This window comes from Corynebacterium frankenforstense, assembly GCF_030211955.1.
Lineage (GTDB): Bacteria > Actinomycetota > Actinomycetes > Mycobacteriales > Mycobacteriaceae > Corynebacterium > Corynebacterium frankenforstense_A.
Map to the genome: position 1 here is coordinate 1 of NZ_JASODI010000007.1, position 56,690 is coordinate 56,690.

Consider the following 56,690-nt stretch of genomic DNA (forward strand, 5'->3'; position numbering starts at 1 on the left):
TGCCGAACAACATCTTCCAGGTAAGCGTCCCGGACGGTCCTCTGACTCCGGGTGGTGCGCGTCTTGCGATGACGGTCTCGGAGCATCGCCGGGAGGCTGAGGAGCGGGCGAGGGTGCGTGGTGAGGCGAATCGGGCGGCCTATAACGAGGAGATCGGTTACGACCCGGCAGCCCCGGTGCCGTTCTGAGCCGATCCCGTTCCAAGGGCCCCTGCCCGGCGGCGTCTGTGGCCGGCTGAGGGGAAGCACCGCGCGACCGTGGGGTCGGTCGCCGACAGCGACCGACGGGACGTCGGCAAGCGAAGGGGAGGAGGAGTCAGTGCGTGTCGTCGGCGGTGACGTCGACCATGTAGTCGGCGATGCCGGCCGGGTCGGCGAGGAAGTCCTCCATGGCCTGGAAGGCGACGGTGTCTGTGACCCGGTCGCGGTGACGGATACCCGCTTCGCGGTCGATCTCCCAGATGGCCGCGCCCGGGACCGCGGCGACGATCGGGGAGTGGGTGGCGACGATGACCTGCGCGCCCAGTTCGGCGATCTGGTGGAGCTCGGCCATCAGAGCCATCTGGCGCACGGCCGAGAGACCGGACTCGGGCTCGTCGAGGAGGTAGAGCCCCGACGCGTGGAAGGCCTCCCGGATGACGTGGACGACGGACTGGCCGTGCGACATCGCGTTGATGTCGCGCACTCCCGGCCCATCCGCACCGAGCTCGCGGCCGACGCGGTGGTGCGACTCGGCGCGCAGGAACCAGCCGGCCATCGGGCGGCCGGTCATCAGCGCCGCCGCTCGGCCGAAGAGGTGGTTCTCCGCGGCGGAGCCGGGGTTGCCGGTCCAGGGGCCGCCGTGCGTCGGGAAGCGGCAGCTGTAGGCGAGCGCCTCGAGGAAGGTCGACTTGCCGGTGCCGTTCTCGCCCGAGATGACCGTGACCGGGGAGGAGAAGGACAGGGTGCGCCCGGCCGCGACCGTGCGGAACACCGGCAGCTGCATCACCCACTCCGGGACCGGGGGAGCGGACGCCGCGCGCGGCGAGTCCGACGAAAGCAGGTACAAGCCGTCGACGAAGAGACCACGATGATTGCGCAGGGCACTCATGGACGACCCCCGTCATCGGTGAGGAAGGCCGCGGTGCCGGCGGGGTCGGCGATGAACTCACGGGTCGCGCTGACCGCCTCCATGGCGTCGAAGTCGGTGGGCCCGAGCCGGCCGTCGCGCAGTTCGAGCAGCTGTGCCCCGGGCACGGCCATGAGCACGGGGGAGTGGGTGACCACGATGAACTGGGCGCCGGCCGCGGCCAGGTTGGTGATGCGCCCCAGGAGCTCCAGCTGGCGGAAGACGGAGAGGCCGGCCTCGGGCTCGTCGAGGACGAACAGCCCGTCGCCGTGGAAGCGTTTAGAGACCAGGCCCATGAGGGACTCGCCGTGACTAAGCTCCGTCAGCCGCAGCTGCGTGCCGAGCCCGGCGTAGTAGCCGACCGTCTCGAGGTGGGTCTCCCCGCGGAGGAACCACCCGTCGCGCGGGTTGCGCCGGCGGCTGAGCACGATGTGCTCCGAGAGCCGGGAGACCGTCTGCTCCGAGCCGTACTGGCGGGCGTTGCGGGAGCCGCCCATGGCGTCGAAACCCGCCGCGACGGCGACCGCCTCGACGAGGGTGGACTTGCCCGAGCCGTTCTCCCCGCCGATGACGGTGACCGGGCGGGTCAGCTCGAGCGGCTCGCGCTCGAGCGCGAGGGTCAGCGGCAGCCCGGCGAGGTATCCGGGCAGGTCGGCGGCGGGGCAGGCCAGGCGCACCGACGTCAGGTACGCCGGGCCCGGACCACCCCGGCCGCGCGAGCCGCCGACCACGGAGACGTCAGTAGTCCTGCTCGGGCACCTGGACCTCGCCGAGGGCGGAGAGCTCCTCGACGGTGTCGTAGTCCTTCTCCTCGCCGGTGCCCGGCATCTTGATCATCTCGACGTCCGCGATGAGCTCGCGGGCGGCGACGTCGCGGGCGCCGCCGTGCTTGGCGGCCACGCCGTCGAGCGCCTTGCGCAGCGCCGGGGTGCGCCACAGCTGGCAGAGATGCTGCAGCTGGCCGTCGTCCGACTCGACGACGGCGACGTCGGCGTCCTTGGCGCGCTCGAGGGTGCGGTAGAGCGGGGCGATCAGCGCCGGCGCGTGCGGGGCGTCGACGGTGAGCACCATGGTGTAGCGGCAGGTGGCGTCGAAGGCCGCGGCGATGCCGGCCACAGGGCCGCCGCCCGCGGGCTTCTCGCTGACCTGGCGGATGCCCTCGGGCAGATCGAGGGTCTCGCTCGGCGAGACCACCGTGACGATCTCCGGCCCGGGCAGCTGGCGCAGAACCGCGTCGATCAGGCGCACGCCGCTGACGCGCACGAGCGCCTTGTCGACGTTGCCCATGCGCTTGCCCTGCCCACCGGCGAGGACGATGGCGTGGATGCTGGACATTTAAGACTCCTCCGTTCGGCCTGGCGTCGGACGCGACCAGTCGCCCGACCTGCCCCCTGATTTTGCCACGATCGCGCAGGTGCGGATGTAGGCGGAGCGGTCGACGCCCTTGACCATGTCGATCACGGTCAGGCAGGCGACGGTCACGCTCGTCAGTGCCTCCATCTCGACCCCGGTGCGGTCCGCGGTGCGCACGGTGGCGGACACCGTGACGTGGTCCTCCTCGATCGAGAGGTCGACCACGCAGCCGTGCACGCCGATCACGTGCGCCAGCGGCAGCAGGTCCGGGACCTTCTTCGCCGCCGCGATGCCCGCGATGCGGGCGGTGGCGAGCACGTCGCCCTTGGGCACCGTGCCGTCGCGCAGCGCGGCGAGGATGTCGGGTGAGCAGGCGACCTCGCCCCGGGCGGTGGCGGAGCGCACGGTCGACGTCTTGGCGGTGACGTCCACCATGCGGGCCTGCCCCCGGGAGTCGATGTGGGTCAACTGGGGTTCGCGAGGTTCGGAACTGGTCATGGACACCGAGTCTAGCGGGCGCGCAGCACGACGGTGGGCGCGTTCGGGCGCGCGACCGCCAGCCCGTCCGCCCCGGCGAGCGCGCCGACCATGTGGGAGCCGCGCGCCGCCGACATCCGGGCCACACCGGCGGCCCAGTCGAGGCGCACCGGGGCCGCCGAGACACCCCCGTGGCGCGGGGTGAGCTCGCCGTCGAGGGGCAGCGCGACCTGGGGGAGCTCCTCGATGGCACCCGCGGCGGGCAGTCCGGCGAGGCGGCGCACGGAGGGGGCGACGAAGAGCACGGCCGAGGTCCAGGCGGCCACGGGGTTGCCGGGCAGGCAGACGACCGGGGTGTCGCCCCACAGCCCGGCACCTTGTGGCTTCCCGGGGTGCATGGCCAGCGGGTAGAAGTCCATCCGCGCGCGCCCGTCGGCGGTGGCGGCGTGCCCGAGCGCCTTTACCACGTCGAAGGCCCCGGCCGAGATGCCGCCAGCGGTGACGACGAGGTCGCTGCCGGCGGCCGCCTCGTCGAGGAGCCCGGCGAGCGCGGCGGTGTCGTCGCGGCAGTGCGCGGCGGTGACCTCGGCGCCGAAGTCGCTGATCAGGCGGGTGAGCATCGGCCCGTTGGAGTCGGGGATGCGCCACAGCTCGTGTCGGGCGTCGGGCGCGGTCTCGTCGCCGGTGGTCAACACGCACACTCGCGGCACGGGCCGGGCGGTGACCGCCTCGACCCCGCAGGAGACGAGCGTGGCCAGCGTCCCGGCGTCGAGCGGCAGGCCCGCGGGGACGGCGACGTCGCCCGCGCGCAGGTGCTCGCCGGCGTGCCGGATGTGCGTGCGGCCCGCGTCCAGCGCGGTGACGGTGACGCGGGCGGGCAGCTCGACGCGCGGGGCGTCGGTGTCCTCGACGGGGACCACGGCGACGTCGTCGTCGCAGGCGGGCACCACCGCGCCGGTCATGATGCGCACGGCGGCGCCGGCCGGGATCTCGACGGGCGGGTGGCCGGCGGGGATGTCACCGGCGACGGGGAGGCACGCGCCGACGGCGAGGTCGCGCACCCGGGCGACATAACCGTCGACGGCGGAGACGTCGGCGGGCGGCACCGCGCGCAGGGCGCGCGCGGCGTCGGCAATCACGCGGCGGGGGTCGGCGCCGCCGACGGCGACGGTGCGCCCGGGCAGGGGGGAGACGAGTTCCTGCACGGCGCGCAGGTGATTGACGACGTCGCGCTGGTGCGACTGGGTGGGCATCGTGCGCTAGCCGCCGATCGCGGACATGGGGCGGTCCGGCTGGATGAAGGAGGGCTCGTCGATGCCGTGGCCGGGCAGTTTCGCCCACATAACGGCGCGCCACGCGTCGGCGAGCTCGGAGTCGGTCGCGCCGGAGCGCATGAGGTCGCGCAGCGATGTCTCCTCGCGGGCGAACAGGCAGTTGCGCACGGAGCCGTCGGTGGTCAGGCGGGTGCGGTCGCAGGTGCCGCAGAACGGGTGGCTCACCGAGGCGATCACGCCGATGCGGCCGGTGACCTGCGGGGCCTCGCGGTCGATCGCGTTCCAGACGGCCGCGGGGGCGGAGCCGCGCGGCTCGGCGGCGGGGGTGAGCTCGAAGCGCGTGCGCAGGTCGGCGAGGATGTACTCGGCGGTGACCATGCGCGTGCGGTCCCACTGGTCCGGCGGGCCCAGGGGCATTTGCTCGATGAAGCGCAGCTCGAGGCCGCGCTCGAGGGCGAAGGCGGCCAGCGAGACGATGTCGTGGTCGTTGATGCCGGGCATGATCACGGTGTTGATCTTGACCGGGGTCAGGCCTGCGTCGAGGGCGCCCTGGATGCCGCGCAGGACCCCGGCGTGGCGGTCGCGGCGGGTCAGCCGACGGTAGTGCTCGGGGTCGAGGGTGTCCAGGGAGATGTTGACGCGGTCGAGGCCGGCGGCGGCCAGACGCGCGGCGCGCTTGTCGAGGCCGAGGCCGTTGGTGGTGATCGCGGTCTGCGGGGCGGTGCCGTCGTCGGTGCGCAGGCGCTTGGTCGCCGCGACGATGTCCTCGAGCGAGCGGCGGAGCAGCGGCTCGCCGCCGGTGAAGCGGACCTGGCGGATGCCGAGGTCCTCGACGGCGATGCGGATCAGCCGCAGGGTCTCCTCGTCGTCGAGGGTCTCGGCGGTGGGGAACCACTCGAGGCCCTCGGCGGGCATGCAGTAGGTGCAGCGCAGGTTGCAGCGGTCGGTGAGAGACACGCGGAGGTCGCGTGCGACGCGGCCGTAACGGTCCTCGAGGGGGAGGGCCTGGAGAGAAGTGCTGTCTCGGGTCATGGTCCCTCCAATGATAAGTCCGGTCCCGTCGGAATTAAAGAAACCTCTCCTCGGGCGGCGGGCCGGCGGGCTCGCCGGTGCCGTGGTAGCTCTCCGGCGGGGTGATGCGCTCGACGGCCAGCCGGATCAGCGCCTCGTCGTGGGCGTGGTTCTGCAGGTGGCGGTGGATGAGCAGGCCCTCGTAGAGCGAGTCGAGCACGAGCGTGGTCGGCCAGTCGAAGTGACGGGACATCGCCTCGCGGCAGCGGCGCACCCAGCGCAGGAAGATCGCCCGGTAGCGCGGGGCGCGCAGGGCCAGGGCGTAGATCTCGATGGACAGCGAGACGCCGCGCTCCTCGACGGTGGACTCGCTCGTCAGCGCGGAGACGACGGTCTCGCGGGCGGAGGCGAGGTCGTCGGCGGCGGCGGAGGCGGCGCGGAACTCCGCGGCGGAGAGGTCGGTGAAGCGGAGGAAGGCCTCGGTGATGAGGTCCTCGCGGCCGTCGAAGTAGTAGGTCAGCGAGCCGAGCGGCACGCCGGCGCGGGCGGCGATCTTGCGCAGCGAGGTGCCCTCGACGCCGTCGTCGGCGATCACGTCGAGGGCGGCGTCGATGATGCGGTCGCGCCGCTCCGGGTCGTGGCGGGGGTGCGGGGCGGGCGCGTCGTGGTCCATGTCGGTCACGCTACCCGGGCCGGTCAGGCCGGGGTGTTCGGCGGGACCTCCTCGGCCGTCGGCGCGTCGCTGCGGCGCCGGGAGGTGCGGTAGGCCAGCCAGATGCCGTAGAGGCCGACGACGGCCCAGACGAACTCGGTGACGAAGAGGCCGACGTTGAAGGGCTTGATGGCGGTGTAGACGAACGCGGCGCTTGCGCCAGATCTTGAAGATGCCGTAGACGCCGATGAGGCTCCAGATCACCTCGGTGAGGAAGACGCCCATGTTGATCGGCTCGGTGACGAAGGCGGAGTAGGCCAGGAAGCCCGCGCCGATGACGTTGAGCCACTGGTAGGTGTAGTGCTCGGCGGTCAGCTTGCCCAGGGTGAGCAGCGCGAAGCCGGCGAGGAGGGCGACGGAGGCGATCAGCCCCGTCACGGTCATGACATCGAGTTCCATGATGGTCATTTCTCGGTGAGGCCCTCCGGCCTCAGCGGTCGTTGTGTTCGGCGTGCCGGCGCTTCTCGGGGCGGCGGTGGTCCTCGACGGTCGGCAGGGCCAGCGCGCGCAGCGTGTCGGCCATGCCGGCGAAGTCCGCGTCGAAGGCGTGTAGGCTCTCGAGCTGGTCGGCGCGCAGCCTGCCCTCCTTCTCCAGGTACTTCAGCCGCGGGTACCGGCCGGCCAGCAGGAGGCCGAAGTCGACGCCGAGGTCGCGCTGGACCTCCGTGGTCGGCCCGCCGCCGGCCTCGGCGAAGCAGCGGACGTCGGCGAGCGCGTCGTGCAGCATGCGCAGGTCGAGGTCGACGCCCGGCTCGGAGCCGTCCTCGGTGGCGTAGGAGTCGACGCCGGTGCGCGACGGGCCGGTCTTGGTGTCGCGCCAGCGGCGCATCCGCAGCGTGTCGGTGGCCAGCACCGGCTCGTTGAGCTCGAGCACCTTCGCGTCGGGCTCGCGCGTCAGCTGACCCTGGCTCATGCGGATGAAGGTGTGCCGGCGGCTCATGTCGGGGCGCAGGCAGCGCAGGCCGACGGCGAAGGCGTCGAGGTCCTCGCGGGTGAAGTTCCAGCCGAGGTAGCGGGCGACGGGCAGGATCTCGTAGTCGTCGGGCCCGGTGCCCGGGAAGCCGAAGCCGGTCTCCTCGATGTAGGCGCGCACCCGTTCGCCGGCGGCGTCGTCGAGGATCATGTCCTCGTGGACGGGATACATGTGCTCTGACTCCTTCTAGATCATCTGCATGCGGTCGTAGTCGTCGTTGTCCTCGAACCAGCCGCCGCGGCCCTTGCCGACGATGTCGTAGCGGTTGACCACGTCGATGCGCTCGACCCACTTGATGGAGCGGAAGCCGGTGGAGATCTCCTGCCGGATGCGCATCGGGGCGCCGTTCTCGATCGGCACGGTCTTGCCGTTCAGCGAGATGGCGACCAGGGTCTGCGGCTGGTTGGCCTCGGCCAGGGGCGCGGACTCGTAGTAGAAGCCCTCGTCGTAGACGGCGTTGTCGCGGCCCATGTTCCGGAAGCTCTGGAAGACGACGTCGGTCGCGCCCGGCAGTGGGCGGGCCAGGTCGAGGATCGTCTTGAGCGGCACGCCGCCCCACTCGCCGACCCAGGAGAAGCCCTGCACGCAGTTGTGCATGGTCACCTGGGAGTGGTCCTTGGCCAGTTCGCGCAGGTCTCGCATGGACAGCACCATTGGGCGCTCCACGCAGCCGCCGATCTCGAGGTAGTAGTCGTCCTCGTAGTTGTTGGCCACCATCGCGGTGTACTCGTCGATCTCCGGCGGGCAGCCCGAGCCGCGGAAGAGGCGGCCGGTCTTGAAGCCGGTGAAGTCCTGGCGGCTGGGCAGCTTGATCAGCCGGCGGGTCAGCGGGCGCACCAGCGCGTTGTTGAGCTGGCGCACGATGTGCGACTTGTGGAGCGAGGTCTTGGTGGCGACCACGTGGAAAAAGACCACGAAGGCGAGCAGCGCGGTGAAGATGACGCCGCCGTCGACCGGGGAGTCCGAGTGTCCGAAGACCATCTTGGAGACCTCGTGGCCGTAGCCGTGCATGATGACCATCGCGACGTGGATGACGATGAAGACCAGGTAGATGATCAGGCCCCAGAAGTGCAGGGTGCGGATGACCTGGCGGCCGCCGAGGGCCTTGGTGATCCGCGGCCAGTGCGTGTTGACGGCCGGGGTCTGGAAGAGGCCGGTGAAGATCATGAAGGCCGGCAGGATCAGCATCACGAAGGCGTAGGAGAGCTGCTGCACCGAATTGAAGGGCATGCCGTCCTGCGCGTGCGGGATCTGGAAGGCCGGGTAGTTCACCACGTCGTCGAGGGCCTGCGGGAAGACGTCTCAGCTCTGCGGGACGTAGCGGCGCCACTGGCCGGTGACGGCCAGCAGGACGTAGTAGATGAGGAAGCAGGTGACGTAGCCGGTCACCGTGATGAAGTGCCAGTAGCGGCCCTGACCGAGCTTGCCGTAGCCGGGCAGCGAGACGATCGGGGAGTAGTTCTCGTACTCCGCGCCGACCGCGTAGTACTTGTGCTTCGGCTTCTCCTTCACCGTGAACTGGGCCCAGTGCTCGCCGGGCTGGTTCTGCACCTTGCGGTGCAGGCGCGGGTAGGTGCCCAGGATCTCGATGCCCGAGCGGATGAAGAAGGTGACGAAGATGATGTTGAGGAAGTGCTCGGCACGCAGCCACCAGGGAAATCCTAATTCCATTGTCTCTTTCTCCTTCGGGCTCTCAGTCCGTGAAGCCCTGGTCGTCGGGCCAGGCGACGATCATGCCGTAGTTGATGGCCCAGTTGAGCACCCAGTAGGCGACGGAGGCGAGCATCATCGTGTTCCAGCACGCCGCCAGCTCGACGCTCGCGCCGTTCCAGACGTAGGGCGCGTCGCCGAAGAGCCCGCCGACGTAGACGAGCACGGCGACGGTGGCCACGAGGCTGCCGTAGTCCCAGATGCGCATCCGGGTGCACAGGCCGAGCGCGAGGTAGACGGCGGCCAGTGCCGCCACCGCCCACAGCGCGAACCCGGCCCCGGGGAAGGGGAGGTGGTCGGAGAGCGCTACGGCCACCGCGGTGCCGCCGATGACGGCGACGACGATCAACAGCAGCGCCTTGGTCAGGCGCGGCAGGTTGATCCGGATGTAGCGCGGGAACGGCGCGCGCTCCCGCCCGGCGGGATGTGGTGGAACACATCCTCGGTGGCGTTGGGGGCCCCGACCGCGTTGATCTCTTTCATGGGGCGACCCTTTTCCAGTCAGTCCGTCCCCCGGGGCGTCCGCGCCCGGCGACCGATGTGTCGGGGTTTATCCACGACGTTTCCCGTGCGGCTTGACACACCGGAGTCTAGGGCGGAACCCGAGGGCACGCCTAGTGTACGGGCGTACATATGCGCAGGTGACCGGAGTTGCGGAGGGCACGGAAAATCCCCCGGCCGACAAGCCGGGGGATTGTCACTGACGAGTCCGTGAAAAGAGTTCAGGGGCTTCAGTCGACGACGATGACCATGAGGTCGCGCGGGCCGTGCACGCCCTCGACGCGGACGAGCTCGATGTCCGAGGTCGCCGAGGGGCCGGAGATCATGGTCACGGGCAGCTCGGGGTCGAGGCGGCCGACCATCTCGGGCACGCCGTAGACGACGGTGTCCATGCGCACGATGCACACGTGCCGGTCGGGCACGAGGGTCAGGGCGCGGCGGCCGTTGGTCGCGTTGGACTGCAGGCAGATCGTGCCCGTCTGCGCGCAGGAGACGTGCGAGTCGGTGACCACGGCGTCGACGGAGTCGAGCTCGCGCGGGTCGGAGTCGCGGGAGTCCGGGGTCCATTCGGCGTCGACCTCGGCGAAGAGGCTGGCGTCCAGGCCCTCGGCGTAGCGCACGGTGTGCGCGCCGCGCTCGGAGAGCACGCGGGCCAGGGTGGCCGGCAGCTCCTCGGCGCTCGAGCGGGTCACGTCGGCGCGGTAGTCGACCAGCCGGTCGACCAGCAGCTCGCGCAGCTCGTCGCGGCCCATCCCGGAGGTCGTGGCGTACTCGCGGGGCACCTCGACCTCGGCCGGGGTGTGCGAGAGCTGCTGGGCGTCGCGGACCCGCTTGAGGATCTCGCGCTTGGCGTCGGCGTTGCGGCGCTCCTCGGCGGTGGTCATCGGTTCTCCTCCTCGTTGTCCTGCGCGGCGTCGGGCTCCTGTGCGTCGGGCATGCCCTCGCGGCGGGCCTCGTCGAGCAGTTCGCGGGCCTCGTCGGAGTTCCACCAGGAGCGGAAGGACTTCTTCGGGGGCACGGCGGTGTCGCGCACGTCGGTCCAGCCGGACAGGAAGCTCGGCAGGTGGGTGATCGTCTTGTCGAAGCCGCCGAGCACGCGGCCGAGGAAGATCCCCTGCATGACGGCGTTCCACATCTTCGGGTGCCCCATGACCAGGCCGGCGGCGTCGAGCAGGGCGCCCTCGATCTTCGGCCGGTGGTTCTCCACCTTCTGGTGGCGCAGCTCGAGCAGGATGTCCGTGATCGGGATCTTGACCGGGCAGACGCTGTCGCAGCGCCCGCACAGCGAGGACGCGTAGGGCAGCGAGGCCGAGGGGTCGTCGGTGGAGTCGATGCCGGTCAGCTGCGGGGTGATGATCGCGCCGATCGGGCCCGGGTAGACGGAGCCGTAGGAGTGGCCGCCCGCGCGCTCGTAGACGGGGCAGACGTTGAGGCACGCCGAGCAGCGGATGCACTTGAGCGCCTCGCGGCCGATCTCGTTGGCCAGCGCGTGGGTGCGGCCGTTGTCCAGGATCACCACGTGGAAGTCCTGCGGGCCGTCGCCCTCGGTGGTGCCGGACCACAGCGAGGTGTAGGGGTTCATGCGTTCGCCGGTCGAGGAGCGCGGCAGCAGCTGCAGGAAGACGCCGAGGTCGGAGAAGCGCGGCAAGAGCTTCTCGATGCCCATCACGGAGATCAGGGTCTCCGGCAGGGTGAGGCACATGCGCCCGTTGCCCTCGGACTCGACGATGGAGACCGTGCCGGTCTCCGCGACGCCGAAGTTGCAGCCGGAGATGGCGACCTTGGCGCGCATGAACTGCTCGCGCAGGAAGAGGCGGGAGGCCTCGGCCAGCTCCGGCGGGTTCGCCGGCAGCGACTCGTCGGTGTTGGGCATCTCGCGCACGAAGATGTCGCGGATCTCCGCGCGGTTGCGGTGCAGCGCGGGCACGACGATGTGCGACGGGCGGTCGTGGCCGAGCTGGACGATCAGCTCGGCCAGGTCCGTCTCCTGCGCGTGGATGCCGGACTCCTCGAGGACCTCGTTGAGGGCGATCTCCTGGGTGGCCATCGACTTGATCTTGACCACGTCGGTCTCCCCGGTGGCCTTGACCAGGTCGGTGACGATCCGGCCGGCCTCGGCGGCGTCGCGGGCCCAGTGCACGTGGCCGCCGCGGGCGGTGACGGCCGCCTCGAACTGCTCGAGCAGCTCGGGCAGGTGGGCGGCGACCTCCTGCTTGATCGCGGAGCCGGCGTCGCGCAGGCGCTCCCAGTCGTCGCACTCGGCGACGACTCGGGCGCGCTTGGCGCGGATGGAGGTGGTGGCGTGGTGCAGGTTGCGGCGCTTGGTCGCGTTGTCCAGCTCGGTGTGGGCGGCCTTGGTGAAGCCGACGTCGCCGCGCAGGGCGCTGGGGGAGTGGGAGGCGACCGGCGGCATCGCCGGGCGGCCGAGGTTGACGACGCTCACAGCATGGCCTCCCTCCGGTAGGCGGCGCGCTCGGGCGTCCACGGTCGCTCGCGGGTGGAGACGAGGATCTCGGCCATGTGGATCGCGCGGATGCCGGTGCGCTGGCGCGAGAGCGAGCCGACGATGTTCATCAGGCAGGAGGAGTCGCCGGCGGTGACGTACTCGGCGCCGGTGGACTTGATGTTGCGCACCTTGTCCGAGACCATCGCCGCGGAGACCTCCGCGTTCTTGACGGAGAAGGTGCCGCCGAAGCCGCAGCACTCCTCGTAGTTGGGCAGGTCGACCAGCTCGAGGCCCTCGACGGCGTCGAGCAGCCGGTAGGGCCGGTCGCCAACCTCGATGAAGCGCAGGGAGTGGCAGGAGGCGTGGTAGGTCACCCGGTGCGGGAACCAGGCGCCCAGGTCGGTGCGCTGCTCGACGTCGCAGAGGAACTCGCACAGCTCGTAGGTCTTGTCGGCGGCCCGCTGGGCGCCATCGACGAGGGCGGAGTCGCCGTAGCGCTCCGCGATGCGCACGTGCTGTTCGCGCACGGCGCCGGCGCAGGAGCCCGAGGGGGCGACCACGCAGTCGATGGACGGGTCGGCGAAGGCGTCGGCGTAGGTGCGGATGATCGGCACCGCCTCACGCTGGTAGCCGGTGTTGATGTGCATCTGTCCGCAACAGGTCTGGCCCTCGGGGAAGACGACCTCGTGACCCAGCCGGGTCAGCAGGATCGCCGTGGCCTTGTGGGCGTCCGGGAAGAGTGCGTCGCCGATGCACGTGGAGAAGAGCGCGATGCGCATGTGAGCGGCTCCTGGGGAGTATTCGGCGTGAAGACGGACGTCCGCTCCGCCGAACTCGCCGGGGTCGTCGTGAGACGTCTGCGACGGGGTGGTGGGGTGGGCGTCCGGGTCCTTGGGGCACCCCCGATCCTAGCGCAGAAATAGTTGACACGCCCACGGGTAAAGCTTGCGACCTGCGGTTATTAATGTAATGAGGGTGTTGCGTTATTCCGTTTGCTGTCGAAGCAAATGTTCGGTCGTTTCCGGTTCGTCTACCCCGTCGGGGGTGGCGCGCCGGGTGTGACGTGCACCGCCGAGTCTGCCGCCGCGCCCCCGCGCGGGCCCCGGGGACGCCGCCGAGGGGGGTGACCGGGGTCGAAGATAGGGACGATGCACCTCTTTCAACGCCCCGGCCGTGCCGGACGCGCGCGACCTGTGCGTTAGAATCTGCGCCCATGACACCTGCAGCCCTCGGAGAACTCATCGGCACCACGGCCTCGGCCGTCTTCGCCGACCACAACCTCGATACCGCGGTGCTCCCGGAGACCGTGACCGTCGAGCGGCCGCGCAACCCGGAGCACGGCGACTACGCCACCAACCTGGCCCTGCAGGTGGCCAAGAAGGCCGGCGTCAACCCCCGCGAGCTGGCCGGCTGGCTGGCCGAGGCGCTCGGCGCGGACGACGCCGTCGCCTCCGCCGAGGTCGCCGGTCCCGGCTTCCTCAACATCCGCCTGGCCGCGGCCGCCCAGGGCGAGATCGTCGCCCGCATCCGCGAGGCCGGCGCCGCGTTCGGCCACGCCGACACCTACGCCGGGCGCCGCATCAACCTCGAGTTCGTCTCCGCCAACCCGACCGGCCCGATCCACCTGGGCGGCACCCGCTGGGCCGCCGTCGGCGACTCCCTGGGCCGTGTGCTCGAGGCCGCCGGCGCCGAGGTCACCCGCGAGTACTACTTCAACGACCACGGCCGCCAGATCGACCGCTTCGCGCGCTCGCTGGTCGCCGCGGCCGAGGGTGAGCCCACCCCGGAGGACGGCTACGGCGGCGACTACATCGCCGACATCGCCCGGCGCGTCGTCGACAAGCGCCCCGACGCGCTCGACCACGAGCCGGAGGAGACGCAGGAGATCTTCCGCGCCGAGGGTGTGGAGATGATGTTCGCCCACATCAAGTCCTCCCTGCACGAGTTCGGCACCGACTTCGACGTCTTCTTCCACGAGAACTCACTGTTCGAGTCCGGCGCCGTCGACGCCGCCATCCAGAAGCTCAAGGACAACGGCGAGCTCTACCTCGCCGACGGCGCCTGGTGGCTGCGCTCGACCGACTTCGGCGACGACAAGGACCGCGTCGTCATCAAGTCCGACGGCGACGCCGCCTACATCGCCGGCGACATCGCCTACATCGGCGACAAGATCGACCGCGGCCACGACCTGTGCATCTACATGCTCGGCGCCGACCACCACGGCTACATCGCCCGCCTGAAGGCCGCCGCCGTGGCCCTGGGCTACCGCGCCGAGCAGGTCGAGGTGCTCATCGGCCAGATGGTCAACCTGCTGCGCGACGGCCAGGCCGTCAAGATGTCCAAGCGCGCGGGCACCGTGATCACCCTCGACGACCTCGTCGAGGCGATCGGCGTGGACGCCGCCCGCTACGCGATGATCCGCTCCTCGGTGGACAGCTCGCTGGACATCGACCTGGATCTGTGGGCCTCGCAGTCCAACGACAACCCCGTCTACTATGTGCAGTACGCCCACGCGCGCCTGTGCTCGCTGGACCGCAAGGCCGCCGAGACCGGCGTCGAGCTTCCGGCGGCCGACCTCGCCGCGCTCACCGACGAGCGCGAGGGCGAGCTCATCCGCACCCTCGGCGAGTTCCCGGCCGTGGTCACCGCCGCCGCCGAGCTGCGTGAGCCGCACCGCGTCGCCCGCTACGCCGAGCGCCTGGCCGGTGTCTTCCACCGCTTCTACGACAACTGCCCGATCCTGCCGAAGGCGGACGAGGAGCCCACGGCCCTGCACGCCGCGCGCCTCGAGCTCGCGCGCGCGTCGCGTCAGGTGCTCGCCAACGCCCTCGGCCTGCTCGGCGTCACCGCGCCGGAGCGGATGTAAGGGGGACGCCAGGTGACCGTCCCGAAGAACATACCGGAGTCCGTCCGCCAGACCGTCGCGGCGTTCAAGGCCCAGGGCCGCACGGCCGAGGAGGCCTTCAACGAGCTGCCGGCCAACGTCTGGCCGACCAACGCGCGCCGTCAGGAGGACGGCGTGGTCACGATCGCGGGCGTGCCGCTGCCCGAGATCGTCGAGGAGTACGGCGCGCCCGTCGTGGTCGTCGACGAGGCCGACTTCCGCCTGCGCGCCCGCCAGCTGGCCCGCGCGTTCGGCGGCCCGGACCACGTGCACTACGCCGCCAAGGCCTTCCTGACCCGCCAGATCGCCCGCTGGGTCGACGAGGAGGGCCTGAGCCTCGACGTCGCGAGCGCCGGCGAGCTGGCCATCGCGCTGGCCTCCGGCTTCCCCGCCGCGCGCATCACCGTGCACGGCAACAACAAGACGCGCGGCTTCCTCGAGCAGTGCGTGCGCGCCGGCGTGGGCCACGTGGTGCTGGACTCGCCCGGCGAGCTGCAGATGCTTGACGACGTCGCGCGTGCCGCCGGTGCGGTCCAGTCCGTGCTGGTGCGTGTCACCCCCGGCGTGGAGGCGCACACCCACGAGTTCATCGCGACCTCGCACGAGGACCAGAAGTTCGGCTTCTCGCTGGCCTCCGGCGCGGCCTTCGAGGCCGTGCGCGACGCGCTGGCGGCCGAGGGCCTGCACCTCGACGGGCTGCACTGCCACGTCGGCTCGCAGGTCTTCGACGCCGAGGGCTTCTCGCTCGCCGCCCAGCGCGTGCTGGGGCTCCTGGGCCGTGTGGTCGACGAGCTGGGCCCGGAGTACGGCGGGCGCGAGGTGCTCGCCGAGGAGCTCAGCCTGCTCGACCTCGGCGGCGGCTTCGGCATCGCCTACACCGCCGAGGAGGACCCGCTGGACGTCGCCGGCGTGGCCCGCGACATGCTCTCCCAGGTAGCCGCGCACGCGGAGGCCTCCGGGGTGCCGGCGCCGAAGGTGATGGTCGAGCCGGGCCGCGCGATCGTCGGCCCCTCCGTGGTGACCGTCTACGAGGTCGGCACGGTCAAGGACGTGCCGATCGACGAGGGCATCACGCGGCGCTACCTAGCCGTCAGCGGCGGCATGTCGGACAACATCCGCCCGATGCTCTACGACGCCAACTACGACGCCCGCCTGGTCAACCGCTTCACCGAGGGCGAGGCCGTCGCCGGCCGCGTCGTGGGCTCGCACTGCGAGTCGGGCGACATCCTCGTCCACGACCTGATGATCCCGGACGACGTCGGGGTCGGCGACCTGGTCGCCCTGGCCGCCACGGGAGCGTACTGCCTGGCGATGTCCTCGAACTACAACGCCGCCTGCCGCCCGCCGGTGGTCGTCGTCGACGGGGGAGAGGCGCGCCTGATGGTGCGCCGCGAGACCGTCGAGGACCTCATGGCCCGCGAGGTGCTCTGAGGCCCCGAGGGCCCCTGCCGAGCCCCCTGCGTCGTGCAAAATGAACAGCATGGTCTATAGTGTCGGGACATACCCGTTCTGACGCTTGAGGCAGGAGAGAGATGACGACGCAGCAGCATGACGCCGCCCGGTACCCGACCGCGGCGGCCCGCGAGAATCGTCCGGTGGGCATCGCCCTGCTGGGCTACGGCACGGTCGGTTCCGAGGTCCTGCGGCTGATGACCGAGAACTCCGAGGCTCTCGAGCACCGCATTGAAGGTCCCTTCGAGCTGAAGGGCGTGGCCGTCTCGGACGCGTCGAAGCCCCGCGAGGGCGTGGACCCGGCGCTGATCACCGACGACGCGCGCAGCCTGGTGCTGCGCGACGACGTCGATGTCGTCGTCGAGGTCATCGGCGGCATCGACTACCCGCGCGAGCTCGTGCTCGCCGCGCTCAACGCCGGCAAGTCCGTGGTCACCGCCAACAAGGCCCTGGTCGCCGCGCACGCCGACGAGCTGGCCGCCGCCGCGGACGCCAACAACGTCGACCTCTTCTACGAGGCCGCCGTCGCCGCCGCGATTCCGGTGGTCAACATGCTGCGCCGCTCGCTGGCCGGCGACCAGATCCGCCGGATCTCCGGCATCGTCAACGGCACCACGAACTTCATCCTCGACGCCATGGACGCCACCGGCGCCGACTACGAGGACGCCCTGGCCGAGGCGACCCGCCTGGGCTACGCCGAGGCCGACCCGACGGCCGACGTCGAGGGCCACGACGCGGCGAGCAAGGCCGCGATCCTGGCCTCGATGGGCTTCTACACCCGCGTGCGCTTCTCCGACGTGAGCTGCGAGGGCATCACCGGCGTGACCGCCGAGGACATCGAGGCAGCCAAGGCCGCCGGCGACACCATCAAGCTGCTGGCGATCTGCGAGAAGATCACCGGAGAGGACGGCACCGTGTCCGTATCCGCCCGCGTCCACCCGACCCTCGTGCCGCGGGAGCACCCGCTGGCCAGCGTGTCCGGCTCCTACAACGCCGTCTTCGTCGAGGCCGAGGGCGCCGGCGACCTGATGTTCTACGGCAACGGCGCCGGCGGTGCCCCCACCGCCTCGGCCGTGCTCGGCGACGTCGTTGGCGCGGCGCGCAACAAGTACCTCGGCGGTCGCGCCCCGAAGGACCTGACCTACGCCGACCTTCCGATCGCCGACCCGGGCGACGTGCCCACCCGCTACCACATCGACCTGCGCGTCCACGACCGCGTCGGCGTGCTGGCGGACCTGGCGCAGACCTGCGCCTCGCGCGGCATCTCGCTGCGCACCGTGCGCCAGGAGGAGGGCTACGACGTCGACGGCCACGAGGCCGCCCGCCTGATCCTGGTCACCCACACCGCCCGCGAGCACGACCTGGCCGACTTCGTCTCGGACCTCAAGGCCCACGACGACGTCCTGGCGGTCAAGTCGGTCATCCGGCTGGCCGACTAGGGCCGGCGGGGCAGCGGACGAACAGAGGAGGAGCAAGAACATGGCAGTGGAACTTGAGGTCGGTCGCGCCGTCACCGTGCGCGTGCCCGGCTCCTCGGCGAACCTGGGTCCCGGCTTCGACACGATGGGCCTGGCGCTGGACATCCACGACACCGTCGAGGTCGAGGTCATCGACTCCGGCCTGGAGATCGAGATCCACGGCGAGGGCGCGGCCGACCTGCCGCGCGACGCCTCGCACCTGGTGGTCAAGGCCATCACCGCCGGTCTCAATGCCGCGGACGTCACCGCCCCCGGCCTGCGGGTGACCTGCACGAACACGATCCCGCAGTCGCGCGGGCTCGGCTCCTCGGCCGCGGCCGCCGCCGCCGGTGTGCTCGCCGCCAACGGCCTGGCCGACTTCCCGCTCAGCGAGGAGCAGCTCGTCCAGCTGGCCAGCGCCTTCGAGGGCCACCCGGACAACGCGGGCGCCTCGGTGCTCGGCGGCGGCGTGGTCTCCTGGATCGAGATCCCCGTCGACGGCGTGAGCCATCCGGTCTACCGAGCCGTGCGCATCCCCGTCGACGAGCGCATCCGCGCCACCGTGCTCGTGCCGTCCTTCCACGCCTCCACCCAGGCCGTGCGCCGGGTGCTGCCCAGCCACGTCACGCACACCGACGCCCGCTTCAACGTCTCGCGCACGGCGGTGCTCTCCGTCGCGCTGCAGGCGCACCCGGAGCTGCTCTGGGAGGGCACCCGCGACCGGCTGCACCAGCCGTACCGCGCGGACGTGCTGCCCGTGACCGCGGAGTGGGTCAACCGCCTGCGCAACCGCGGCTGGGCGGCCTACCTCTCGGGCGCGGGCCCGACCTGTGCGGTGCTGTCCACCGAGCCGGTGGACCCCGCGCTTCTCGACGCCGCCCGCGAGGAGGGCCTGGCCGTCTACGAGCTCTCCGTGGCCGGCGGGCCGACGGTCACCCCGTCCCGGGCCTGACCGGCCGGGGGCCGGGGACTAGGGCCGCACGCAGAGGGTGCAGCGGCCCTTCTCGGTCAGGGGCAGCATCGTCGTCTCGGCGGTCGAGGTGGCCCCGAAGTACTCCTCGATGAAGCCCTCGTGGATCGCGCAGACGACGGGGGAGGGGGCCGTCTCCCCGGCGACGAAGGGGCAGGCGCGCAGCGAGACCACGCGCGCGCCCTCCTCGGGGTCCTCGGTGAGGTCGCCGCGCGACTCCGGCTCGTCGGCCGGGTCGAAGCCGAGCTGACGCAGCCGCTGGACCAGCTGGTCGAAGGCGGCGTCGGCGCCGACGCGCCCGCCCTCGTCGGCCAGCGTCATCTTGCGCGCCCACCGGCGCCCGATGCGGTGCGCGGTGGCGAAGCGCTCCTCGGGGTCCGGGGTGCGCGCGGTCAGGTCGTCCGCCATGATCTCGATGAGCGAGAGGTACTCGCGGGCGATGGCCCGGTTGTCGGGCAGCCGGGCGGAGAAGAGGATCGTCGGGCGGCCGCGGCCGTGGATCGGGGCGGTGGCCGTGTGCACGGCGCCGTGGGCGAGCAGCTCGTCGAGGTGACCGCGCACGGTGTTGGCGTGCATGCCGAGGATCTCGGAGAGTTGGGCGACCGAGACGCCGGCGGGGTGCTCGCGCAGGGCGGCCAGGACCTCGCGCTGCTTGGGGCTCAGCGGCAGGGTCTCGGAGAACAGCTCGGTGGCGGGCCGCGGTGCCCGGCGGCGGGCGGGAGCTCCGGTACGCATACCTTTTATCGTACCCCGTAGAAAACGGGTGTCAGCGCTTGCCCGGGCCCTTGAGGGCGACGACGTCGAAGTCGCCGGCGGCCAGGTGGGCGCGCAGGTCCTTCTTGTCGAACTTGCCCACCGAGGTCTTGTCGATGTGGCGCACGAAGGTCCAGTACTCGGGCAGCATCCAGCTGGGCAGCTGGTTGCGCAGCCGCCCGCGCAGGCGCTCGGCGGTCTCGGCGTCCTCCGGGACGTCGGGGTGGACCACGGTGACCACCAGCGGGCGCTCGCCCCACTTGTCGTCGGGGTAGCCGATGACGGCGGCCTCGACGACCTCGGGCGACTCCATGACCATGTTCTCCACCCCGGCCGAGTAGATCCACTCGCCCCCGGAGCGGATGACGTCGCGGGCGCGGTCGTGGACGGTCAGGTAGCCGTCCTCGGTCACGGAGCCGACGTCGCCGGTGCGCAGCCACCCGTCGGCGGTGAACTGGACCTCCGGCGTCTCGGCGGCGCGGTCGTCGGCACCCGCGCTGTCGGCGCCGACGTAGTAGGAGCCGGCGACCAGGGGACCGCGCACCTGGATCTCGCCCTGGTTGCGGTCGGTCGCGGAGACGACGCGGCCGTCGTTGACCACGCGGTAGTCCACGGTGGCGGGGAAGCGGCCCTGGCTGGTGCGGTAGGTCCAGCGCGCCTCGCCGGAGGCGCCGGCCGGTGGGCGGGCCACCGAGCCGACCGTGGAGGTCTCCGTCATGCCCCACACGTGCACGACGTCGACGCCGTAGCGCTCCTCCCACATCGACAGCAGCACCGGCGGGGCCTGGGAGCCGCCGACGAAGATCTCGGTCAGGCTCATCCGCTCCGGCGGGTGGTGCATGTAGTGCACGAGCAGCTGCATCCACACCGTGGGCACGCCGTGGGCCACGCGCGGGTGGGTGGCGGCGATCAGCTCGGCCAGGGTCTCGCCGGAGACGTCGGCGTCGGGCAGCACCAGCGGGGTGCCGGCCATGAAGGCGGCGAAGGGCACCGCCCAGCTGAGCACGTGGTAGATCGGCACGCAGCACAGGAAGCTCTGGCCGTTGGAGACGGCCATCGAGTCGGTGCCCAGCAGCGTCAGCGCCGTCAGGTACAGCGAGCGGTGGGAGTAGGCGACCCCGCGGGGCTCGCCGCCGGTGCCGGTGGAGTAGCACAGGGCCGCGGCGTCGTTCTCGTCGGGCACGGGCCACGCGTAACGGGTGGCGCGACCGTCGAGAAGCGCCTCGTAGGAGTGGACGCTGACCCCCTCGGGCAGCTCCACGTCGGGCAGCTCGGTGCCGATGAAGACGACGTGGCGCACCCCGGGGCAGCCCTCGAGGACCTCGGCGAGCCGGGCGGCCAACCGCGGGTCGGCGATGACGACCTGGCCCTCGGCGTCGTTGACGATGTGCCGGATCTGGCTGACCATCAGCTGCTTGTTCAGCGGGTTGAAGACGGCGCCCATGCACGGCACGGCGAACATCGTCTCCAGGTGCTCGGCGCAGTTGAACATCAGGGAGGCCACCCGCGCGTCCCCGGAGACGCCCAGCTCGTCGCGCAGGGCGTGGGCCAGCGCGGCGGCGCGGGCGGCGATCTGGGCGAAGGTGGTCTCCTCGCCCCGGCCGTTCTTCCACGTGGTCACACGGGTCCGGCCGTGCACCGAGGCGCCGTAGGAGAGGATGCGGGCCACGGACAGTGGTATGTCCTGCATCGTCGACTGCATGTGCTCCACACTACCGCCGGGGGTCGAAGTTCCACCGTCGTGGTGCCATGCGTTAGACTTGTCGCCGGATTGGCCGGGTGCCCGCCCGAATGTGGGGCCCGCCCCCTCCCGGGGCAGTTGCCCGACCCGCACGCGTGATTCAGCGGCGGAGACGGAGGGGAGACACGGCCGACCGGCATCGTCAGGCCCGAGGGGTGCACCGGGGTGCGCCCGCACGCGATTTTTCCGGGCCGCGAGAAGTCTCCACCCGGGCCGCGCGCGCCGCGTCTCCACCGCCGTGGGCCGCACCCGGAGCCACGAAAGGACATCTGTGACGACACAGGACAGCACCACCCCTGCCGTCGGCGGGGACCTCGCCGGAATGCGCATCCCCGAGCTGAAGGCCATGGCCGCCGGGATGGGCATCAAGGGGTTGTCGGGCAAGCGCAAGGCCGACATCATCGCCGCGATCCAGGCCGGGGGTGGCGGACAGGTGTCCGCGAAGCAGCCGACGAAGAGACAGGACCAGAACCGAGCCGTGGACAACGAGAGCAACGAGAACAAGGGCGGCGAGGGCCGCGACGAAGCCCGGGGCAGGCAGCACGACGCACAGCAGGACGGCCAGGGCCACAAGGACGGCCAGGGCCACAAGAACGGCCAGAACCACTACGAGTCCCGCTCCCAGGCGCGTCGCGCCCGCCGCAACCGCGCCCGCCAGGCCCAGCGCGAGCAGGAGAACCAGGACAACGGTTCCCGCGACGGCGGCCACGACGGCGGCAACACCGGCGACGGCCACAACAACAACGGCGGCCACAACGACGGCGGCCACAACGACGGCAACCACGGCAAGGGGCGGCGCCGCGAACGTCGTCGCCGCGGGCGTCGTAACCGCGACGGCAACAACAACCAGAACAACGGCAACAGCAACCAGCAGGGCGGCCGCAACCAGAACCTCGAGGACCTCGAGCCGGTCGCGGGCATCCTGGACATCGTCGACAACAACGTCGCGTTCGTGCGCACCACGGGTTACCACCCCTCGGAGAAGGACGTCTACGTCCCCAACCAGCTGATCAAGCGCTGCGGCCTGCGTTCCGGCGACGCCGTGACCGGCCGGATCTCCGCCGGCGGCGCCCAGGTGCGCGGTCGCGGCCGCAACCGCCAGAAGTTCAGCAACCTGGCCCACGTCGAGACCGTCAACGGCCTGAGCGTGGGGGAGGCCCGCCAGCGGCCCGACTTCGCCAAGCTGACCCCGCTGTACCCGAACCAGCGCCTGCGCCTCGAGACCGAGCAGAAGGTCCTGACCACCCGCGTGATCGACCTGATCATGCCGATCGGCAAGGGCCAGCGCGCGCTGATCGTCTCCCCGCCGAAGGCCGGCAAGACCACCATCCTGCAGAACGTGGCCAACGCGATCTCGACGAACAACCCGGAGTGCCACCTCATGGTCGTCCTCGTCGACGAGCGCCCCGAGGAGGTCACGGACATGCAGCGCAGCGTCAACGGCGAGGTCATCGCCTCGACGTTCGACCGCCCGCCGAGCGAGCACACCGCCGTCGCGGAGCTGGCCGTCGAGCGCGCCAAGCGCCTCGTCGAGCAGGGCAAGGACGTCGTCATCCTGCTCGACTCGATCACCCGCCTGGGCCGCGCCTACAACAACTCCTCGCCGGCCTCCGGCCGCATCCTCTCCGGCGGCGTGGACTCCAACGCCCTCTACCCGCCGAAGCGCTTCCTGGGCGCCGCCCGCAACATCGAGCACGGCGGCAGCCTGACGATCATCGCCACCGCCATGGTGGAGACCGGCTCGGCCGGCGACACGGTGATCTTCGAGGAGTTCAAGGGCACCGGCAACGCCGAGCTCAAGCTCGACCGCAAGATCTCCGAGCGCCGCGTCTTCCCGGCCGTCGACGTCGGACCGTCCGGCACCCGCAAGGACGAGCTGCTGCTCGCCCCCGAGGAGGCCCGCCTGGTGCACAAGCTGCGCCGGATCCTGGCCGCCCTGGACAACCAGGCCGCGATCGACCTGCTGATCAAGCAGCTGAAGAAGACCAGGAGCAACGGCGAGTTCCTCATGCAGGTCGCCTCGAGCGCCCCGATGGCCGCCGACAAGGACGTGGAGGACTACCTGTGAGCACCGAATCCACCCGCGTCGACGACGTCCTGTCCGAGTACCAGGGCATCGAGGCCCAGATGGCCGACCCGTCCCTGGCCGGCGACCAGGACGCCTTCCGCCGCCTGTCCAAGCGCTACGCCGAGCTCAAGCCGGTCGTGCAGGCCCACGAGGAGCACGAGAAGGTCGTCGCCGACCTGGCCGACGCCCGCGAGCTGGCCCACGAGGACCACGACTTCGCCGCCGAGGCCGAGCGACTGGCCGCCCGCGAGGTCGAGCTCGAGGAGAAGCTGGCCGACCTGCTCGCCCCGCGCGACCCGCACGACGGCGACGACATCATCATGGAGGTCAAGGCCGGCGCCGGCGGCGAGGAGGCCGCGCTCTTCGCCGGCGACCTGGTGCGCATGTACGAGAAGTTCGCCGACAAGCACGGCTTCATCTACGAGGTCCTCGACCTCGCGGAGTCGGACCTGGGCGGCGTGAAGGACATGACGCTGTCGATCCGCTCGAAGCACCCGGGCCGCGACGGCGCGTGGAGCGTCTTCAAGTTCGAGGGCGGCGTCCACCGCGTCCAGCGCATCCCCGTGACCGAGTCGCAGGGCCGCATCCAGACCTCGGCCGCCGGCGTGCTCGTCTACCCGGAGCCCGAGGAGGTCGGCGAGGTCGAGATCGAGGACAAGGACCTGCGCGTCGACGTCTACCGTTCCTCCGGCAAGGGCGGCCAGGGCGTCAACACGACCGACTCGGCCGTGCGCATCACCCACCTGCCCACCGGCATCGTGGTGACCTGCCAGAAGGAGCGCTCCCAGATCCAGAACAAGGCGCGTGCCATGCAGGTGCTGGCCGCCCGCCTGCAGCAGATGCAGGAGGAGGCCGCGGAGGCCGAGGCCGCCGAGGGGCGCGCAGCCCAGGTGCGCACGATGGACCGCTCCGAGCGCATCCGCACCTACAACTGGCCGGAGAACCGCATCTCCGACCACCGCATCGGATTCAAGGCCAACAACCTCGACCAGGTCCTTGACGGCAACCTCGACGACCTCTTCGACGCCCTGCGCACCGCCGAGCGCGCCGAGCGCCTCGAGGCCGAGTGACCGGCGCCTGGCGCGCCGAGCTGCGGGCCGCCGCCGGGCGCCTCGCGGCCGCCGGCGTCGAGTCCCCGGCCGCCGACGTGCGGCTGCTGGCCGCGCACCTGGCCGGCTGTGCGCCGCTGGAGGTCGGCTTCCTCGACGCCGCGCCCGCGGGCTTCGCCGAGGCGCTGGCCCGCCGGGAGCGCCGCGAACCGCTGCAGCACATCACCGGCACGGCCGCCTTCGGCCCGCTCGACATCGCCGTCGGGCCGGGCGTGTTCATCCCGCGCCCCGAGACCGAGGTGCTCGCCGACTGGGTGGTGCGCCGCCTGCGCGGCGTGCCCGCACCCCGGGTGGTGGACCTGTGCACCGGTTCCGGCGCGCTGGCCTGCTACATCGCCCACGAGATTGACGACGCCGCGGTGGTCGCCGTGGAGCTTTCCCCCGACGCGGCCACGTGGGCGCGTCGCACCGTGGCGGACAACGGCCTGGGCGGGCGCGTCACCGTCGTCGAGGGCGACGCGACCGACGCCGGGCTGCTGGCAGACATGGCCGGCGGCGTCGACGCCGTGGTGTGCAACCCGCCGTACGTGCCGGCCGCGGGACCGGTGGCCCCCGAGGTCGACGCCGACCCGGACCTCGCCGTCTACGGCGGGGAGTCCGGCATGGACGTCATCGAGAAGCTCCTGGACCCGGTCGCGCGCCTGCTGCGCCCGGGCGGGGTCTTCGGTATCGAGCACGACGACACGACCGCCGCGGAGACGGCGGCGCTCGTCGACGCGACCGGCCGGTTCACCCCGGCGGAGCACCTGTGCGACCTGGCGGGGCGGGAGCGCTTCGTCACGGCCGCTAGACTGTGAGTCCGCGCCCGGGAGGTCCGGACGCGGCAGAGCCTTGAAGAAGGGACCCACGTGGGAAACATCTACAGCTGTCTCGACGCCGCGAAGCGACGCGACGCCGTGCGGGCCGCGGCCGAGGCCGCCCGCTCCGGTGAGCTGGTGGTCACCCCGACCGACACCGTCTACGGCATTGGCGCGGACGCCTTCAACAACCCGGCGGTGGCCGCGCTGCTGGCAGCCAAGCACCGCGGACCGGACTACCCGGTGCCCGTGCTCGTCGGCTCCTGGGACACCGTCGCCGGCCTGACCTCCGGCGTCGACGAGCGCACCCGGGCCCTGGTCGAGGCCTTCTGGCCCGGCGGGCTCTCGCTCGTCGTGCCCGAGGCGCCTTCGCTGCCCTGGGACCTCGGCGACACCCGCGGCACCGTGATGGTGCGCATGCCGAATCACCCGGTGGCCCTGCAGCTGCTGCGCGAGGTCGGCCCGATGGCCGTCTCCTCGGCCAACATCCACGGCCACCCGGCGCCGACGTCGGCCGCCGCGGCGCGCCAGCAGCTCGGCGACTCCGTGTCCGTCTACCTCGATTCCGGGGAGGCGACCATCGGGGAGCCCTCCACGATCGTCGACATGTCCGGTGCGACCCCGCGCATTCTGCGCGCCGGCGCGGTGCCGGGGGAGCGCATCGCCGAGGTCCTCGGGCTCTCGCCCGAGTCCATCGGGGCCGTGGCTGAGGACGAGGCAGCGGACGCCGCCGCGGCAGGGGATGAGGAATAACCTGTGGGCGTCGGTGTGGCGGGCGTGCCCCTGCGCGAGCTCGGACTCGTGCTCCTCGTGGGCGCCGCGGTGACCTTCCTGGTCACCGGGCTGATCCGCTACGCCCTCGTGCGCACGGGCCGGATCGCGGAGATCCGCAAGCGCGACGTGCACACCCAGCCCACCCCGCAGCTCGGCGGGGTGGCGATGTTCACCGGCTTCATTGCCGCTGTATTCCTGGCCAGCCAGCTGCCCGCGCTCACTCGCGGGTTCTTGCCCGTGACCCCGGAGATGAGCGCGGTGCTCTGGGCCGGCTTCGTCATCGTCGTCGTCGGCGCCATCGACGACCTCTATGAGCTCGACGCGCTGAGCAAGCTCGTCGGGCAGATCCTCGGCGCCGTCGTGATGAGCCTGCTGGGCCTGAACTGGACGCTGCTCTACGTCCCGGTGGGGGAGGGCACCACCGTCGTCCTCGACCAGGTCCAGTCCACGGTCTTGACCACGGTGTTCACCGTGCTGCTCGTCAACGCGTTGAACTTCGTCGACGGGCTCGACGGCCTGGCCGCCGGACTCGGCGCGATCGCCGGCGGCGCACTCCTGCTGTACTCGCTGACCGTCCTGCACGACCAGGGCGGGGCCGTGGCCGCCTACCCGCCGGCGATCATCGCCGCGGGCCTGGTCGGCATCTGCCTGGGCTTCCTGCCGCACAACTTCGAACCCTCGCGCATCTTCATGGGCGACTCGGGGGCCATGCTCATCGGCCTTTTGCTCGCGGCGGCCGCGACCTCGACCTCCGGCAAGATCAACATGTCGCTCTACGGCACCGTCGACATGATCGCGCTGGCCAGCCCCATCATCGTCGTGGCCGCGGCCGTCTTCGTGCCCGTGCTCGACCTCGTGCTCGCCGTCGTGCGCCGCGTCTCGGCGGGCCGGTCGCCCTTCGCCGCCGACCGCATGCACCTGCACCACCGCCTGCTGCGCCTGGGCCACACGCACCGGCGCACAGCCCTGGTGCTGTACCTGTGGTGCTCCGTCTTCGCCTTCGGGGCGGTGTCCTTCTCCGTGGTCCCGCCGCCCGTGGCGGCGGGCGCCACCGCGCTCGCGCTCGTGCTCGCCGCGGCGGCCACGCTCGTGCCCCTGCGCGACGGCCGCATCGGGCCCGGGAGGCACCGCGCCGGCTGAGCGCGACGTCGGCAAGCGGTAGTGTTGACGGGCGTGAACGACACCGGAAACGACGCCCCCATCAACGAAGGCGACCACGACGACCCGCGCCGGCCCCTGCAGAGGGCGGTGCGCCAGGGTGGCATCGCGCTGCTCGTGGTCACGGTCGTGTCCCTGGTCGCGTGGGGGTGGGCACGTGACCTGCCCGGCATCTGGGGGGTCCTGATCGGCGCCGCGATCGGCGGCGGGTTCGTTCTGCTCACCGCACTGAGCGTGCTGCTGACCTCGGGCACCTCGGCGGCCACCACCGGCGCGGTCGTCCTGGGCGGCTGGCTGCTGAAGCTCGTCGTGCTCGTCGTCGTGCTGTTCGTGCTGCGTGGCATGGACTTCTACGACACCTGGGCGTTCTTCGTCACCGTGGTCGTCGCCCTGGTCATCGTGCTCGCCTGCGAGGCCTACGCGGTGATCACCACCCGGGTCACCTACCTGTCCGACAAGGGCTGACGACCATCCGGACACCGGCGCGCCCGGGCCGGGGGGGGATTCGGGGGTGAGTCCAGTCGGACAAACACACAGCGGGCTGATAGCCTGTTACGCGGGTCGCCTCAGCGTGGGCCAACGGAACCGTCTCCGACGGGGCCGGTTCTCCGACGTTGGGGCCTGTTCCCCTGCGGCCATTCCGGGATGAGCGACGGAGTCACGGTGGCCGCGGAATGACTGGCACGACCTCCATCGCACCGTGCGGAGCCCGCCGGCCGCCGCACGGCCCCTAGAACGGGAGAGAACGCTGAGCGTTACGACACTGGCCATGAAGGGGGAGTTTCACGCCCCCGAACTGGACCATGAATTTTTCCCGGGGTTCATGAAAGACGGCGAGGCCCACAACCTCATCTTCACGGGCTTCGCCAACGGCTGGTTTGCACTGGACCGCCTGATGATCGTCCGCCTGATTATGGCGGCGGTCCTGGTGGTCTTCTTCCTTGTCGCCATGCGGAACCCGAAGATCGTTCCGCGTGGGGTGCAGAACGTCGCCGAGATCGCGCTCGACTTCGTGCGCGTGCACGTCGCGGAGGACATCCTCGGTAAGAAGGAGGGGCGTCGGTTCCTGCCGATCATCGCCACCATCTTCTTCACTGTCCTCGTGATGAACGTGGCGACGATCATTCCGGGCCTCAACATCTCGCCGAACGCGCGCATCGGTATGCCGTTGACGCTGGCGGTCGTTGGGTACATCGCGATGATCTACGCGGGGAGCAAAGAGTACGGCTTCGGCAAGTACATGAAGTCCTCGCTGATCGTCCCGAACCTCCCGTGGCCCCTCCACTTCCTGGTGGTGCCCATCGAGGCCTTCTCGACGTTCGTCATGCGGCCGGTCACCCTGACCCTCCGTCTGATGGCGAACTTCCTGGCCGGTCACCTCATCCTGGTCCTGCTCTACAGCGCCACGAACTTCTTCTTCTGGCAGCTGAACGCCTGGACCGCGATGTCGGGGCTGACCATCGTCGCGGCGATCCTGTTCACGCTCTACGAGTGCATCATCATCTTCCTGCAGGCGTACATCTTCGCCCTGCTGGTTGCGGTGTACATCGAGCTGTCGCTGCACGCGGACTCGCACTGACAAGGCGCGAACCACGCGGTCAACTTCATAACCCCAAGAGCACACACCTCGTCCGGGGCCAGGAATAAGAGGGCCCGGACACCAAGAAAGGGAACGACTTTCTCATGAACGACATCATCCTCGCTCAGGCCGACGCCGCCGCTGCCGCCACCCCGCACCTCGGTGCCATCGGCTACGGCATCGCCACCATCGGGCCGGGCCTCGGCATCGGCATCCTCGTCGGCAAGGCCCTGGAGGGCATGGCCCGCCAGCCCGAGATGGCCGGCCAGCTGCGTACCACCATGTTCCTGGGCATCGCGTTCGTCGAGGCACTGGCCCTGATCGGCCTGGTGGCCGGCTTCCTGTTCACCAGCCTGTAAGAACACACGCAGCAGCACGAAGAACGGTTTCACATGACGAACGTCATCACCTACCTTGCGGCGGAGACGTTGCCCCTCGAGTCGGGCAACTCGATCCTCCTGCCCAAGCCCTACGACATCGTCTGGTCCATCATTCCGCTGCTGGTCATCCTCTTCATCTTCTGGAAGTGGATCCTTCCGAAGTTCCAGGAGGTCCTGACCGAGCGTGAGGACCGGATCGAGGGCGGTATCCAGCGCGCCGAGGCCGCCCAGGCCGAGGCGAAGGCCGCCCTGGAGAAGTACAACGCCCAGCTGTCCGAGGCCCGTGCCGAGGCCAACGAGATCCGCGAGCAGGCGCGTGAGCGCGGCAAGCAGATCCAGGCCGAGATGCGGGCGGAGGCGAGCGAGGAGTCCTCGCGCATCGTCGCCTCCGGCGAGAAGCAGCTCGAGGCCTCCCGACAGAGCGTGATCGCCGAGCTGCGTCAGGAGATGGGGCAGAACTCGATCAACCTGGCCGAGCGTCTGCTCGGCGGCGAGCTGTCGGACGCCACCAAGCGCTCCGGCACGATCGACTCGTTCCTGTCGGACCTGGACAGCCTCCCGGCAGGGAAGTGAGTGGGTAGTATGCACGCAGCAAGCCGCGACGCACTGTCGCATTCCTTTGTGAGCCTCGACGCGATCGTCGGTGACGACGTCGCCGCCGCGGCCACGACGGGCACCGAGCTCTTCGAGGTCGTCGAGCTCCTCGACGGGAACCGCCAGCTGCGCGTCGCCCTGGCCGACCAGGCCGTCGACGCCGAGTCTCGCTCCCGGCTGGTCGACGACCTCTTCGGCGGCAAGGTCGCAGGCACCACCCTCGACGCCGTGAAGGCGGCCGCGGGCCGTACCTGGTCGACGCCGCGACAGTTCCGCACCGGTCTGGTCGCGATCGGCCGCCGCGCGATCTTCCGCGCCGCGAACGCCGAGGGCCAGCTCGGACAGGTCGAGGACGAGCTCTTCCAGCTCGCCCGCCTGCTGGAGCGGGAGCCGCGGCTCACGCAGCTGCTGAGCGACGCCACGGTCGACGGTGACCGCCGGCGTTCGCTGGCCGCGTCCGTCCTCTACGGCAAGGTGTCCAAGTACGCCGAGGCCCTCGTCCTCCAGGTCGTGGGTCGCCCCGAGCACGGTCCGGTCGACGACGTCGACGCACTCGTCGCCGAGGCCGCGGAGTTTACCGGCCGGGAGGTCGCCCACGTGGTCTCCGCCGGCGAACTGGATGACCGGCAGCGCCAGGCGCTGGCCGAGAAGCTGGGCCGTGTTTACGGCCGGGACATCTCGGTGCACACCCAGGTCGACGAGTCGCTCCTGGGTGGCGCCACCGTCAAGGTGGGCGACGAGCGGATCGACGGTTCCCTGCGGGGCCGCCTGGACCGCCTCCGCGCCCAGATGGTCTAGTGCGGACGCTTGACTTTTAAAGATATTGAACGAAACTACCGAGAGCAGGAAGAACATGGCGGAGCTGACGATCTCCTCCGATGAGATCCGTAGCGCGATAGCGAACTACACCTCGAGCTTCTCCGCGGAGGCCTCCCGAGAGGAGGTCGGCGTGGTCGTCTCGGCCGCGGACGGCATTGCCCAGGTTTCGGGCTTGCCTTCCGTTATGGCCAACGAGCTCGTCGAGTTCCCCGGCGGCGTCATCGGCGTCGCGCAGAACCTCGACACCGACACCATCGGTGTCGTTGTGCTGGGCAACTTCGAGGAACTTGAAGAGGGCGACGAGGTCAAGAGGACCGGCGAGGTCCTGTCCATCCCGGTCGGCGAGGACTTCCTCGGCCGGGTCGTCAACCCGCTGGGCCAGCCGATCGACGGTCTGGGCCCGGTGGAGAGCGAAGAGGACCGCGTGCTGGAGCTGCAGGCCCCGACGGTGCTGCAGCGCCAGCCCGTCGAGGAGCCGATGCAGACCGGCATCAAGGCCATCGACGCGATGACCCCGATCGGCCGCGGTCAGCGACAGCTGATCATCGGCGACCGTAAGACCGGCAAGACCGCGGTGTGCATCGACACCATCCTCAACCAGAAGGCCAACTGGGAGTCCGGCGACAAGGACAAGCAGGTCCGCTGCATCTACGTCGCCATCGGCCAGAAGGGCACCACGATCGCCGGCGTGCGCCGCACGCTCGAGGAGCACGGCGCCCTGGACTACACCACGATCGTGGCCGCCCCGGCGTCCGACTCCGCCGGCTTCAAGTGGCTGGCGCCCTTCGCGGGTGCCGCGCTGGGTCAGCACTGGATGTACCAGGGCTACCACGTCCTGGTCATCTACGATGACCTGACCAAGCAGGCCGAGGCCTACCGCGCCATCTCGCTGCTGCTGCGCCGTCCGCCGGGACGCGAGGCGTACCCCGGTGACGTGTTCTACCTGCACTCCCGCCTGCTGGAGCGCGCGGCCAAGCTCTCCGACGACATGGGCGCCGGCTCGTTGACCGCCCTGCCGATCATCGAGACCAAGGCCAACGACGTCTCGGCGTTCATCCCGACCAACGTCATCTCGATCACCGACGGGCAGGTCTTCTTGGAGTCGGACCTGTTCAACCAGGGTGTCCGCCCCGCAATCAACGTCGGTGTTTCCGTCTCCCGTGTCGGTGGCGCCGCGCAGACCAAGGGCATGAAGAAGGTCGCCGGTTCGCTGCGACTCGACCTGGCCGCGTACCGCGACCTCGAGGCCTTCGCCACCTTCGCCTCCGACCTGGACTCCGCGTCCAAGGCCCAGCTGGAGCGCGGCGAGCGCCTCGTCGAGCTGCTCAAGCAGCCGGAGAGCTCCCCGCAGGCCGTCGAGTTCCAGATGGTCTCGATCTACCTCGCCAACGAGGGCTTCTTCGACGTCGTTCCCGTCGAGGACGTGCGCCGCTTCGAGGCGGAGCTGCAGGAGTACCTGCGCCAGCACACCCCGGAGGTCTACGAGCAGATCGACGGCGGCGCCCCGCTGACCGACGAGTCCAAGGCCGCCCTGGCCCGCGGTGCCGAGGAGTTCACCAAGACCTTCCAGGCCTCCGACGGCCGCCCCGTGGTCAACGACCCCAAGGTCGACGCGCTGGACCAGAGCGAGATCGAGAAGAACAAGCTCACGGTCTCCCGCAAGAAGACCAGCAACTAGTCGGGGAGGACGCATGACCCACGAGATGATGAAGGAAAGGAGGGACGTTATCCATGGCTAATCTTCGCGAACTGCGCGACCGCATCCGGTCCGTCAACTCGACCAAGAAGATCACCAAGGCCCAGGAGCTGATCGCTACCTCGCGCATCACCAAGGCACAGAACCGTATGAACGCTTCCGTGCCCTACGCCGAGGAGATCCAGAAGGTCGTGGAGCGTCTCGCCAGCGCGTCCTCTCTCGACCACCCGATGCTCAGCGACGACGGCGGCAAGGTCGCCGCGGTGCTCGTGATCTCCTCTGATCGCGGCATGTGCGGCGGCTACAACCACAACGTCTTCAAGAAGACGGCCGAGCTGACCAAGATGCTCGAGGAGGCCGGCTACGAGGTCGTCCTCTACGTGACCGGCTCCAAGGGAATCGGTTACTACCAGTTCCGGGGCACGGAGCTGGCGGGCGCCTGGAGCGGGTTCTCGCAGGACCCGAACTGGGACATCACCCACGACGTGCGCCGGCACATGATCGACGGCTTCCTCGCCGGTTCGGCCGGGACCGCGAAGACCCGCGAGGGTCTGACCGACCCCGAGCACGACGGCGTTCGCGGCTTCGACCAGGTGCACGTGGTCTACACCGAGTTCAAGTCGATGCTCTCGCAGGTGGCGCGTGCGCACCAGCTGCTGCCCATCGAGCCTGTCATCGAGAACGAGGACTTCGAGCTGGGCGACGGCATCCTGGAGGACGCCGGCGATCAGCCCGAGCCCGACTACGACTTCGAGCCGGACCCGGACACGCTGCTCGAGGCGCTGCTGCCCAAGTACGTCTCGCGCACGCTGTTCTCGATGTTCCTCGAGTCGGCGGCCTCCGAGTCGGCCTCGCGGCGCACCGCCATGAAGTCGGCGACGGACAACGCCACTGAGCTGGTCGATAACCTCTCGCGCGTGGCCAACCAGGCCCGTCAGGCGCAGATCACGCAGGAAATCACAGAGATCGTCGGTGGCGCTGGCGCGCTCGCCGAAAGCGGAGAAAGAGACTGATTATGAGTACAGCTCTCAACGAGCATGAAGCACAGCAGGCGACGGCCGCTGGCCGCGTCGTGCGCGTCATCGGTGCTGTCGTCGACGTGGAGTTCCCGCGCGGCGAGCTGCCGGCACTGTACAACGCGCTGAAGGTCGAGGTCACCCTTCCGGCCGTCGCCAAGACCATCACCCTCGAGGTGGCGCAGCACCTGGGCGACAACCTGGTGCGCACCATCTCCATGGCCCCGACCGACGGCCTGGTCCGCGGCGTCGAGGTCATCGACACCGGCAAGCCGATCTCGGTACCGGTCGGCGACGTGGTCAAGGGCCACGTCTTCAACGCCCTGGGCGACTGCCTGGACGCGCCGGAGCTCAACGACGACGAGTCGATTGAGCGCTGGGGCATCCACCGCGACCCGCCGCCCTTCGACCAGCTCGAGGGCAAGACCGAGATCCTGGAGACGGGCATCAAGGTCATCGACCTGCTGACCCCGTACGTCAAGGGCGGCAAGATCGGCCTGTTCGGCGGCGCCGGCGTGGGCAAGACGGTGCTCATCCAGGAGATGATCACCCGTATCGCCCGCGAGTTCTCCGGTACGTCGGTCTTCTCCGGCGTCGGTGAGCGCACCCGTGAGGGCACGGACCTCTTCCTCGAGATGGAGGAGATGGGCGTGCTCCAGGACACCGCGCTCGTGTTCGGCCAGATGGACGAGCCGCCGGGAGTCCGTATGCGCGTCGCCCTGTCCGGCCTGACCATGGCGGAGTACTTCCGTGACGTGCAGCACCAGGACGTGCTGCTGTTCATCGACAACATCTTCCGCTTCACCCAGGCCGGCTCCGAGGTGTCGACCCTGCTGGGCCGCATGCCGTCGGCCGTCGGTTACCAGCCGACCCTGGCCGACGAGATGGGCGTCCTGCAGGAGCGAATCACCTCGACCAAGGGCCGTTCGATCACCTCGCTGCAGGCCGTCTACGTGCCCGCCGACGACTACACCGACCCGGCCCCGGCGACCACGTTCGCCCACCTGGACGCGACCACCGAGCTCGACCGTGGCATCGCCTCGAAGGGCATCTACCCCGCGGTGAACCCGCTGACCTCGACCTCCCGCATCCTGGAGCCGTCGATCGTCGGCGAGCACCACTACGAGGTGGCGCAGCGCGTGATCAACATCCTCCAGAAGAACAAGGAGCTCCAGGACATCATCGCGATCCTGGGCATGGACGAGCTGTCCGAGGAGGACAAGATCACCGTCCAGCGTGCCCGTCGCATCGAGCGCTTCCTGGGCCAGAACTTCTTCGTGGCCCAGAAGTTCACGGGCCTGGAGGGCTCCTACGTCCCGCTGAAGGACACCATCGACGCCTTCGAGCGCATCTGCAACGGTGAGTACGACAACTACCCGGAGCAGGCCTTCAACGGCCTCGGTGGCCTGGACGACGTCGAGGCGGCCTACAAGAAGATGACCGAGAAGTAGGGGGTCGCCATGGCTGACATCACCGTGGAACTGGTCTCCGTGGAACGGAAGCTGTGGTCGGGTAAGGCCACGATCCTGACCGCGCAGACCACCGAGGGTGAGATCGGCGTGCTGCCCGGGCACGAGCCGATGCTCGGCCAGCTGACCGAGAACGGCGTCGTGACGGTCCGACCCGTCGACGGCGACCGCCGCGTCGCCGCCGTGCAGGGCGGATTCCTGTCCGTCTCGAAGGAGAAGGTCACCGTCCTGGCCGACTGGGCCGAGTGGGCCGACGAGGTCGACCGCGCCCAGGCCGAGGCCGACGCCGACTCCGACGACGAGATGGTGCGCGGCCGCGGCCAGGCCGCCCTGCGTGCGCTGCAGCGCCTGGAGGAGGCCTAGCGCTCCGGTACACCTTTGGAACCACCCCGTACCCGCCACCGGCGGGGGCGGGGTGGTTCTTTGTCGTCTGCGCGATAGACTTGCCCAAAGGGATCCGGGAGGTCCGTGGCAGGCTCGCGTAAAGGAGTTCCCCCGAGTGACGGTCGTTGTCTGGGTGTTCGTGGCGTTTCTGGCCGTCGGGGCGGCGCTCGCCGCGCGCCGGTTCCTCCTGCTGCGCTCGACGGGGGCGACCGTGGTCCTGCGCCGGCTGCCGGCCAACGGCGCCCACGGCTGGCGCCACGGACTGGTGCGCTACGACGGGGACTTCCTGCACTATTACAAGCTGCGCTCGATCGCGCCGGGGCCGGACTCGACCTTCCACCGCGTGGAGCTCACGCTGGGCCGCCGCCGCGAGCTGACCCCCAGCGAGGCCGCGTTCATGCCCGACGGCTACCACGTGCTCCCCTTCCGCAGCGCCGGCGTCGAGTGGGAGATCGCCTGCGCCCCGCACGCCGAGATGGGCTTCACCGCCTGGCTGGAGTCCGCCCCGGACGTCCGCCAGGAGCGCCCGGACTTTTACCGCCTACGCGCCCGCATCCGCCGCGAGCGCCGCGAACGGCGGCGCTGAGCCCCGCGGCACGCGTGCGCGCACCCGGCGGGTACCCTGGTGCACCATGCGTCTCGTCATCGCCCGTTGCTCCGTGGACTACGTCGGCCGTCTGGAAGCCCACCTGCCCCCGGCCGACCGCCTGCTGATGCTCAAGGCCGACGGTTCGGTCTCGGTGCACGCCGACGACCGCGCCTACAAGCCGCTGAACTGGATGACCCCGCCGTGCACGGTGCACACCTCCGAGATCGTCGACGCCGACGGCGAGGACACCGGTGAGGAGCTCTGGGTGGTGGAGAACCCCAAGGGAGAGCAGCTGCGCATCACCGTCGAGAAGATCCACGCGGAGCTTAACCGTGACCTCGGCGAGGACCCCGGCCTGGTCAAGGACGGCGTGGAGGCCCATCTCCAGGAGCTGCTCGCCGAGCAGATCGAGGAGCTCGGCGTCGGCTACACGCTCATCCGCCGCGAGTACCCGACCGCGATCGGCCCGGTGGACATCCTCGCCCGCGACGCCGAGGGGCACACGGTGGCCGTGGAGATCAAGCGCCGCGGCAACATCGACGGCGTCGAGCAGCTGACCCGCTACCTCGAGCTGCTCAACCGCGACGCGCTGCTGGCCCCGGTCGACGGCGTCTTCGCCGCCCAGGAGATCAAGCCGCAGGCGCGCACCCTGGCCGAGGACCGCGGCATCCGCTGCCAGATCCTCGACTACGCCAAGATGCGCGGCACCGAGTCCGACGAGCTGAGGCTGTTCTAGATGCCGCGGCACAACCGGCGCGGGCGCGTCGAGCCGCGGCCCGTGCCCGCCCTGTGGTCCAACCGGGTCACCGGGCCGGGCGGCGGCGACTTCGAGATGCGCCCCGTCACCGCCGACCGCGCACACAAGCGCTACACCTGCCCGCACTGCATGGGGCCGATCGAACCCGGGGTGGCCCACGTGGTCGCCTGGCCGCGCCACGACCCGGAGTCGCGCCGTCACTGGCACTCCGGCTGCTGGCACCGTGCGGCGCGCACCCGCGGCTAGCCTCGGTACCCCGCGGGTAGTGTGGGGCCCATGATCATCGCCTTTTCCGTGGCGCCCACCGAGACCCCGAACGCGGAGGCGGAGATGTCCGCCGCCGTCGCCGAGGCCGTCCGCGTGGTGCGCGAGTCGGGTCTGCCCAACGAGACCAACGCCATGTTCACCCTCCTGGAGGGGGAGTGGGACGAGGTCATGGACGTCGTCCACCGCGCCTGCGAGGCCGTCGCCGCGGTCTCCCCGCGCGTCTCGCTCGTGCTCAAGGCCGACATCCGCCCGGGCTACACCGACCGCATCCACGGCAAGGTCGAATCGCTGGAACGCCACCTCAAGGAGGACTGACTTGACCGCACCCGACCGTTTCACCTCCCGCGCCGTCGACCTGGGACAGCTTGCCGACGCCGCGCGCGAACGCCAGGCGGACAAGGCTGGCGCCGCCGCCTACGTGGAGTTGTCCCCCGAGAACGCCGAACGCGAGATGGTGCGCCGCTCCACCCAGGTGCCCGTCGTGGTGCTGGTGGGCACGGCCCGCAGCCCCGAGTCCGAGCAGCTGCGCGCCGACCTGCGCGCCCTGGCCGAGGGCCAGGAGAAGACCGGCTTCGTCTTCGGCTACCTGGACGCCGACGCCCAGGCGCGCCTCGCCCAGGCCCTGGGCGTGCAGGGGCTGCCGACCGTGCTGGCGCTCGCCGCCGGGCGCCCCGTGGCCAGCTTCCAGGGCGGCCAGCCCGCCGAGCAGCTGCGCGGCTGGGTCGGCGCGCTCGTCGAGCAGGTCGGCCCGCAGCTCGAGGGGCTGCGGGCCGACGGCGGCGAGGAGGAGGCCGACGACCCGCGCTTCACCGCGGCCGCGGATCTCATCGCCGCCGGCGACCCCGCGGCGGCCGTCGATGCCTACCAGGTCATCGTGGACGCCGAGCCGGACAACACCCGGGCGCGCCAGGCGCGCGACAACGCGAAGCTGCTCGTGCGCCTGGCGGAGCACACGGCGCCCGGCGCCGACCCGGTGTCGGACGCCGACGCCGACCCCCGCGACGTCGGCAAGCAGTTCGCCGCGGCGGACGCCGAGGTCGCCGCGGGCGCGCCGGAGCGCGCCTTCGAGCGCCTGATCGCGCTGCTGACGACGCTGGCCGGCGACGAGCGCGACCGCGTGCGCGACCGGCTCGTCGAGCTGTTCGCCCTCTTCGACGCCGGCGACGAGCGCGTCATCGCCGCGCGCACGAAAATGGCCAGCGCGCTGTTCTAGCGCCGCCGACGGGGCCGGGGCGGACGGCACCGCCCCGGCGGGGGATCAGTCGCGCACCTGGCGGTACCACTGCACGGACTGCGCCGGCAGGTGCAGGGTCACGGAGTGGGCGAAGCCGTCGTACTCCTGCTCGGGGGCCTCGACGAACTCGTCGAGCGGGTTGCCCGCGCCCTCGTAGGCGGCGTCGTCGGTGTTGAGCACCAGCTCCCAGCGCCCGCCGAAGGGCACGCCCAGGCGGTAGCCCAGGTGCGAGGAGCCGGACATGTTGACCACGGCCAGCAGCGCCGAGCCGTCCGAGCCGTGGCGGACGTAGGCGAGCACGTTGTGGGTGAAGTCGTCCGACTTGACCCACTGGAAGCCCGCCGGGTCCGAGTCACGGCTGTAGAGCGCCGGCAGGGTGGGGTAGAGGCCGTTGACGTCGTCGATCAGGCGGCGGATACCGCGGTGGTACTCGCCCTCCCAGCCCTCCATCTGGCCGAAGGGCACGCCGATGGAGTCGTTCCACTCGTCGGCCTGGCCGAACTCCTGGCCCTGGAAGAGCAGGTTCTTGCCCGGGTGGGAGAACATGTAGCCGTAGAGGGTGCGCAGGCCCGCCGCCTTGTTCCAGGCGTCGCCCGGCATGCGCTGCCACAGTGAGCCCTTGCCGTGGACGACCTCGTCGTGGGAGAACGGCAGGATGTAGTGCTCCGAGTAGGCGTAAATCATCGAGAAGGTGATCTCGTTGTGGTGGTAGGAGCGGTGCACCGGGTCGAGCGTGAAGTACTCGAGGGTGTCGTTCATCCAGCCCATGTTCCACTTGAAGTCGAAGCCCAGCCCGCCGTCGTAGGTCGGGGTGGTCACGCCCGGCCAGGACGTCGACTCCTCGGCGATGGTCAGCACGCCGGGGAAGGTCTTGTGCACGGTGGCGTTGGTCTCCTGGAGGAACTGCACGGCGTCGAGGTTCTCGCGGCCACCGTACTGGTTGGGCAGCCACTCGCCGTCGTTGCGCGAGTAGTCCAGGTAGAGCATGGAGGCGACCGCGTCGACGCGCAGGCCGTCGATGTGGAACTCCTCGACCCAGTACAGGGCGTTGGCCACCAGGAAGTTGCGCACCTCGGCGCGGCCCCAGTCGAAGACGAAGGTGCCCCAGTCGCGCTGCTCGCCGCGGCGCCAGTCCGGGTGCTCGTAGAGGGCCTGGCCGTCGAAGCGGGCCAGCGCCCACTCGTCGCGCGGGAAGTGCCCGGGCACCCAGTCGACGATCACGCCGACGCCGGCGCGGTGGCAGGCGTCGACGAGCGCGCGCAGCTGGTCCGGGGAGCCCCAGCGCGAGGTCGGGGCGTAGTAGCCGGTGACCTGGTAACCCCAGGAGCCGCCGAAGGGGTGCTCGGCGACCGGCATGAGCTCGACGTGCGTGAAGCCGTGCTCGACGACGTAGTCGACCAACTCGGTGACCGCGCGCTCGTAGTTCATGCCCTCGCGCCAGGAGCCGAGGTGGACCTCGTAGACGCTCATCGGCGCGGCGGTGTGGTCGGTCTGCTCACGCTGGGAGACCCAGGCGGAGTCGTGCCACTCGTAGTCGGACTCGGCGACCTTGGAGGCCGTCGCCGGCGGCACCTCGGCGGCCTTGGCCATCGGGTCGGCCTTGTCGCGGCGGGTGCCGTCCTGGGCGAGCACGGCGAACTTGTAGGTCGCGCCGGCGGTCACGCCGGGGATGAACAGCTCCCACACGCCCGAGGAACCCAGGGAGCGCATCGGGTGTTGGTCGGCGTTCCAGCCGTTGAAGTCGCCGATGACGGCCACCGAGCGGGCGTTCGGGGCCCACACGGCGAAGGCGGTGCCCACGACGTGGCCCAGGGCCGTGTCGTAGCGGCGCACGTTGGCGCCCAGCACCTTCCAGAGCCGCTCGTGGCGGCCCTCGCCGATCAGGTAGATGTCCAGCTCACCGAGGGTGGGCAGAAAGTGGTACGGGTCGGCCATGATCACCGGCTCGCCGCCCGGCCAGGTGACCTTGAGGCGGTAGTCCAGCGAGCGGCGCGAGTCGAGGCCGACGGCCCAGATGTCGTGGCCGACGGGGACCATCTCGACGCTGTCGCCGTCGTAGAGCAGCTCGACCTTCTCGGCACCGACCTGGCGGGTGCGCACCACGGAGCCGTCCTCCGTCTCGTGCCAGCCGTAGAAGTCGTGCGGCGCCCAGTGACTCTGCGTCAGCAGCAGGTCGAGGTCGGAGTCGGGGATGCCGAGGTCGTGTTCGTGCATGGTGGGTCGTCTTTCCGTTGTGTTCTCGGATATCGGGGTGCCGGCGGCGCCCGGCGTGGGCCGGGCGCGGGGCCGGTCAGGGGCGGTAGTCGTGGACCTCGCGGTAGGCCAGGCGCTCGCGGCGCTCCTCGGGGACCTGCGGCAGGGCCAGGATGTGGGCGACGTCGGCCTGCGGGCTCAGCCGCACGAAGTTGCGGTCCGACCAGCGCCAGTGGGAGCCGGTGACCAGGTCGTGGACGGGGAAGTCGCCCTCGGCGTCGAGGCCGAGGACCTCGCGGTCGACGGTGACGGTGCCCTCCTGCGGGTTGCGCGGGTCGAGGTTGACCACCACCAGCACGGCGTCGCCGGTGACCGGGTCGACCTTGCTGTAGGCGATCAGCTGGTCGTTGTCGACCTCGTGCAGGTGCAGGGTGCGCAGCTGCTGCAGGGCCGGGCGCTCGCCGCGGATCCAGTTGAGCAGCGCGATGAACGGCTCCAGCGAGTCGCCGCGCGCGGCCGCGCCCTCGAAGTCGCGCGGGCGCAGCTCGTACTTCTCGCTGTCGAGGTACTCCTCGCTGCCCGGGCGCACGGCCTCGTGCTCGTAGAGCTCGAAGCCGGAGTAGACGCCCCACAGCGGCGAGATCGTCGCCGCCAGCGCCGCGCGGATGGCGAAGGCCGCCCGCCCGCCGTACTGCAGGGACTCGTGCAGGATGTCCGGGGTGTTGACGAAGAGGTTGGGCCGCGAGACGTCGGCGTTGTCGAGGGTCTGCTCGATGAACTCGGTGAGCTCGCGCTTCGTCGTCTTCCAGGTGAAGTACGTGTAGGACTGCGAGAAGCCCACCTTGGACAGCCCGTAGAGGCGCGCCGGGCGGGTGAAGGCCTCGGCCAGGAAGATCACCTCGGGGTGCTCCTCGTGCACCGCGGAGATCAGCCAGTGCCAGAAGTTGACCGGCTTGGTGTGCGGGTTGTCCACGCGGAAGGTGTGCACGCCGTGGCCGATCCAGAACTCCGCGACCCGCAGGATCTCCTCGTAGATGCCCTTCGGGTCGTTGTCGAAGTTGAGCGGGTAAATGTCCTGGTACTTCTTCGGCGGGTTCTCCGCGTAGGCGATGGTGCCGTCGGGCAGCACGGTGAAGAACTCCGGGTGGCTCTTCGCCCACGGGTGGTCCGGGGCGGCCTGCAGCGCCAGGTCGAGTGCGACCTCCAGGCCGAGCTCCTCGGCGCGGGCGACCAGCGCGTCGAAGTCGTCGAGCGTGCCCAGGCGCGGGTGCACCGCGTCGTGGCCGCCGTCCGAGGAGCCGATGGCCCACGGCGAGCCGACGTCCTCGGGCCCCGGGGCCAGGGTGTTGTTGCGGCCCTTGCGGTTGACCTCGCCGATCGGGTGGATCGGCGGGAAGTACACGGTGTCGAAGCCCATCTCGCGCACCCGGTCGAGGGCCGCGGCGGTGGTGGCGAAGGTGCCGTGCACGGGGTTGCCGGCCTCGTCCCAGTCGCCGGTCGAGCGCGGGAAGAGCTCGTACCAGGAGCTGAACAGGGCCTTCTTCCGCTCGACGTGGACCGGGCGCTCCTCGGAGACGACGATCATGTCGCGCAGCGGCTCGGCGTCGAGGATGCGGCGGGTCTGGTCGTCGAGGGCGATCAGGCTGCGGTCGTAGGGGTGGCCCTCGGAGGCCAGCGCGTCCGCCGCGCTGCGCAGGCGGGTGCGCGCCCCGTGGTCGGAGGAGTTGAGCGCGGCGCGGTCGAAGAGCTCCGCGCCGTGGCGCAGGTCGTTTTCGAGCTCCTCGGCGCCCTGGCCGGCGCCCATCTTCTTGGTCACCGCGTTGCGCCAGGTCGCGATCGGGTCCGACCACGCCTCGACGCGGTACCACCAGTCGCCCTCCCGGTCCGGGACGAAGACGCCGTGGTGGTTGTCCGGGTTCTGCGGCTCCGCGACCATCGGGTAGGCGGTGGTGACCCCGTCGGGGTCCGTGACCTGGAGGGTGGCGGCCACGGCGTCGTGGCCCTCCCGCCAGACGAGTGCGAAGACGGGGACCATCTCGCCGACGACGGCCTTGGCCGGCAGCCTCCCCATCGTGATCGTGGGCCTGATGTCGTCCAAGCCGAGCCGGGCGACGGGGTCAGCGGGGTCTGTCATCTCGGCGTCTCCACCTTCCAGTGACGTGGGCTCTTACCTCCCCCGAGCCTAGCGGAGCGACGCCGGGCACACATGCGGCCGCGCGCGGCACGCGCAATGGCACAATGGTGGTGTGAGTGAATCGAGTGAGGATCTTCTGATCGACTTCCGCGGCGTGACCTTCGCCCGCGGCGGGCGCACGCTGGTCGGCCCCGTGGACTGGCAGGTTGAGCTCGACGAGCGCTGGGTGATCATCGGGCCCAACGGTGCGGGCAAGACCACACTGGTGCGCATGGCCGCGGCCGAGGAATTCCCCTCCTCGGGGGAGGCCTGGGTGCTCGGCGAGAAGATCGGGCGCACCGACATGCGCGACCTGCGCGCCGGCATCGGCATCTCCTCCTCGGCCGTGGCCCACCGCATCCCGGACCGCGAGAAGGTCGGCGACCTCGTCGTCTCGGCCGGCTACGCGATCCTGGGCCGCTGGCGCGAGGAGTACGACGAGCAGGACTTCGACCGTGCCAACGAGATCCTCGAGGAGCTCGGCGCACTGCACCTGCGCGACCGCTCCTGGGGCACGCTCTCCGAGGGCGAGCGCAAGCGCGTCATGGTCGCCCGCGCCCTGATGATCGACCCCGAGCTGCTCATCCTCGACGAGCCGACCGCCGGCATGGACCTCGGCGGCCGCGAGGACCTGGTGGCCTACCTCGCCCAGCTGGCCATGGACCCGGACGCCCCGGCGACCGTGATGATCACCCACCACGTCGAGGAGATCCCGCAGGGCTTCACCCACGCCCTGCTGCTCGACGAGGGCGAGGTGGTCGCCCAGGGCCTCTTCGACGACGTGATGACCAGCGAGAACCTCTCCAAGGCCTTCCACCAGCCGATCCAGCTCGACCGCATCGGCGAGCGGTACTTCGCGCGCCGGGTGCGCACGGGCGGCGCCCACCGCTCGCGGGCGGACCGCTAGGCGGAGGCGGGGGAGATGCCGCAGAATTCCGGTGTCGGCGGCTCACGGCTCGCGGCCACCGTGCTGCTCGTGCGCGACGGCCGGCAGGGACTCGAGGTGTGGGTCCAGGAGCGCGTGTCCGCCATGCCCAACTACCCGGGCATGACCGTCTTCCCGGGCGGCGGGGTCGACCGGCGCGACTTCGCGCTCGTCGACGAGAACGAGGACGGCGTGGAGGACCTGTGGTCCGGCCGGCCGCTCGAGGACACCGCCGACGTGCTTGGCGTGCCCACCCAGCAGGCCCGCGCCCTGGTCTTCGCCGCCGTGCGCGAGCTCTTCGAGGAGACCGGCACCCTGCTGGCCGTCCACCGCAACCGCACCACGGTGGCCGACGCCACACCCTTCCACGCCGACCGGCTGGCGCTTGAGTCCCACCGACTCTCCCTGACCCAGGTGCTCCACCGCGGTAAGCTGCGCGTGCACTCCGACATGCTGCGGCCCTGGGCGCGCTGGGTGGGCACCTCCGAGCGCGGCAACACCTTCGACAACACCTCGTTCCTGGCTGTGCACCCGGTCGGCCAGGAGCCCGACGGGCAGTCCTCGGAGACCGACTCCGCCGGCTGGTTCCCGCCCTCGCTGCTCCTCGACGGCTGGCGCACCGGTCTGGTCCGCCTGGTCATTCCCACCTGGGCGCAGCTGAAACGCCTCGCGGACTGCCGCACCGTCGCCGAGGCGCTGGCCGAGGCCGAGCACTCGGACATGACCCCGGTCGTCGGCGACCCCGTCGACGACCCGCGCTACCGGGAGTTCTTCACCATCGACCGGCCCGACCGCATCTGAGGGAGAAGCGATGGCCTACTCGCGAGCCGAGGCGCGCTTCGTCACCGAACGCGTCGGCGAGGTCGACGACGCGGCCGCCGGACTCGACCTGAGCCCGCGCACTGTGCTGAAGGACACCGAGGTGCTGCGCGCCCGCTTCGGCGAGTTCGGCCGCGCGGCCACCGAGCTGGCCCAGTGCCGCCGCCGCCTGCCCGGCTGGCTCTCCGACGACGAGTCGCGCCAGCAGGCCACCCACCCGGCGGTGGCCGCCGAGCGTGCCCGGATCCTCGCGGCGGCGGGCGCCCGGACCGTCTTCGACGTCACCTGCTCCATCGGCGGGGAGGGCCGCGCCGTGACCGCCGCCGGCATGTGCTATGTCGGCTCCGACCTCGACCACGTGCGCCTCATGCTCGCCCGTCACAACGTGCCCGAGGGCCTCTTCCTTCGCGCCGACGCCCTGCACCCGCCGCACGCCGGCGGGGTCGTAGTCGCCGACCCGGCCCGGCGCGCCGGGGGACGCCGCATCACCGACCCCGCGCGCCTGATCCCTCCGCTGCCGGACCTGCTCGCGGCCCACCGCGGCCGGGAGCTGGCCGTCAAATGCGCCCCGGGCATCGACTATTCCGACTGGGACGGGCTGGTCACCGTCGTCAGCGTCGACGGCGCGGTCAAGGAGGCCTGCCTGTACACCCCGGGTTTCGGCCGGGGTCGGCGCGCCGTGGCGGTCACAACCGCCGCCGACGGCACCGTCACCGCTGTCGACCGCATCGACTCGGGCGCGGACGACGAGGTGGCCGCCGGCGAGCCCGGGCGCTACATCCTCGAACCCGACGGGGCCGTCGTGCGCGCCGGGCTGGTCGCGCACTGGGCCAACCGCGCGGGGCTGTGGATGCTCGACAGTCACATCGCGTTCCTGACCGGCGACCGAATCCCGGCCGGCTCGAGCGGGTTTGAATTCATCGAGGCCGTGCCGCTGAAGAAGCTGCGCGCCACCCTGGCCGCACACGACGCCGGATCCGTGGAGATCCTGGTCCGCGGGGTGGACGTCGATCCGGACCGGCTGCGCAAGAAGCTCAAGCTGCGCGGCACCAGGCCCATGGCGGTGGTCATTGCCCGGGTCGGGGACTCGGCCCGGGCCCACGTCTGCGCGGGCCGGGTACACTGTCCGCCGTAATTCGAGCAAACACAAGTACCTACACAGTGAAGGAGCCTCATGCCCACGATCGTGGCTCTGGTCAAGAACGTGCCGGACACCTGGTCGACCAAGAAGCTCAGCGAGGACCACACCCTCGACCGCGACGCCGTCGACGAGGTCCTCGACGAGGTCAACGAGTACTCCGTGGAGGCCGCGCTGCGGCTGCGTGAGTCCGACCCCGACGCCGGCTGGCGGGTCGTCGCCCTGACCGTCGGCCCGGCCGGCGCCGACGAGGCGCTGCGCCGCGCCATCGCCATGGGCGCCGACGACGCCGTGCACGTCCTGGACGACGCCCTGGCCGGCTCCGACGTCCTGGGAACCGCCTGGACGGTCGCCGCGGCCGTCGCCAAGCTCGACGACGTCCGCCTCATCGTCGCCGGCGGCGCCTCCTCGGACGGCGCCGTGGGCGCCCTGCCGGGCATCGTCGCGGAGTACCGCCAGTGCCCGGCGCTCACCGAGCTGCGCGCCGTGGCCCTCGAGGGTGACACGGTCACCGGCACCCGCGAGGACGCGCACGGCCACTGGGAGCTCTCCGCGCCGCTGCCGGCCGTGGTCTCCGTGACCGACAAGGCCGACAAGCCGCGCTTCCCCAACTTCAAGGGCCTGATGGCCGCCAAGAAGCACGAGATCACCACCTGGGACCTCGCCGCGATCGGCGTGACCCCGGAGCAGGTCGGCCTCGAGCACGCGGCGACCCGCGTGACCGGCGCCAACGAGCGCGCCGCGCGCACCGCCGGCGAGACCGTCCGCGGCCCCGAGTCGGCCGCGAAGGTCCTGGCCTTCCTCGACGACGAGAACCTGCTGTAAGGAGAGCACACCACATGTCCAACGCATACGTACTGGTCGAGCACTCCGGCGGCGAGCTCGACGCCGTCACCGGCGAACTGATCACCGCCGCCCGCGTCTTCGGCGACGTCACCGCCGTCGTCGTCGGCGCCCCGGGCACCGCGGCCCCGCTGGCCGGGCAGCTCGGCGAGCTGGGTGCCGCCACCGTCGTGGCCGCCGAGTCCGCCGACCACGACGCCCGCCTGATCCTGCCCGAGGTCGACGCCGTGTCCATCCTGGCGGCGCAGAACCCGGCGCCGATCCTGGTGGCCGCCGGCCCGACCGGCAACGAGATCGCCGGCCGCCTGGCCGCCCGCCTGGCCTCCGGCGTGCTCACCGACGTCACCGGCGTCAACGCCGACGGCTCGGCCAACCACTCCATCTTCGGCGACCAGGTGCAGGTCTCCGCCGTCGTCGGCGGCGCCAGCCCCATCTACGCGCTGCGCCCCGGCGTCGTCGACGCCCTGCCGCAGCAGGCGGCGGGCACCCTGCAGAACCTGCCGCTGCCGGCCGCCGGCGCCAAGGACGTCACCGTCACCTCCTTCACCCCGGCCACCCGCGGCACCCGCCCCGAGCTGACCCAGGCCAAGGTCGTCGTCGCCGGCGGGCGCGGCGTGGGCTCCGAGGAGGCCTTCCACGACGTCGTCGAGCGGCTTGCCGACGCCCTGGGTGGCGCCGTGGGTGCGACCCGTGACGCGGTCGACCTGGGCTACTACGACGCCCAGTTCCAGATCGGCCAGACCGGCGTGAACGTCTCGCCGGACCTCTACATCGGCCTGGGCATCTCGGGTGCCATCCAGCACCTGTCCGGCATGCAGACCGCCGGCAAGATCGTCGCCGTCAACACCGACGAGGACGCCCCGATCTTCCAGGTCGCGGACCTCGGCGTGGTCGGCGATCTCTTCGAGGTCGTCCCGGAGCTGATCGCCAAGCTGGAGGAGCGCAAGTGACGGCCGCGGGGGCGGGGGAGCACTACCTGGACCATGCCGCCACGACGCCGATGCGCCAGTGCGCGATCGACGCGTGGGTACGCCACGCGCGCGACCTCAACCCGGGCGGCCAGTACGCCGCCGGGCGGGCCGCCCGCCACGCTCTCGACGAGGCCCGCGAGGCCGTCGCCGCCGCGCTCGGTGCCGACCCGGTCGAGGTCGTCTTCACCGGCGCCGGCTCCGAGGCCGACAACATCGCCGTGCAGGGCCTCTACCGCGCCGGCGTGGCCGCCGGTCGCCCGGCGCGCGTGGTCGCCAGCCAGCTGGAGCACTCCGCGATCTTCCAGACCGTGCGCCACCTCGGCGCCGAGGTCGTCGATCTGCCCGTCGACGAAGGCGGGCGCGTCAGCGATCTTTCGGCGCTGGCGGAGCCGGCCGCGGTGGCCGCGTGCATGCTGGCCAACAACGAGACCGGCGCGATCCAGCCGGTGGACGAGGTCATCGCCGCAGCTGACGCGGCCGGCACCCCGGTGCACATCGACGCGGTGCAGGCCGTGGGCAAGGTCGCCGTGGACTTCCACGCCATGGGTGCGACGACGCTGGCGGCCAGCGGCCACAAGTTCGGCGGCCCGCGCGGCGTGGGCGTGCTGCTGGCGCGGCGCTCCCCGGCGCCCGAGGCCGTCGTCTTCGGCGGCGGCCAGGAGCGCGGCCTGCGCCCCGGCACCAACGACGTCGCCGGTGCCGCGGCCTTCACCGCCGCGCTCACCGAGGCGCTCGCCGAGCGCGAAGCGGAGAACGCCCGGGTCTCCGCGCTGCGCGACCGCCTGCGCGAGGGCATCCTCGCGGAGATCGACGACGTGCGCGTCAACACCACCGAGCCTGCCCTGCCGGGCCACCTCTCGGTGTCCTTCCCGGGCGCGGAGGGCGACAGCCTGATCATGCTGCTGGACGCCGCCGGCATCGCCGCGGCGACCGGCTCGGCCTGCTCGAGCGGGGTCAACCGCGCCAGCCGCGTGCTGCTGGCCGCCGGCGTGCCGGAGGCCACCGCGCGCGGCACCCTGCGCTTCAGCCTGGGGCACACCTCGGCCGACGCCGACGTCGACCGCGTGCTCGCGGTGCTCCCCGAGGTGGTCACCCGGGCCCGCGCCGCGGGCATGGCCTAGCAGCCGGGTCACAGCCAACCCCCGGCGAACCCGGGGCCGGCGTGCGGCCCGTCCGCTCCATTTCCCCGGAATGGGCGCGTACACCTGTTCCGGTGAACATGGAGAAGATCCTCAACTGGCCCCTGCTGGGCGGGGCCGCCGAGGTGACCGTCTGGACCTGCCTGGCACTCGGGGCGCTGCTCGCGCTCGTCGCCCTGGCCACCGCGCGCAACCGGCGCGGCGGGCAGGGCCGCCGCCCGCGCCGCGCCCGCCGCCCCGCGACCGCCCTCGGCGCCGCCGCCGGGGTGACCGTCGCGGTCTGGCTGGTCCTCGAGGTCGTCTGGAGGCCCTTCGGGGAGCCGACCTCGTGGATCGTCTACGCGGTGTGGGGCCTGGTGCTCCTCGGCCTCATCTCGCTCGCGTCGGCCGCCGGGCGCCGCCTCCTCGCCGCCGCGGCCCTGGTGGCGCTGGTCCTCGGCGCCCTCGGGGCGACCAACGAGGTCTTCGGGCAGCACCCGACGCTGCGCTCGCTGCACCCGGTGCCGGCGGCCAAGGAGATGGACTGGGCGGAGTTCAAGGCCACCACCCGGCCGCCGCAGGAGGACGGCCACGACATCGGCGCGCTCGTGCACGTCGACCTGCCCTCGGGCACCGACTTCACCGCCCGTCAGGCCCTGGCCTACGTGCCGCCGGCCTACTGGCGCAGCCCTCAGCACCGCCTGCCGGTGCTCATGCTCATGGCCGGCAACCCCGGCTCGCCCGAGCAGTGGTTCGACTCCGGGGCCGCCGGCGAGACCGCCGACGCCTACCAGGCCACCCACGACGGGGTCAGCCCCGTCGTCGTCAGCGTCGACGCCACCGGCTCGCTGACCGGCAACCCGGGCTGCACCGGCGCCTCGCGCGAGTACGTAACCGACACCGCCCCGGACCTGATCGCCCGGCGCTTCCGCGTGGACCAGGACCGCTCGCACTGGACGATCGGGGGCCTGAGCTACGGCGGCACCTGCGCGCTGCAGGTGGTCACCAACTCGCCCGAGGCTTTCGGCAGCTTCCTGGACTTCTCTGGGCAGGCCGAGCCCTCGCTGGGCGACCACACCCGCACCGTCGACGAGCTCTTCGGCGGCGACGAGGCCGCCTTCCACGCCGAGAACCCCGCCGACCTGCTCCGGGACAACGACTACACCGGCATTGCCGGACGCTTCGTCGCCGGCCGCTCGGACCACGAGGCGATCGCCGCGCTGAAGGACCTGAGTCAGGCGGCGGACACGGCCGGCATGGACGTCGAGTACACCGAGGTGCCCGGCGGGCACGACTTCGGCGTCTGGCGCACCGCCCTGCGCGCGAACTTCGACTTCGTGGCTGAGCGAGGGGGACTGGAATGAACGGGACGAAGACGATGACGAAGACCGTCGCCGGGCGCGCCCCGGTGAGCCTCGGGCTCATCGCGGTGATGTGGCTGGACCAGCTTCTCGACCCCGACCTGCTGGCCGTGCGCGCCCCCTACGAGCTTGCCGACTGGCACATCGTGACCAGCGGGCTGACCTCGGCGAGCGCGATCGGAACGTCGATGTGCACCCTGCTGGTCCTCGGTCTGGCCGTGCCCGCCGAGATCGCGCTGGGCCGGCACGCATTCCCCCTGGCCGTGGCCGGCATGCAGCTGGTGGCCACGCCCGTCGGGCTGATGGCCGCCCGCGCCGTCGAGGAGACCGACCTCAACCGCTGGGGCGCGGACCTCGACTCCGGCGCGCTGCTCTCCCCGCTGGGCTGGATCCTCGGCGTGGCCGTGCTCGGTGCGGCCCGGCTGCCGATCCTGTGGCGCCGCCGCCTGACGACGGCGGCCGTCGCGCTGTCGTTGACGATGGTGCTCTACGCCGGCACGCTTTCCGACGTCGTGGGGCTCACCGCCGTGGTCCTGGCACTGGGGCTGCGCCGCCAGGGCGGCGTGCGCGACCCGCGGGGGCTGTCCGTGCACGAGACCCGCGTGCTGGTGGCCACCGTCCTGCTCTGCGTGGCGCTGGGCCCGCTGGTCACCCGGCTCAACCCGCACGCCGGCGGCCCCCTGGTCGAGGCCGGCTTCTTCGCCTGGGGCGAGGTCGCCTGGCACGCCGCGTGGCTCGTGGTCAACGCCGTGATCGCCCTCGGCGTGGTCCGCGGGCGCCGGATGGCCTGGTGGATGGCCCTGGCCACCAACGCGGTGACCGCCGCACTGGTGCTGCTGCGCGTCACGGTGCTGCTCGGCGACCTCGACTGGGGCGCGGGCTGGTGGGTCAACATCGTCCTGATCCTCGCACCCTGGCTGACCGCGATCGTCGTGCTGCTGGCAACGCGCAGGGCCTTCACCGTCGCCGTGCGCGGGCGCCGGCTCGTCCAGCTGCTGGCCGTGGTGGCCGTGGCCGCCGTGGTCGCCTTCGCCGTCGACTCCACCGGGCTGTTCTGGGTGTGCGTGAGCCTGGCCGCCTACCCCGCGCTGGTCAGCGTGCCCGAGATCTCCCGGGCCGGCGACCGCGAACGGGCACTCTTCATCCTGCGGGAGGGCACCGGCGACCACCTGCAGCAGATGACCGTCTGGGACGGCAACCGCTACTGGTTCGCCGTCGACGGAGCCGCCTTCGTCGCCTACCGCGTCTCCCACGGGGTGGCCGTCACCGTCGGCGAGCCCGTCTTCGCCGCCGGGCGGACGGGCACCGCCGACGCGGTGGCCGCCGGCTTCGAGGAGTTCGCCCGCGACCAGGGTTGGACGCCCGTGTGGTACTCGGTCGGCGAGGACTTCGCCGCCGGCCGCGAACTCGCCGGTTACAAGCGCCTGCACGTCGCCGACGAGTCGATCCTCTTGGCCTCGGACTCCGGGTTCCGCGGCAAGCGCTTCCAGAACATCCGCACCGCGCGCAACCACGCGAAGAAGGAGGGCGTGACCGCCAAGTGGACCACCTGGGCCGAGGCCGGGGTGGTGCTGCGCGAGCAGATCGAGGCGCTCTCCGAGCAGTGGGCGGCCACCAAGGCGCTGCCCGAGATGGGCTTCACCCTCGGCGGGGTGGCCGAGCTGGCGGACCCGGACACCCGCATCCTCGTTGCCCTCGACGCCTCGGGCCGCGTGCAGGGGGTGACCTCCTGGCTGCCCGCGCGCGTCGAGGGGCGCGTCATCGGGCTGACTCTGGACATGATGCGCCGTGATGCCGAGGGCTTCCGCCCGGTCATCGAGTACCTGCTCTCCGAGGCGCTGCTCGGCGCGGCGGCCGAGGGGATGGACTGGATCTCGCTCTCAGGTGCCCCGCTGGCCACCGACAGCGCCGCCGACGGCATGCTCGACAAGGCGCTCAACCAGGTCGGCGGGCTCATCGAGCCGCTCTACGGCTTCCGCTCCCTGGCGGCCTCGAAAGCCAAGTTCCACCCCGAGCACCGCCGCTGGTATCTGCTCTACGCCGACGAGGTGCGCCTGCCGGCCGTCGGCCTGGCCGTCTGCTCCTGCTACCTGCCCGGTCTTCGGGTGCGCGACGCCGTGGGCGCGGTACGGCAGTGGGTCGCGGCGGGAGGTCGTTAATCGCGCGCCGCAGGCGCGTCGTGGCGCGCCCGACCGCCGGAGCGGAAACGCTCCACCCACGCCCCGGCGTGGTACTTGGCGGGAACGGCGCCGCCGAGCAGCTCGCGGGTGAGATCCGGGTCGCGGTCGGCGGGCAGCGGCGTGTCAGAGCCCACGAGCACGATGTTGCCGTAGCGGCGCCCCTTGAGCATCGGGGGATCGGCGATGACAGCGAGGTGCTCGAAGACCTCGGCCATGCCGGCCAGCTCGGCGCGCGCGCCGGTCAGGTCCGCGTGGTCGCCGCAGTTGGCCACGTACAGCCCGCCGGGCACCAGCGTGCTCGCGCAGGCGGCGAAGAACTCGGTGGTCGTCAGCGGCTCCGGGGTGACGGCGTCGGCGAAGACGTCGCGCACGATGACGTCGCGGGTCGCCGGGCGCAGGGAGTCGACGACCTCGCGGGCCTCGCCGACGCGGATCTTGACCGTCGGCGAGCGCGGGATGTCGAAGACCTCGCGCACCAGCTTGGCCAGCGCGGCGTCGATCTCGACGACGGTGTGCCGCGAGCGCGGGTAGACCGCCGCCAAAAAGCGCGGCAGCGAGCAGCCGGCCCCGCCGAGGTGGGTCACGCGCAGCTTGTCCGCGTCCAGGTGGGCGTCGACGAAGCGCTGGACCACCGCGGCGATCCAGCGCATGTACTCGAAGTCCAGGTGCAGCGGGCGGCCGATCGCGACGTGGCTGGAGGGCACCCCGTTGAGGTAGAGGGTGAAGGCGTCGTCGAGCTGGTCGTCGGGTACCAGGCGGGCGGTGCCGGTGTCGATCTGGTACCCGGGGATCTCGTGGCGGGACAAGGTGGATGCTCCAGATCGGTCAGGCGTGGGCGTCGAGCAGGTGCTCGCGCAGGTAGGGCAGGGTGAAACTGAGGTGGCCGTAGCCGGCCGGGGCGACGAGGTCGGCGTCGATGAGCGCGCGGCGCCGCGTCGAGATGCCGTTGGGGGCCACCCCGAGCTCGGCGGCGATGTCCCCGGTGGCGGCCCGGCCGTCCTCGTCGGCCACCTGGGCCATCGCGACGAGAAAGGCCAGCTGGGAGTCCGGCATGCCGTGCAGCGAGGGGGCGTGGACCTGGCGGCCCATCCGGGAAACCGCGTGCGGCAGGATCGCCTCGACCGTTTCGGCGGTGATCTCCCCGGAGCCGTCGAGGCTGGCCTGCGCCCAGGCCAGGGAGCCGAGCAGCTGGATCAGGTAGGGGTAGCCGTGGGCGCGCGCGGAGATGAGCTCGACGGCCTCGGGGGTGATCTCGCGTCCGCCGGCCGCGACGGTCTCGGCGACGGCGGCCGCCGACTCCTCGGCGGTGACGGGGCCGAGGGTGACCAGCTCGGCGCGGCGCAGGAAGGTCGTGCCCGGGTGCTGCAGCAGCGCGATGATGCCCGCGGGCAGTCCGGCGGCGAGGAAGGCGACGTCGTGGTCGTCGCGCACCAGGTCCTGCACGGCCGTCGCCACCGCGCGCAGGTGCTCGGGGTCGGCGGACTGGACCTCGTCGACGCTGATGACGATGCCGGTGCCGTGGGCGCGCAGCCGTTCGGCCAGGGTGCGCAGCACGGAGATCAGCGTGGCGGCCGGGCGGTGCTCCGGCTCGGTGGTCTCCGTGCGCACCGAGCCGAGGCCGGCGATCGAGGCGCCGGTGATGCGGCGCGCCGGGCGCTCCTCGTCGAGGGCGGCCAGGGCCCGGGGGATCTCCGTGGCCGTCAGGTCGGTGAGCATGTCCGCGCCCGGATAGGCGCGCAGCACGATCCAGCCCTGCGCGCGGGCGGCCTCCTCGAGCTCGTTGAGCAGCACGGTCTTGCCGGAGCCGCGCGGTCCGGAGACCAGCATCGTGCGCAGCGGGCTGCCGGGGCCCTCCAGCAGGGCCAGCGGGAACCCGGAGAGCAGGTCGGTCCGTCCGGCCAGCACCAGCGGGGAGACCCCGAAGGAGGGGCGGAACGGGTTGGGTTGCGGGGTGGGCATGCCGCGCAGAGCTCCTTTGTCGTCGGCTGTCGTCATTTGTCGTCGTCCGCCGTCGTCCCGGGGCATGCGGCGGGTGCCGCACACGGGCGTGGTGCAGGCGGATCCGGTGGACCCCGGCCTTCGGGATAGATCTTATAGATCTCGCGGAACATTGTAGATCTTGTAGATCTGATAGATCTGGCGAGCCGGGATAGAACTGATAGATCTGCCGGTGCCCGGTAGATCCGGTAGAACTGGCGCGCCGGGGTAGATCCGGTAGATCCGCGACCACCTTGGCCGCCCGCCGGGCGCGGCGATAGACTCGGCGGGTCACGCGGGCCCGGCGACAGCCCGCGGTGGAAAAGGGGAGAGGAGAGCTAATGAAGGTCATCGCCGCGATGAGCGGCGGGGTCGACTCGGCGGTCGCCGCCGCCCGCGCCAAGGACGCCGGCCACGAGGTCGTCGGCGTTCACCTCGCCCTGTCCCGCGACCCGAAGTCCGTGCGCGAGTCCTCGCGCGGGTGCTGCTCGCTGGAGGACTCCGCCGACGCGCGCCGGGTCTGCGACAAGATCGGCATCCCCTTCTACGTCTGGGACTTCTCCGACCGCTTCCAGGCCGACGTCATCGACGACTTCGTCGACTCCTACGCCCGCGGCGAGACACCGAACCCCTGCCTGCGCTGCAACGAGAAGATCAAGTTCGCCGCCCTGCTCGAGCGTGCCCTCGCCCTCGGTTTCGACGCCGTGGCCACCGGCCACTACGCCCGCATCGACGCTGACGGCCACCTTTTGCGCTCCACCGACGACAAGAAGGACCAGTCCTACGTGCTCGGCGTGCTCTCCGCCGAGGAGCTGGCCCACTGCTACTTCCCGGTCGGCGACACCCCCAAGCCCGAGATCCGCGCCGAGGCCGCCGCGCGCGGCTTCTCCGTGGCCAAGAAGCCGGACAGCTACGACATCTGCTTCATCCCCGACGGCGACACCAAGGCCTTCCTCGGCCGCCAGATCGGCATGCGCCCCGGCATGATCGTCGACCAGGAGGGCACCAAGCTGCGCGAGCACGACGGCGCCTACGGCTTCACCATCGGCCAGCGCAAGGGCCTGGACATCAAGTCCCCGGCCGCCGACGGCCGTCCGCGCTACGTCACCGGCATCGACGCGGCCACCGGCACCGTCACCGTCGGCCCGCGCGAGGCCCTCCAGGTCACCGAGATCGAGGCCGACCGGCTCAAGAGCCTGCACGAGGACTTCCGCGGCTCGCTCGACTGCGAGGTGCAGGTGCGTGCCCACGGCGGCATCGTCGCCTGCCACGCCGAGATCGACGGCGACCGCATGCGCCTCCAACTCGCCGAGCCGCTGTCCGGGGTCGCCCCCGGCCAGGCCGCCGTGCTCTACGCGCGCGACGCGGTGCTCGGCTCCGGCACGATCGTGGCGGCGCGATGACCGCGGCGAGCCGTGCGCTCGGCCTCGGGGCCCTGCCGGGCCGGCGCCTCGACGACGCGACCGGTGTCATCGCCGCCGGCGGGCGCTGGCACGTGCCGCAGCTGCCGGAGCGCGGGGTGCTTGACGACGCCGCGGTGCGCACCGTCGCACTCCTCGACGGCGTGCACGCGGACCTGGGCCCGCGCGGCTGGGTGCTCTCCGCGCGCCCGCAGCGCGCGAGCTGGGATGCCCGCGACCGGGTGGCCCGCGACCTCGACTGGCTCGAGGAGAACTGGGCCGGGGTGCCGTGGCTGAAGACCCAGCTGCTCGGGCCCTGGTCGCTGGCTTGCGAGCTGGAACTGCCCAACGGCCACCGCGCGCTGACCGACCGCGGGGCGGTGCGCGACCTGACCGAGGCGCTCGCCGGCGCGGCCGCTGCGCACGCCGCCGACCTCGTCGCCCGCTTCGGGCTGGCCCAGGAGGCGCTGGCCGTCCAGCTCGACGAGCCGTGGCTCACGGACGTCGTGGCAGGCCGGGTTCCCGGCACCCACCGCTTCGACGAGATCCGCGCGGTGCCGGCGGAGATCGCCCGCGCCGGGCTGGCCACGATAACCGACGCCACGCGGGCGACGGGGGACGAGGACGACCCGCGCGAGGTGCTGCTCAACGCGACCGGGCAGGACTTAGGCGGCGCCGGTGACGACTCGGCGGCCTGGGGCTTCCCCGGCACGCTGCTGCTCGACCCGCAGCGGCTTGACCCCGCCGGGCTCGACGCACTGGGCGCGCGTCTGGACGCGGGCTCGCGCACGGGTGTGCGCGGGGCGTCGGCGCGCGACGTCGTCAATCTCCTGTCCCGACTGGGGCTGCGGGAGTCCTCCGGGCTGGTCGACGTGGTCGCCGCGACGGCCGGGGACCCGGGTGCGGCGCGGGCGGCCTATGAGCGGGCGGCCTCGGCGGCGAAGTCGCTGAACTAGACGGCTGCGCCTAGTCACGGTCGAGCTCGTGCGGGTCGCGGGCGCTCAGCGAGATCACCGCGGCCGCCGCGGTGGCCACCGCCGCCAGGCTGAGCGCGACACCGAAGGGGACACCGGAGGGCTCGGCGGCGCCGGCGGCGGCCTCGGCGGCCAGGCCGATCTGGAGCACCGCGCCGATGGCGGCGGTGCCGAGCACCGCGCCGAGCTGGCGGGTGGTGTTGTAGACCCCCGAGCCGGCGCCGAGCAGGTCGGGCGGCAGGTCGCCCATCGTGATGCGCGAGTTGGGCGCCCAGACGAAGGCGTTGCCGACCCCGACGCCGACGAGTGCCACACCGATGAGGACCAGCGAGCCCGACAGCGACACCGCGGCGCAGAGCAGGGCGATGCCGGCCGACAGCGCGGCGAACCCGGCCGCGCACAGCCGGGCCGGGTTGTGGCGGTCGACCAGGCGGCCGACGACGGGGGAGAGGGTGGCCGAGACGCCGGCCTGGCAGATCATCATCAGCCCGGAGGTCAGCGGGGAGAGGTGGTGGACCTGCTGGAAGTAGAGCATCAGCGGCAGCGGGATGCCCGCGACGGTCATGCCCATCATGAAGATGCTCGCGTTGCCGCCGGAGAAGTTGCGGTTGCCGAACACCCGCAGCGGCACCAGGGGCTCGAGACCGCGGCGCTCGGCGCGGCGTTGCTGGGCGAAAAAGGCCGCGCCGACGATCAGTCCCGCGGCGACGGTGGCGAAGATCCACGGCGCCCAGCCGGCGTCCTGGCCCTCCTGCAGGCCGAAGACGAGCAGGAAGACCGCCACCAGGGACAGCAGCACGGAGGTCGCGTCGAGGCGGCGCTCCAGGCGCGGGAACTCGGGCACCACCCGCCAGGCGAAGGCCACGACGGCCACGCCGATGGGCACGTTGATGAAGAAGACCCACTGCCAGCCCCACAGCTGGGTGATGATCCCGCCGAAGATGGGCCCGGCCATGCCCGCCAGCCCGGCCGTGGCGCCCCAGATGCCGAGGGCCGCACCCAGGTGGGAGCGCGGGAAGATGCGGTTGATCACGCTCATCGTCTGGGGGCTGAGCATCGCCGCGGACAGGCCCTGCACCCCGCGCGCGACGATCAGCGCGGTCATGC

Annotated in this window: 54 protein-coding genes and 1 pseudogene (1 of these 55 running past the window's edge); 34 read left to right on the top strand and 21 right to left on the bottom strand. The window is 71.4% G+C overall.

The window, feature by feature from the left end; translation table 11 throughout:
- Nucleotides 1-188: pseudogene (locus QP119_RS04760) on the top strand (hypothetical protein); the annotation flags it as partial.
- Nucleotides 189-315: 127 nt separating this feature from the next.
- On the opposite strand, the gene QP119_RS04765 reads toward QP119_RS04760, so the two are convergent.
- The 14 genes from QP119_RS04765 to QP119_RS04835 form a co-directional block, all read right to left on the bottom strand.
- Complete coding sequence (locus tag QP119_RS04765) at nt 316-1,089, bottom strand: AAA family ATPase (RefSeq protein WP_284774017.1); 774 nt, start codon at nt 1,087-1,089, stop codon at nt 316-318.
- Nucleotides 1,086-1,838, bottom strand: coding sequence for an AAA family ATPase (locus QP119_RS04770; protein ID WP_284774020.1), 753 nt, complete (start codon nt 1,836-1,838; stop codon nt 1,086-1,088). Before QP119_RS04770 ends, QP119_RS04765 begins: the two co-directional genes overlap by 4 nt.
- Before the next feature lie 7 nt (nt 1,839-1,845).
- Complete coding sequence (gene mobA, locus QP119_RS04775) at nt 1,846-2,442, bottom strand: molybdenum cofactor guanylyltransferase (protein ID WP_284774022.1); 597 nt, start codon at nt 2,440-2,442, stop codon at nt 1,846-1,848.
- Nucleotides 2,443-2,958 (bottom strand): cyclic pyranopterin monophosphate synthase MoaC, encoded by a 516-nt coding sequence (moaC, locus tag QP119_RS04780; protein ID WP_284774023.1) that lies wholly within the window; start codon nt 2,956-2,958, stop codon nt 2,443-2,445.
- Between the two features lie 11 nt (nt 2,959-2,969).
- Nucleotides 2,970-4,190 carry a molybdopterin molybdotransferase MoeA gene (locus tag QP119_RS04785; protein ID WP_284774025.1) on the bottom strand — a complete coding sequence of 407 codons (1,221 nt, stop codon included), beginning with the start codon at nt 4,188-4,190 and terminating at the stop codon, nt 2,970-2,972.
- A 6-nt stretch (nt 4,191-4,196) separates the two neighbouring features.
- Nucleotides 4,197-5,243, bottom strand: a complete 1,047-nt coding sequence (moaA, locus tag QP119_RS04790; RefSeq protein WP_284774027.1) for a GTP 3',8-cyclase MoaA — start codon at nt 5,241-5,243, stop codon at nt 4,197-4,199.
- 34 nt (nt 5,244-5,277) lie between these two features.
- The gene (locus tag QP119_RS04795) at nt 5,278-6,333 is read right to left on the bottom strand and encodes a TetR/AcrR family transcriptional regulator (protein ID WP_284774029.1); all 1,056 of its coding nucleotides are present in this window, start codon (nt 6,331-6,333) and stop codon (nt 5,278-5,280) included.
- A 31-nt stretch (nt 6,334-6,364) separates the two neighbouring features.
- On the bottom strand, nt 6,365-7,078 hold the full coding sequence (locus tag QP119_RS04800; RefSeq protein ID WP_284774030.1) for a hypothetical protein: 714 nt from the start codon (nt 7,076-7,078) through the stop codon (nt 6,365-6,367).
- Nucleotides 7,079-7,093: 15 nt separating this feature from the next.
- Nucleotides 7,094-8,182, bottom strand: a complete 1,089-nt coding sequence (locus QP119_RS11815) for a molybdopterin-dependent oxidoreductase (protein WP_336620410.1) — start codon at nt 8,180-8,182, stop codon at nt 7,094-7,096.
- Between the two features lie 27 nt (nt 8,183-8,209).
- Nucleotides 8,210-8,578, bottom strand: a complete 369-nt coding sequence (locus QP119_RS04815; RefSeq protein WP_284774031.1) for a hypothetical protein — start codon at nt 8,576-8,578, stop codon at nt 8,210-8,212.
- Nucleotides 8,579-8,600: 22 nt separating this feature from the next.
- Complete coding sequence (locus QP119_RS04820; RefSeq protein ID WP_284774033.1) at nt 8,601-8,966, bottom strand: hypothetical protein; 366 nt, start codon at nt 8,964-8,966, stop codon at nt 8,601-8,603.
- A gap of 382 nt (nt 8,967-9,348) precedes the next feature.
- Nucleotides 9,349-10,002 (bottom strand): LutC/YkgG family protein, encoded by a 654-nt coding sequence (locus QP119_RS04825; protein WP_284774035.1) that lies wholly within the window; start codon nt 10,000-10,002, stop codon nt 9,349-9,351.
- Nucleotides 9,999-11,531, bottom strand: a complete 1,533-nt coding sequence (locus QP119_RS04830; protein ID WP_284774195.1) for a LutB/LldF family L-lactate oxidation iron-sulfur protein — start codon at nt 11,529-11,531, stop codon at nt 9,999-10,001. Before QP119_RS04830 ends, QP119_RS04825 begins: the two co-directional genes overlap by 4 nt.
- Before the next feature lie 26 nt (nt 11,532-11,557).
- Nucleotides 11,558-12,343, bottom strand: coding sequence for a (Fe-S)-binding protein (locus QP119_RS04835; protein WP_284774036.1), 786 nt, complete (start codon nt 12,341-12,343; stop codon nt 11,558-11,560).
- A gap of 434 nt (nt 12,344-12,777) precedes the next feature.
- On the opposite strand from QP119_RS04835, the gene argS reads away from it, so the two are divergent.
- From argS to thrB, 4 genes are all read left to right on the top strand, one after another.
- The gene (gene argS, locus QP119_RS04840; RefSeq protein WP_284774038.1) at nt 12,778-14,430 is read left to right on the top strand and encodes an arginine--tRNA ligase; all 1,653 of its coding nucleotides are present in this window, start codon (nt 12,778-12,780) and stop codon (nt 14,428-14,430) included.
- A 30-nt stretch (nt 14,431-14,460) separates the two neighbouring features.
- Entirely contained in the window at nt 14,461-15,879 is a 1,419-nt protein-coding gene (lysA, locus tag QP119_RS04845; RefSeq protein ID WP_284774197.1) for a diaminopimelate decarboxylase, read from the top strand.
- 101 nt (nt 15,880-15,980) lie between these two features.
- Nucleotides 15,981-17,339, top strand: a complete 1,359-nt coding sequence (locus QP119_RS04850; RefSeq protein ID WP_284774039.1) for a homoserine dehydrogenase — start codon at nt 15,981-15,983, stop codon at nt 17,337-17,339.
- Nucleotides 17,340-17,379: 40 nt separating this feature from the next.
- A complete protein-coding gene (gene thrB / locus QP119_RS04855) occupies nt 17,380-18,309 on the top strand; it encodes a homoserine kinase (protein WP_284774041.1) in 930 nt (309 codons plus the stop codon).
- A gap of 18 nt (nt 18,310-18,327) precedes the next feature.
- On the opposite strand, the gene QP119_RS04860 is transcribed toward thrB, so the two are convergent.
- Both QP119_RS04860 and QP119_RS04865 read right to left on the bottom strand, forming a co-directional pair.
- Complete coding sequence (locus tag QP119_RS04860; protein WP_284774043.1) at nt 18,328-19,062, bottom strand: helix-turn-helix transcriptional regulator; 735 nt, start codon at nt 19,060-19,062, stop codon at nt 18,328-18,330.
- Between the two features lie 31 nt (nt 19,063-19,093).
- Nucleotides 19,094-20,782, bottom strand: a complete 1,689-nt coding sequence (locus tag QP119_RS04865) for a long-chain fatty-acid--CoA ligase (protein ID WP_284774045.1) — start codon at nt 20,780-20,782, stop codon at nt 19,094-19,096.
- 361 nt (nt 20,783-21,143) lie between these two features.
- Between QP119_RS04865 and rho the strand changes: the two genes are divergently transcribed.
- From rho to QP119_RS04960, 19 genes are all read left to right on the top strand, one after another.
- The gene (gene rho / locus QP119_RS04870; RefSeq protein ID WP_284774199.1) at nt 21,144-22,889 is read left to right on the top strand and encodes a transcription termination factor Rho; all 1,746 of its coding nucleotides are present in this window, start codon (nt 21,144-21,146) and stop codon (nt 22,887-22,889) included.
- A complete protein-coding gene (gene prfA, locus QP119_RS04875; RefSeq protein ID WP_284774047.1) occupies nt 22,886-23,959 on the top strand; it encodes a peptide chain release factor 1 in 1,074 nt (357 codons plus the stop codon). The genes rho and prfA overlap by 4 nt, the downstream gene beginning before the upstream one ends.
- Nucleotides 23,956-24,795: a peptide chain release factor N(5)-glutamine methyltransferase gene (gene prmC / locus QP119_RS04880; RefSeq protein ID WP_284774050.1), complete on the top strand. Its 840-nt coding sequence runs from the start codon at nt 23,956-23,958 to the stop codon at nt 24,793-24,795. Before prfA ends, prmC begins: the two co-directional genes overlap by 4 nt.
- 51 nt (nt 24,796-24,846) lie before the next feature.
- The gene (locus QP119_RS04885; RefSeq protein WP_284774052.1) at nt 24,847-25,548 is read left to right on the top strand and encodes an L-threonylcarbamoyladenylate synthase; all 702 of its coding nucleotides are present in this window, start codon (nt 24,847-24,849) and stop codon (nt 25,546-25,548) included.
- A gap of 3 nt (nt 25,549-25,551) precedes the next feature.
- Nucleotides 25,552-26,709, top strand: a complete 1,158-nt coding sequence (locus QP119_RS04890; protein WP_284774054.1) for an MraY family glycosyltransferase — start codon at nt 25,552-25,554, stop codon at nt 26,707-26,709.
- A 24-nt stretch (nt 26,710-26,733) separates the two neighbouring features.
- Complete coding sequence (locus tag QP119_RS04895; protein ID WP_423777757.1) at nt 26,734-27,192, top strand: hypothetical protein; 459 nt, start codon at nt 26,734-26,736, stop codon at nt 27,190-27,192.
- Nucleotides 27,193-27,496: 304 nt separating this feature from the next.
- Nucleotides 27,497-28,306: a F0F1 ATP synthase subunit A gene (gene atpB, locus QP119_RS04900; protein WP_284774056.1), complete on the top strand. Its 810-nt coding sequence runs from the start codon at nt 27,497-27,499 to the stop codon at nt 28,304-28,306.
- 104 nt (nt 28,307-28,410) lie between these two features.
- Entirely contained in the window at nt 28,411-28,665 is a 255-nt protein-coding gene (locus tag QP119_RS04905; protein WP_075664014.1) for an ATP synthase F0 subunit C, read from the top strand.
- Between the two features lie 33 nt (nt 28,666-28,698).
- Entirely contained in the window at nt 28,699-29,259 is a 561-nt protein-coding gene (locus QP119_RS04910; RefSeq protein WP_075664013.1) for a F0F1 ATP synthase subunit B, read from the top strand.
- Between the two features lie 9 nt (nt 29,260-29,268).
- Nucleotides 29,269-30,078, top strand: coding sequence for a F0F1 ATP synthase subunit delta (locus QP119_RS04915; protein ID WP_284774058.1), 810 nt, complete (start codon nt 29,269-29,271; stop codon nt 30,076-30,078).
- Nucleotides 30,079-30,133: 55 nt separating this feature from the next.
- Nucleotides 30,134-31,777: a F0F1 ATP synthase subunit alpha gene (atpA, locus tag QP119_RS04920; RefSeq protein WP_284774202.1), complete on the top strand. Its 1,644-nt coding sequence runs from the start codon at nt 30,134-30,136 to the stop codon at nt 31,775-31,777.
- 53 nt (nt 31,778-31,830) lie between these two features.
- Nucleotides 31,831-32,808 (top strand): F0F1 ATP synthase subunit gamma, encoded by a 978-nt coding sequence (locus QP119_RS04925; protein WP_284774060.1) that lies wholly within the window; start codon nt 31,831-31,833, stop codon nt 32,806-32,808.
- A 2-nt stretch (nt 32,809-32,810) separates the two neighbouring features.
- Complete coding sequence (gene atpD, locus QP119_RS04930; RefSeq protein WP_284774062.1) at nt 32,811-34,262, top strand: F0F1 ATP synthase subunit beta; 1,452 nt, start codon at nt 32,811-32,813, stop codon at nt 34,260-34,262.
- Nucleotides 34,263-34,271: 9 nt separating this feature from the next.
- The gene (locus tag QP119_RS04935) at nt 34,272-34,643 is read left to right on the top strand and encodes a F0F1 ATP synthase subunit epsilon (RefSeq protein WP_284774064.1); all 372 of its coding nucleotides are present in this window, start codon (nt 34,272-34,274) and stop codon (nt 34,641-34,643) included.
- A 136-nt stretch (nt 34,644-34,779) separates the two neighbouring features.
- Nucleotides 34,780-35,250 (top strand): DUF2550 domain-containing protein, encoded by a 471-nt coding sequence (locus QP119_RS04940; RefSeq protein ID WP_284774066.1) that lies wholly within the window; start codon nt 34,780-34,782, stop codon nt 35,248-35,250.
- 46 nt (nt 35,251-35,296) lie between these two features.
- Nucleotides 35,297-35,989, top strand: coding sequence for an endonuclease NucS (gene nucS, locus QP119_RS04945; RefSeq protein ID WP_284774068.1), 693 nt, complete (start codon nt 35,297-35,299; stop codon nt 35,987-35,989).
- A complete protein-coding gene (locus tag QP119_RS04950) occupies nt 35,990-36,256 on the top strand; it encodes a hypothetical protein (protein ID WP_284774070.1) in 267 nt (88 codons plus the stop codon).
- 30 nt (nt 36,257-36,286) lie between these two features.
- Nucleotides 36,287-36,592, top strand: coding sequence for a thiamine-binding protein (locus QP119_RS04955; RefSeq protein ID WP_284774072.1), 306 nt, complete (start codon nt 36,287-36,289; stop codon nt 36,590-36,592).
- Between the two features lies 1 nt (nt 36,593).
- The gene (locus tag QP119_RS04960) at nt 36,594-37,490 is read left to right on the top strand and encodes a tetratricopeptide repeat protein (RefSeq protein ID WP_284774075.1); all 897 of its coding nucleotides are present in this window, start codon (nt 36,594-36,596) and stop codon (nt 37,488-37,490) included.
- A 45-nt stretch (nt 37,491-37,535) separates the two neighbouring features.
- Here QP119_RS04960 and glgB read toward each other — a convergent pair whose 3' ends face one another.
- Both glgB and QP119_RS04970 read right to left on the bottom strand, forming a co-directional pair.
- Nucleotides 37,536-39,725, bottom strand: coding sequence for a 1,4-alpha-glucan branching protein GlgB (gene glgB / locus QP119_RS04965; RefSeq protein ID WP_284774077.1), 2,190 nt, complete (start codon nt 39,723-39,725; stop codon nt 37,536-37,538).
- Between the two features lie 76 nt (nt 39,726-39,801).
- Nucleotides 39,802-41,838, bottom strand: coding sequence for a maltotransferase domain-containing protein (locus QP119_RS04970; RefSeq protein ID WP_284774078.1), 2,037 nt, complete (start codon nt 41,836-41,838; stop codon nt 39,802-39,804).
- A 112-nt stretch (nt 41,839-41,950) separates the two neighbouring features.
- Here QP119_RS04970 and QP119_RS04975 point away from each other — a divergent pair, with 112 nt between their 5' ends.
- The 8 genes from QP119_RS04975 (at nt 41,951) to QP119_RS05010 (ending at nt 51,211) form a co-directional block, all read left to right on the top strand.
- Entirely contained in the window at nt 41,951-42,784 is an 834-nt protein-coding gene (locus QP119_RS04975; RefSeq protein ID WP_284774079.1) for an ABC transporter ATP-binding protein, read from the top strand.
- Nucleotides 42,785-42,799: 15 nt separating this feature from the next.
- Nucleotides 42,800-43,603, top strand: a complete 804-nt coding sequence (locus QP119_RS04980) for an NUDIX hydrolase (protein WP_284774081.1) — start codon at nt 42,800-42,802, stop codon at nt 43,601-43,603.
- Between the two features lie 10 nt (nt 43,604-43,613).
- A complete protein-coding gene (locus QP119_RS04985; protein ID WP_284774082.1) occupies nt 43,614-44,756 on the top strand; it encodes a THUMP-like domain-containing protein in 1,143 nt (380 codons plus the stop codon).
- A 39-nt stretch (nt 44,757-44,795) separates the two neighbouring features.
- Complete coding sequence (locus QP119_RS04990; protein ID WP_284774083.1) at nt 44,796-45,584, top strand: electron transfer flavoprotein subunit beta/FixA family protein; 789 nt, start codon at nt 44,796-44,798, stop codon at nt 45,582-45,584.
- Nucleotides 45,585-45,598: 14 nt separating this feature from the next.
- The gene (locus QP119_RS04995; protein ID WP_284774085.1) at nt 45,599-46,552 is read left to right on the top strand and encodes an electron transfer flavoprotein subunit alpha/FixB family protein; all 954 of its coding nucleotides are present in this window, start codon (nt 45,599-45,601) and stop codon (nt 46,550-46,552) included.
- On the top strand, nt 46,549-47,694 hold the full coding sequence (locus QP119_RS05000) for a cysteine desulfurase family protein (RefSeq protein WP_284774086.1): 1,146 nt from the start codon (nt 46,549-46,551) through the stop codon (nt 47,692-47,694). The genes QP119_RS04995 and QP119_RS05000 overlap by 4 nt, the downstream gene beginning before the upstream one ends.
- Before the next feature lie 98 nt (nt 47,695-47,792).
- On the top strand, nt 47,793-49,055 hold the full coding sequence (locus QP119_RS05005; protein ID WP_284774204.1) for an alpha/beta hydrolase: 1,263 nt from the start codon (nt 47,793-47,795) through the stop codon (nt 49,053-49,055).
- A complete protein-coding gene (locus QP119_RS05010; protein ID WP_284774087.1) occupies nt 49,052-51,211 on the top strand; it encodes a bifunctional lysylphosphatidylglycerol flippase/synthetase MprF in 2,160 nt (719 codons plus the stop codon). The genes QP119_RS05005 and QP119_RS05010 overlap by 4 nt, the downstream gene beginning before the upstream one ends.
- Here the strand turns inward: QP119_RS05010 and QP119_RS05015 are convergent.
- Nucleotides 51,208-52,038, bottom strand: a complete 831-nt coding sequence (locus QP119_RS05015) for a spermidine synthase (RefSeq protein WP_423777758.1) — start codon at nt 52,036-52,038, stop codon at nt 51,208-51,210. The two genes, QP119_RS05010 and QP119_RS05015, sit on opposite strands and share 4 nt — an antisense overlap.
- A gap of 19 nt (nt 52,039-52,057) precedes the next feature.
- The gene (locus QP119_RS05020; RefSeq protein WP_284774089.1) at nt 52,058-53,191 is read right to left on the bottom strand and encodes an ATP-binding protein; all 1,134 of its coding nucleotides are present in this window, start codon (nt 53,189-53,191) and stop codon (nt 52,058-52,060) included.
- Between the two features lie 359 nt (nt 53,192-53,550).
- Between QP119_RS05020 and mnmA the strand changes: the two genes are divergently transcribed.
- Both mnmA and QP119_RS05030 read left to right on the top strand, forming a co-directional pair.
- Nucleotides 53,551-54,612: a tRNA 2-thiouridine(34) synthase MnmA gene (gene mnmA, locus QP119_RS05025; RefSeq protein ID WP_284774092.1), complete on the top strand. Its 1,062-nt coding sequence runs from the start codon at nt 53,551-53,553 to the stop codon at nt 54,610-54,612.
- A complete protein-coding gene (locus tag QP119_RS05030) occupies nt 54,609-55,565 on the top strand; it encodes a methionine synthase (RefSeq protein ID WP_284774093.1) in 957 nt (318 codons plus the stop codon). The genes mnmA and QP119_RS05030 overlap by 4 nt, the downstream gene beginning before the upstream one ends.
- A 10-nt stretch (nt 55,566-55,575) precedes the next feature.
- Here the strand turns inward: QP119_RS05030 and QP119_RS05035 are convergent, their stop codons facing one another.
- Nucleotides 55,576-56,690, bottom strand: the 3' portion of a protein-coding gene (locus QP119_RS05035; protein ID WP_284774095.1) for a DHA2 family efflux MFS transporter permease subunit. It continues 328 nt past the right edge of the window; 1,115 of the gene's 1,443 nt are visible here — the last part of the coding sequence; its start codon lies off the right edge, out of view; it ends in the stop codon at nt 55,576-55,578.

Bases quoted from the DNA above. Each gene is read 5' to 3' on its own strand.
- QP119_RS04905 (WP_075664014.1), top strand. From the start codon at position 28,411: ATGAACGACATCATCCTCGCTCAGGCCGACGCCGCCGCTGCCGCCACC.
- mobA (WP_284774022.1), bottom strand. From the start codon at position 2,442: ATGTCCAGCATCCACGCCATCGTCCTCGCCGGTGGGCAGGGCAAGCGC.
- atpD (WP_284774062.1), top strand. From the start codon at position 32,811: ATGAGTACAGCTCTCAACGAGCATGAAGCACAGCAGGCGACGGCCGCT.
- argS (WP_284774038.1), top strand. From the start codon at position 12,778: ATGACACCTGCAGCCCTCGGAGAACTCATCGGCACCACGGCCTCGGCC.
- moaC (WP_284774023.1), bottom strand. From the start codon at position 2,958: ATGACCAGTTCCGAACCTCGCGAACCCCAGTTGACCCACATCGACTCC.
- QP119_RS05010 (WP_284774087.1), top strand. From the start codon at position 49,052: ATGAACGGGACGAAGACGATGACGAAGACCGTCGCCGGGCGCGCCCCG.
- QP119_RS04995 (WP_284774085.1), top strand. From the start codon at position 45,599: ATGTCCAACGCATACGTACTGGTCGAGCACTCCGGCGGCGAGCTCGAC.
- QP119_RS04835 (WP_284774036.1), bottom strand. From the start codon at position 12,343: ATGCGCATCGCGCTCTTCTCCACGTGCATCGGCGACGCACTCTTCCCG.
- QP119_RS04980 (WP_284774081.1), top strand. From the start codon at position 42,800: ATGCCGCAGAATTCCGGTGTCGGCGGCTCACGGCTCGCGGCCACCGTG.
- thrB (WP_284774041.1), top strand. From the start codon at position 17,380: ATGGCAGTGGAACTTGAGGTCGGTCGCGCCGTCACCGTGCGCGTGCCC.
- mnmA (WP_284774092.1), top strand. From the start codon at position 53,551: ATGAAGGTCATCGCCGCGATGAGCGGCGGGGTCGACTCGGCGGTCGCC.
- QP119_RS04935 (WP_284774064.1), top strand. From the start codon at position 34,272: ATGGCTGACATCACCGTGGAACTGGTCTCCGTGGAACGGAAGCTGTGG.
- QP119_RS04815 (WP_284774031.1), bottom strand. From the start codon at position 8,578: ATGGAATTAGGATTTCCCTGGTGGCTGCGTGCCGAGCACTTCCTCAAC.
- QP119_RS05020 (WP_284774089.1), bottom strand. From the start codon at position 53,191: ATGCCCACCCCGCAACCCAACCCGTTCCGCCCCTCCTTCGGGGTCTCC.
- glgB (WP_284774077.1), bottom strand. From the start codon at position 39,725: ATGCACGAACACGACCTCGGCATCCCCGACTCCGACCTCGACCTGCTG.
- moaA (WP_284774027.1), bottom strand. From the start codon at position 5,243: ATGACCCGAGACAGCACTTCTCTCCAGGCCCTCCCCCTCGAGGACCGT.
- atpB (WP_284774056.1), top strand. From the start codon at position 27,497: ATGAAGGGGGAGTTTCACGCCCCCGAACTGGACCATGAATTTTTCCCG.
- QP119_RS04865 (WP_284774045.1), bottom strand. From the start codon at position 20,782: ATGCAGTCGACGATGCAGGACATACCACTGTCCGTGGCCCGCATCCTC.
- QP119_RS05030 (WP_284774093.1), top strand. From the start codon at position 54,609: ATGACCGCGGCGAGCCGTGCGCTCGGCCTCGGGGCCCTGCCGGGCCGG.
- QP119_RS04955 (WP_284774072.1), top strand. From the start codon at position 36,287: ATGATCATCGCCTTTTCCGTGGCGCCCACCGAGACCCCGAACGCGGAG.
- QP119_RS04925 (WP_284774060.1), top strand. From the start codon at position 31,831: ATGGCTAATCTTCGCGAACTGCGCGACCGCATCCGGTCCGTCAACTCG.
- QP119_RS04915 (WP_284774058.1), top strand. From the start codon at position 29,269: ATGCACGCAGCAAGCCGCGACGCACTGTCGCATTCCTTTGTGAGCCTC.
- QP119_RS04990 (WP_284774083.1), top strand. From the start codon at position 44,796: ATGCCCACGATCGTGGCTCTGGTCAAGAACGTGCCGGACACCTGGTCG.
- atpA (WP_284774202.1), top strand. From the start codon at position 30,134: ATGGCGGAGCTGACGATCTCCTCCGATGAGATCCGTAGCGCGATAGCG.
- QP119_RS04825 (WP_284774035.1), bottom strand. From the start codon at position 10,002: ATGACCACCGCCGAGGAGCGCCGCAACGCCGACGCCAAGCGCGAGATC.
- QP119_RS04800 (WP_284774030.1), bottom strand. From the start codon at position 7,078: ATGTATCCCGTCCACGAGGACATGATCCTCGACGACGCCGCCGGCGAA.
- QP119_RS04910 (WP_075664013.1), top strand. From the start codon at position 28,699: ATGACGAACGTCATCACCTACCTTGCGGCGGAGACGTTGCCCCTCGAG.
- QP119_RS04985 (WP_284774082.1), top strand. From the start codon at position 43,614: ATGGCCTACTCGCGAGCCGAGGCGCGCTTCGTCACCGAACGCGTCGGC.
- QP119_RS04830 (WP_284774195.1), bottom strand. From the start codon at position 11,531: ATGCCGCCGGTCGCCTCCCACTCCCCCAGCGCCCTGCGCGGCGACGTC.
- nucS (WP_284774068.1), top strand. From the start codon at position 35,297: ATGCGTCTCGTCATCGCCCGTTGCTCCGTGGACTACGTCGGCCGTCTG.
- QP119_RS04970 (WP_284774078.1), bottom strand. From the start codon at position 41,838: ATGACAGACCCCGCTGACCCCGTCGCCCGGCTCGGCTTGGACGACATC.
- QP119_RS04765 (WP_284774017.1), bottom strand. From the start codon at position 1,089: ATGAGTGCCCTGCGCAATCATCGTGGTCTCTTCGTCGACGGCTTGTAC.
- QP119_RS04950 (WP_284774070.1), top strand. From the start codon at position 35,990: ATGCCGCGGCACAACCGGCGCGGGCGCGTCGAGCCGCGGCCCGTGCCC.
- QP119_RS04860 (WP_284774043.1), bottom strand. From the start codon at position 19,062: ATGCGTACCGGAGCTCCCGCCCGCCGCCGGGCACCGCGGCCCGCCACC.
- QP119_RS04785 (WP_284774025.1), bottom strand. From the start codon at position 4,190: ATGCCCACCCAGTCGCACCAGCGCGACGTCGTCAATCACCTGCGCGCC.
- QP119_RS04795 (WP_284774029.1), bottom strand. From the start codon at position 6,333: ATGGAACTCGATGTCATGACCGTGACGGGGCTGATCGCCTCCGTCGCC.
- QP119_RS04850 (WP_284774039.1), top strand. From the start codon at position 15,981: ATGACGACGCAGCAGCATGACGCCGCCCGGTACCCGACCGCGGCGGCC.
- rho (WP_284774199.1), top strand. From the start codon at position 21,144: ATGCGCATCCCCGAGCTGAAGGCCATGGCCGCCGGGATGGGCATCAAG.
- QP119_RS05005 (WP_284774204.1), top strand. From the start codon at position 47,793: ATGGAGAAGATCCTCAACTGGCCCCTGCTGGGCGGGGCCGCCGAGGTG.